Origin of the sequence: Streptomyces sp. TSRI0107, assembly GCF_001905845.1 — a bacterium.
Taxonomy (GTDB): Bacteria; Actinomycetota; Actinomycetes; order Streptomycetales; family Streptomycetaceae; genus Streptomyces.
Genome location: NZ_LIVZ01000010.1, coordinates 57,154 through 114,351, shown reverse-complemented (window position 1 = coordinate 114,351; position 57,198 = coordinate 57,154). Strand labels below are relative to the sequence as shown.

Annotated in this window: 50 protein-coding genes, 1 tRNA gene and 2 pseudogenes (2 of these 53 cut by a window edge); 17 read left to right on the top strand and 36 right to left on the bottom strand. The window is 70.2% G+C overall.

The window, feature by feature from the left end:
- Positions 1-145, bottom strand: the beginning of a protein-coding gene (locus AMK31_RS26385; RefSeq protein WP_073943149.1) for an alpha/beta hydrolase. The gene continues 875 nt to the left of window position 1, outside the view; 145 of the gene's 1,020 nt are visible here — the first part of the coding sequence; it begins with the start codon at positions 143-145; its stop codon lies beyond the left edge, outside the window.
- Positions 146-359: 214 nt separating this feature from the next.
- Positions 360-1,247 carry an alpha/beta hydrolase gene (locus tag AMK31_RS26380; RefSeq protein WP_073943148.1) on the bottom strand — a complete coding sequence of 296 codons (888 nt, stop codon included), beginning with the start codon at positions 1,245-1,247 and terminating at the stop codon, positions 360-362.
- Positions 1,248-1,438: 191 nt separating this feature from the next.
- On the opposite strand from AMK31_RS26380, the gene AMK31_RS26375 reads away from it, so the two are divergent.
- Positions 1,439-2,047 carry a TetR/AcrR family transcriptional regulator gene (locus AMK31_RS26375; RefSeq protein ID WP_073943147.1) on the top strand — a complete coding sequence of 203 codons (609 nt, stop codon included), beginning with the start codon at positions 1,439-1,441 and terminating at the stop codon, positions 2,045-2,047.
- A 22-nt stretch (positions 2,048-2,069) separates the two neighbouring features.
- On the opposite strand, the gene AMK31_RS26370 is transcribed toward AMK31_RS26375, so the two are convergent.
- The 10 genes from AMK31_RS26370 to AMK31_RS26325 all read right to left on the bottom strand — a co-directional run bounded on the left by AMK31_RS26370 (position 2,070) and on the right by AMK31_RS26325 (position 12,064).
- Positions 2,070-3,383 (bottom strand): kynureninase, encoded by a 1,314-nt coding sequence (locus tag AMK31_RS26370; protein WP_073943146.1) that lies wholly within the window; start codon positions 3,381-3,383, stop codon positions 2,070-2,072.
- Positions 3,376-4,215 carry a tryptophan 2,3-dioxygenase family protein gene (locus AMK31_RS26365; RefSeq protein ID WP_073943145.1) on the bottom strand — a complete coding sequence of 280 codons (840 nt, stop codon included), beginning with the start codon at positions 4,213-4,215 and terminating at the stop codon, positions 3,376-3,378. The genes AMK31_RS26370 and AMK31_RS26365 overlap by 8 nt, the downstream gene beginning before the upstream one ends.
- 161 nt (positions 4,216-4,376) lie before the next feature.
- Positions 4,377-4,790 (bottom strand): DUF3151 domain-containing protein, encoded by a 414-nt coding sequence (locus tag AMK31_RS26360; RefSeq protein ID WP_073943144.1) that lies wholly within the window; start codon positions 4,788-4,790, stop codon positions 4,377-4,379.
- Positions 4,791-4,802: 12 nt separating this feature from the next.
- Positions 4,803-6,293: an MFS transporter gene (locus AMK31_RS26355; protein WP_073943143.1), complete on the bottom strand. Its 1,491-nt coding sequence runs from the start codon at positions 6,291-6,293 to the stop codon at positions 4,803-4,805.
- Positions 6,294-6,362: 69 nt separating this feature from the next.
- Entirely contained in the window at positions 6,363-7,394 is a 1,032-nt protein-coding gene (gene fbaA, locus AMK31_RS26350; protein WP_073943142.1) for a class II fructose-bisphosphate aldolase, read from the bottom strand.
- 134 nt (positions 7,395-7,528) lie between these two features.
- Positions 7,529-8,077 (bottom strand): orotate phosphoribosyltransferase, encoded by a 549-nt coding sequence (pyrE, locus tag AMK31_RS26345; protein WP_073943141.1) that lies wholly within the window; start codon positions 8,075-8,077, stop codon positions 7,529-7,531.
- 10 nt (positions 8,078-8,087) lie between these two features.
- A complete protein-coding gene (locus tag AMK31_RS26340) occupies positions 8,088-8,876 on the bottom strand; it encodes an aldose epimerase family protein (protein ID WP_073943140.1) in 789 nt (262 codons plus the stop codon).
- Positions 8,877-8,956: 80 nt separating this feature from the next.
- On the bottom strand, positions 8,957-9,787 hold the full coding sequence (locus AMK31_RS26335; RefSeq protein WP_073943139.1) for an SRPBCC domain-containing protein: 831 nt from the start codon (positions 9,785-9,787) through the stop codon (positions 8,957-8,959).
- Between the two features lie 77 nt (positions 9,788-9,864).
- A complete protein-coding gene (locus AMK31_RS26330) occupies positions 9,865-11,454 on the bottom strand; it encodes a polyamine aminopropyltransferase (protein ID WP_073943138.1) in 1,590 nt (529 codons plus the stop codon).
- A gap of 91 nt (positions 11,455-11,545) precedes the next feature.
- Positions 11,546-12,064: a DUF2617 family protein gene (locus AMK31_RS26325; protein WP_073943137.1), complete on the bottom strand. Its 519-nt coding sequence runs from the start codon at positions 12,062-12,064 to the stop codon at positions 11,546-11,548.
- Positions 12,065-12,970: 906 nt separating this feature from the next.
- On the opposite strand from AMK31_RS26325, the gene AMK31_RS26315 reads away from it, so the two are divergent.
- The gene (locus tag AMK31_RS26315; protein ID WP_073943135.1) at positions 12,971-14,161 is read left to right on the top strand and encodes a pyridoxal phosphate-dependent aminotransferase; all 1,191 of its coding nucleotides are present in this window, start codon (positions 12,971-12,973) and stop codon (positions 14,159-14,161) included.
- A gap of 110 nt (positions 14,162-14,271) precedes the next feature.
- On the opposite strand, the gene AMK31_RS26310 is transcribed toward AMK31_RS26315, so the two are convergent.
- Positions 14,272-14,826 (bottom strand): Uma2 family endonuclease, encoded by a 555-nt coding sequence (locus AMK31_RS26310; protein ID WP_073943134.1) that lies wholly within the window; start codon positions 14,824-14,826, stop codon positions 14,272-14,274.
- Positions 14,827-15,018: 192 nt separating this feature from the next.
- Here AMK31_RS26310 and AMK31_RS41665 point away from each other — a divergent pair.
- A pseudogene (locus AMK31_RS41665) lies at positions 15,019-15,102 on the top strand (aminotransferase class I/II-fold pyridoxal phosphate-dependent enzyme); the annotation flags it as partial.
- Between the two features lie 105 nt (positions 15,103-15,207).
- Here AMK31_RS41665 and AMK31_RS26300 read toward each other — a convergent pair.
- A complete protein-coding gene (locus tag AMK31_RS26300) occupies positions 15,208-15,735 on the bottom strand; it encodes a YbjN domain-containing protein (RefSeq protein ID WP_073943133.1) in 528 nt (175 codons plus the stop codon).
- A gap of 123 nt (positions 15,736-15,858) precedes the next feature.
- Complete coding sequence (clpB, locus tag AMK31_RS26295) at positions 15,859-18,492, bottom strand: ATP-dependent chaperone ClpB (protein WP_073943132.1); 2,634 nt, start codon at positions 18,490-18,492, stop codon at positions 15,859-15,861.
- Between the two features lie 99 nt (positions 18,493-18,591).
- Between clpB and AMK31_RS26290 the strand changes: the two genes are divergently transcribed.
- Entirely contained in the window at positions 18,592-19,011 is a 420-nt protein-coding gene (locus AMK31_RS26290; RefSeq protein WP_073943131.1) for a pyridoxamine 5'-phosphate oxidase family protein, read from the top strand.
- Between the two features lie 142 nt (positions 19,012-19,153).
- On the opposite strand, the gene AMK31_RS26285 is transcribed toward AMK31_RS26290, so the two are convergent.
- Together AMK31_RS26285 and AMK31_RS40480 are read right to left on the bottom strand one after the other, a co-directional pair.
- Entirely contained in the window at positions 19,154-19,489 is a 336-nt protein-coding gene (locus tag AMK31_RS26285; protein ID WP_043502721.1) for a hypothetical protein, read from the bottom strand.
- Positions 19,486-19,698, bottom strand: a complete 213-nt coding sequence (locus AMK31_RS40480; RefSeq protein ID WP_143204258.1) for a hypothetical protein — start codon at positions 19,696-19,698, stop codon at positions 19,486-19,488. The genes AMK31_RS26285 and AMK31_RS40480 overlap by 4 nt, the downstream gene beginning before the upstream one ends.
- A 154-nt stretch (positions 19,699-19,852) precedes the next feature.
- Here AMK31_RS40480 and AMK31_RS26280 point away from each other — a divergent pair, with 154 nt between their 5' ends.
- Positions 19,853-20,836: a helix-turn-helix transcriptional regulator gene (locus AMK31_RS26280; RefSeq protein WP_073943130.1), complete on the top strand. Its 984-nt coding sequence runs from the start codon at positions 19,853-19,855 to the stop codon at positions 20,834-20,836.
- A 37-nt stretch (positions 20,837-20,873) separates the two neighbouring features.
- On the opposite strand, the gene AMK31_RS26275 is transcribed toward AMK31_RS26280, so the two are convergent.
- Entirely contained in the window at positions 20,874-21,908 is a 1,035-nt protein-coding gene (locus AMK31_RS26275; protein ID WP_073943129.1) for a helix-turn-helix transcriptional regulator, read from the bottom strand.
- 299 nt (positions 21,909-22,207) lie between these two features.
- The gene (locus tag AMK31_RS26270; RefSeq protein WP_073943128.1) at positions 22,208-23,317 is read right to left on the bottom strand and encodes a sugar ABC transporter substrate-binding protein; all 1,110 of its coding nucleotides are present in this window, start codon (positions 23,315-23,317) and stop codon (positions 22,208-22,210) included.
- Positions 23,318-23,534: 217 nt separating this feature from the next.
- Between AMK31_RS26270 and AMK31_RS26265 the strand changes: the two genes are divergently transcribed.
- Together AMK31_RS26265 and AMK31_RS26260 are read left to right on the top strand one after the other, a co-directional pair.
- A complete protein-coding gene (locus AMK31_RS26265) occupies positions 23,535-25,250 on the top strand; it encodes a fibronectin type III domain-containing protein (protein WP_073943127.1) in 1,716 nt (571 codons plus the stop codon).
- Between the two features lie 84 nt (positions 25,251-25,334).
- Positions 25,335-27,749, top strand: a complete 2,415-nt coding sequence (locus AMK31_RS26260; protein ID WP_073943126.1) for a PA14 domain-containing protein — start codon at positions 25,335-25,337, stop codon at positions 27,747-27,749.
- A gap of 97 nt (positions 27,750-27,846) precedes the next feature.
- Here the strand turns inward: AMK31_RS26260 and AMK31_RS26255 are convergent, their stop codons facing one another.
- Genes AMK31_RS26255 through dnaK form a run of 4 tightly spaced genes read right to left on the bottom strand, consistent with a single transcriptional unit; the run spans position 27,847 to position 32,017 of the window.
- Positions 27,847-28,299, bottom strand: coding sequence for a heat shock protein transcriptional repressor HspR (locus AMK31_RS26255; protein WP_073943125.1), 453 nt, complete (start codon positions 28,297-28,299; stop codon positions 27,847-27,849).
- A 5-nt stretch (positions 28,300-28,304) separates the two neighbouring features.
- A complete protein-coding gene (dnaJ, locus tag AMK31_RS26250; RefSeq protein WP_073943124.1) occupies positions 28,305-29,480 on the bottom strand; it encodes a molecular chaperone DnaJ in 1,176 nt (391 codons plus the stop codon).
- Positions 29,481-29,516: 36 nt separating this feature from the next.
- Complete coding sequence (gene grpE, locus AMK31_RS26245) at positions 29,517-30,185, bottom strand: nucleotide exchange factor GrpE (RefSeq protein WP_073943123.1); 669 nt, start codon at positions 30,183-30,185, stop codon at positions 29,517-29,519.
- A complete protein-coding gene (gene dnaK, locus AMK31_RS26240; RefSeq protein ID WP_073943122.1) occupies positions 30,182-32,017 on the bottom strand; it encodes a molecular chaperone DnaK in 1,836 nt (611 codons plus the stop codon). The genes grpE and dnaK overlap by 4 nt, the downstream gene beginning before the upstream one ends.
- A 371-nt stretch (positions 32,018-32,388) precedes the next feature.
- Between dnaK and AMK31_RS26235 the strand changes: the two genes are divergently transcribed.
- The 4 genes from AMK31_RS26235 (at position 32,389) to AMK31_RS26215 (ending at position 38,960) form a co-directional block, all read left to right on the top strand.
- Positions 32,389-34,671 carry a (Fe-S)-binding protein gene (locus tag AMK31_RS26235; RefSeq protein ID WP_073943121.1) on the top strand — a complete coding sequence of 761 codons (2,283 nt, stop codon included), beginning with the start codon at positions 32,389-32,391 and terminating at the stop codon, positions 34,669-34,671.
- Between the two features lie 779 nt (positions 34,672-35,450).
- Positions 35,451-35,993, top strand: a complete 543-nt coding sequence (locus AMK31_RS26225) for a GntR family transcriptional regulator (RefSeq protein WP_073943120.1) — start codon at positions 35,451-35,453, stop codon at positions 35,991-35,993.
- Positions 35,990-36,769 carry a GntR family transcriptional regulator gene (locus AMK31_RS26220; protein ID WP_073943119.1) on the top strand — a complete coding sequence of 260 codons (780 nt, stop codon included), beginning with the start codon at positions 35,990-35,992 and terminating at the stop codon, positions 36,767-36,769. The genes AMK31_RS26225 and AMK31_RS26220 overlap by 4 nt, the downstream gene beginning before the upstream one ends.
- A 160-nt stretch (positions 36,770-36,929) precedes the next feature.
- Positions 36,930-38,960, top strand: a complete 2,031-nt coding sequence (locus tag AMK31_RS26215; protein ID WP_073943118.1) for a TerD family protein — start codon at positions 36,930-36,932, stop codon at positions 38,958-38,960.
- Positions 38,961-39,154: 194 nt separating this feature from the next.
- Here the strand turns inward: AMK31_RS26215 and AMK31_RS26210 are convergent, their stop codons facing one another.
- Positions 39,155-39,484 (bottom strand): antibiotic biosynthesis monooxygenase family protein, encoded by a 330-nt coding sequence (locus AMK31_RS26210; protein ID WP_073943117.1) that lies wholly within the window; start codon positions 39,482-39,484, stop codon positions 39,155-39,157.
- Between AMK31_RS26210 and AMK31_RS26205 the strand changes: the two genes are divergently transcribed.
- Positions 39,485-41,233, top strand: coding sequence for a recombinase family protein (locus tag AMK31_RS26205; protein ID WP_073943116.1), 1,749 nt, complete (start codon positions 39,485-39,487; stop codon positions 41,231-41,233).
- Between the two features lie 621 nt (positions 41,234-41,854).
- On the opposite strand, the gene AMK31_RS26200 is transcribed toward AMK31_RS26205, so the two are convergent.
- Both AMK31_RS26200 and AMK31_RS26195 read right to left on the bottom strand, forming a co-directional pair.
- On the bottom strand, positions 41,855-42,838 hold the full coding sequence (locus AMK31_RS26200) for a DMT family transporter (protein ID WP_241842726.1): 984 nt from the start codon (positions 42,836-42,838) through the stop codon (positions 41,855-41,857).
- 309 nt (positions 42,839-43,147) lie between these two features.
- On the bottom strand, positions 43,148-43,696 hold the full coding sequence (locus AMK31_RS26195) for a hypothetical protein (protein WP_073943115.1): 549 nt from the start codon (positions 43,694-43,696) through the stop codon (positions 43,148-43,150).
- Positions 43,697-44,164: 468 nt separating this feature from the next.
- Here AMK31_RS26195 and AMK31_RS26190 point away from each other — a divergent pair, with 468 nt between their 5' ends.
- The 3 genes from AMK31_RS26190 to AMK31_RS26180 all read left to right on the top strand — a co-directional run bounded on the left by AMK31_RS26190 (position 44,165) and on the right by AMK31_RS26180 (position 48,322).
- The gene (locus tag AMK31_RS26190) at positions 44,165-45,643 is read left to right on the top strand and encodes a VCBS repeat-containing protein (protein ID WP_073943357.1); all 1,479 of its coding nucleotides are present in this window, start codon (positions 44,165-44,167) and stop codon (positions 45,641-45,643) included.
- A gap of 113 nt (positions 45,644-45,756) precedes the next feature.
- A complete protein-coding gene (locus AMK31_RS26185; protein WP_073943114.1) occupies positions 45,757-47,190 on the top strand; it encodes an FG-GAP-like repeat-containing protein in 1,434 nt (477 codons plus the stop codon).
- Positions 47,191-47,266: 76 nt separating this feature from the next.
- Positions 47,267-48,322: a Yip1 family protein gene (locus AMK31_RS26180; protein WP_073943113.1), complete on the top strand. Its 1,056-nt coding sequence runs from the start codon at positions 47,267-47,269 to the stop codon at positions 48,320-48,322.
- Positions 48,323-48,441: 119 nt separating this feature from the next.
- Here the strand turns inward: AMK31_RS26180 and AMK31_RS26175 are convergent, their stop codons facing one another.
- Together AMK31_RS26175 and dcd are read right to left on the bottom strand one after the other, a co-directional pair.
- On the bottom strand, positions 48,442-48,942 hold the full coding sequence (locus tag AMK31_RS26175; protein ID WP_073943356.1) for a phosphoribosyltransferase: 501 nt from the start codon (positions 48,940-48,942) through the stop codon (positions 48,442-48,444).
- A gap of 5 nt (positions 48,943-48,947) precedes the next feature.
- Positions 48,948-49,523 (bottom strand): dCTP deaminase, encoded by a 576-nt coding sequence (dcd, locus tag AMK31_RS26170; protein WP_073943112.1) that lies wholly within the window; start codon positions 49,521-49,523, stop codon positions 48,948-48,950.
- 577 nt (positions 49,524-50,100) lie between these two features.
- Here dcd and AMK31_RS26165 point away from each other — a divergent pair.
- Positions 50,101-50,174: transfer RNA gene (locus AMK31_RS26165), tRNA-Gly, on the top strand.
- A gap of 49 nt (positions 50,175-50,223) precedes the next feature.
- On the opposite strand, the pseudogene AMK31_RS41650 reads toward AMK31_RS26165, so the two are convergent.
- From AMK31_RS41650 to AMK31_RS26135, 6 genes and pseudogenes are all read right to left on the bottom strand, one after another.
- Positions 50,224-50,469: pseudogene (locus tag AMK31_RS41650) on the bottom strand (tyrosine-type recombinase/integrase); the annotation flags it as partial.
- 799 nt (positions 50,470-51,268) lie between these two features.
- On the bottom strand, positions 51,269-51,613 hold the full coding sequence (locus AMK31_RS40725; RefSeq protein ID WP_158074551.1) for a hypothetical protein: 345 nt from the start codon (positions 51,611-51,613) through the stop codon (positions 51,269-51,271).
- 600 nt (positions 51,614-52,213) lie between these two features.
- Positions 52,214-52,576 carry a hypothetical protein gene (locus tag AMK31_RS26150; RefSeq protein ID WP_073943110.1) on the bottom strand — a complete coding sequence of 121 codons (363 nt, stop codon included), beginning with the start codon at positions 52,574-52,576 and terminating at the stop codon, positions 52,214-52,216.
- Between the two features lie 568 nt (positions 52,577-53,144).
- Positions 53,145-53,543: a PIN domain-containing protein gene (locus tag AMK31_RS26145; protein WP_073943109.1), complete on the bottom strand. Its 399-nt coding sequence runs from the start codon at positions 53,541-53,543 to the stop codon at positions 53,145-53,147.
- Positions 53,540-53,821 carry a hypothetical protein gene (locus AMK31_RS26140; RefSeq protein ID WP_073943108.1) on the bottom strand — a complete coding sequence of 94 codons (282 nt, stop codon included), beginning with the start codon at positions 53,819-53,821 and terminating at the stop codon, positions 53,540-53,542. Before AMK31_RS26140 ends, AMK31_RS26145 begins: the two co-directional genes overlap by 4 nt.
- Before the next feature lie 72 nt (positions 53,822-53,893).
- On the bottom strand, positions 53,894-54,439 hold the full coding sequence (locus AMK31_RS26135) for a DM13 domain-containing protein (RefSeq protein ID WP_073943107.1): 546 nt from the start codon (positions 54,437-54,439) through the stop codon (positions 53,894-53,896).
- A 172-nt stretch (positions 54,440-54,611) separates the two neighbouring features.
- On the opposite strand from AMK31_RS26135, the gene AMK31_RS26130 reads away from it, so the two are divergent.
- A complete protein-coding gene (locus AMK31_RS26130; protein ID WP_073943106.1) occupies positions 54,612-55,613 on the top strand; it encodes an NAD-dependent epimerase/dehydratase family protein in 1,002 nt (333 codons plus the stop codon).
- A 46-nt stretch (positions 55,614-55,659) separates the two neighbouring features.
- Here AMK31_RS26130 and AMK31_RS26125 read toward each other — a convergent pair whose 3' ends face one another.
- Both AMK31_RS26125 and AMK31_RS26120 read right to left on the bottom strand, forming a co-directional pair.
- The gene (locus AMK31_RS26125; RefSeq protein ID WP_073943105.1) at positions 55,660-56,772 is read right to left on the bottom strand and encodes a sensor histidine kinase; all 1,113 of its coding nucleotides are present in this window, start codon (positions 56,770-56,772) and stop codon (positions 55,660-55,662) included.
- A 2-nt stretch (positions 56,773-56,774) separates the two neighbouring features.
- On the bottom strand, positions 56,775-57,198 hold the 3' portion of the coding sequence (locus tag AMK31_RS26120) for a response regulator transcription factor (RefSeq protein ID WP_241842725.1). 323 nt of this gene lie beyond the right edge of the window; only the last 424 of its 747 coding nucleotides appear in the window; the start codon falls outside the window, past its right edge; the stop codon is at positions 56,775-56,777.

Here is a 57,198-nt window from a genome sequence, read left to right as displayed (position 1 = left end):
GCGGGCGGGCCGCGGCGGAGAGCGGCAGGACGACCGCGGCGGTGACGAGGAGGGCGAGCAGGGAACGCAGCCCACGGGGCGTACGGCGGCGGCCTGCCGTGGTCCCGTCCCCGGTGTCGGCGCACCGCGCAGCGGTCGGCTCCATGACTCGCTTCCCTCCCCGTCCGCCCGGCCATCGGGCTTCACTGATCGGGAAGTTACGGAGCGGGAGCCGTCGCCCGCGTCACGCCGGAGAGCTCTTCGCGGACGTAGCTCTCAGGTATGACGGGTATGACAGGGGCAGGCGGACAGGGGCAGGCGGACAAATCCCCAAGGGCCTCTGAGCGACGGAGTCCGCGAAGCCGCGAGGCCGCGGGCCCTCACCACGCCAGCTGTGCGATCTCCTCCGCCACCACCGCGCACGCGTCCGCCGCCGGGTCGATCAGCGGGAAGTGACCGACGTCCTCCAGCAGGGTCAGCCCGACGACCTCGCCCGCCTTCGCCGCCGCCTCCGCGTACGACTCGGCGACCGCCTGCGGCACGTCCAGGTCCGCACGACCCTGGACCAGCGTCGTCGCGATGCCCGTGGGCAGCAGCAGCGCCGGGTCGGCGTACGGCTGCCGGTCGGCGAACGCGTCCTCGCCGCCCAGGAGTTGCCGCACCGCTCCGCCGCACACGTCCAGCTTCACCGAGACCGCGAAGTCGGCGATCGGGGCGAGCGCGACGACCCCGCGCAGGGGTGCGGGACCGTCGGTGCGCCAGGGCGCGCCGGCCGGCAGGACGTGCCGGGCGGCGGCCCACAGCGCGAGGTGGCCGCCGGCAGAGTGGCCGGTGAGCACCGTACGGCGGGGGTCGGCCTGGGGAAGCGCCTCGCGGACGAGGCCGGGGAGGGCGTCGAGCGCCGCGGCGACGTCGTCGAAGGTGTCCGGCCAGCGGCCGGCGACGGGCTGGTCCCCGGCGCCGGTCTCCGTGCCCCCGCGCCGGTACTCCACGCTGGCCACCGCGAACCCCCTACGGGCCAGGAAGCCCGCGAACGGGCTGATGTGCCGGCGGTCGTACGGAGCGCGCCAGGCGCCGCCGTGCAGCACGACGACCAGCGGGGCGAGGACGGCCGGACCGGTGGTCCCGGCACCGCGCGGGGCGTAGAAGTCGATCACCTGGTCGGGGTGGTCGCCGTAGGAGGCCGTGGCGTCGGGGTCGACGGGCGGGTGCGAGAAGGCGGACTCCTCCTCGGCGGCGGCCCGTGCTGCTGCGACGTCGTCCGTCATGCTCAACCTCTCAGCGATGAAACGTAGGTGGCGGACCAGGTGGGACACGGGCCGTTGGCCGGGACGGTATCAGGACGATGACGTGCGGGGACATGGGGATGTCACGCTCGGTGAAGAGGTAAACGGTTCTGCTGTTTCGTTACCCTGGCGGGGTGACCCGTACGGGCACCAAGTGCACCCAGGAGGCCGATATGTCGACCGCCGAACCCGGCACCGTACGCCCCGGAGGGCGCACCGCGCGGGTACGCGCCGCGGTGCTGCGGGCGGCCGGGGACGTCCTGGCCGAGCAGGGGTTCGACCGGCTGGACCTCGCGGACGTGGCGCGGCGCGCGGAGGTCGGGAAGACCACCGTGTACCGGCGCTGGGGGTCCGTCACCGGACTCGTGGCGGACCTGCTCGTCGACATGGCCGAGCAGTCCTCGCCCCGGCAGGAGACCGGGTCGGTGCTCGGCGATCTGCGGGCCAACGCGCTGCTCGTGCAGCGGACGCTGGCGGACGAGCGGCAGGGGGCGCTGTTCCGCGCGGTGATCGCGGCGGCGACGTGCGACGAGCGGACGGCACAGGCGCTGCGGCGGTTCTACGAGGTGCGGGTGGCCGAGTGGGCGCCGTGCGTGGAGCAGGGCGTGGCCCGGGGCGAGTTGCCGGAGGGCACGGACGCCCGGGCGGTCGTACGGGCGGTGTCCGCTCCGCTGTACTACGGGTTGCTGACGTCCGGGGCGGTCCCCGACGCCCCCGCCGCGGAGCGGGCCGCGCGGGCCGCGCACGCCGCTGCCGTGGCGGGGGTCTTCGTCGGGGAGTGACCGGGTGCGGCCGGGCCACCGGCTACCGCAGGACCTCCGCCAGCACCCTCGCCGCCCTCTCCGCATCCCCGAACCCGACGTACAGCGGCGTGAAGCCGAAGCGCAGGACGTCCGGGGCGCGGAAGTCGCCGACGACTCCCCGCTCGATGAGCCGCTTCATGACGTCTCCGGCGTCGTCGCACCGCAACGCCACCTGGCTGCCCCGCTCCCCGTGGGGCACCGGAGTCACCGACTCCACGCGGCCCGCCGGGACGTAGGCGGCGACGCACTCCAGGAAGAAGTCCGTCAGCGCCAGCGACTTGGCGCGCACCGCCTCGATCGACACCCCGTCCCAGACGTCGAGTGCCGCCTCCAGGGCGAGCATCGACAGGATGTCCGGCGTGCCGACGCGCCCGCGCAGCGCACCCGGACCCGGCTCGTAGCCGGCCCGCATGCCGAAGGGCTCCGCGTGGGAGTTCCAGCCGGGCAGCGGGGAGTCGAAGCGGTCCTGGAGTTCCCGGCGCACGTAGAGGTAGGCCGGTGAACCCGGGCCGCCGTTCAGGTACTTGTACGTGCAGCCGACCGCCAGGTCCACCCCGTGCTCGTCCAGCCCGACGGGCAGCGCGCCCGCGCTGTGGCACAGGTCCCAGACGGCGATCGCGCCCGCGCGGTGCACGGCGGCCGTGAGGGCCGGCAGGTCGTGGAGGCGTCCGGTGCGGTAGTCGACGTGGTTGAGGAGGACGGCGGCCGTGCGGTCGCCCAGCACACCCGGCACCTCCGCCGGGACCACCGGCCGCAGGGTGCAGCCCGTCATCCGCGCCGCCGACTCGGCGATGTACCCGTCGGTCGGGAAGGTCGTCGCGTCGACGACGATCTCGTCACGCCGCCCGGGAAAGCCCTCGCTCCCGGAAGAGCCCTCGCCACCGGAAGCACCGGAAGCGCCGGAAGCGCCCTCGCCCCCGCCGGCACCCGCGTTCGCCATCCGTACCGCCGCCACCAGCGCCTTGAAGACGTTCACGCTGGTCGAGTCGCCGACGACCACCTGCCCGGCCGCCGCCCCGATCAGGGGCGCGATCCGGTCGCCGATCCGCTCGGGCGCGGTCCACCAGCCGCTCTCCTCCCAGGAGCGGATCCGCAGCTCGCCCCACTGGCGGCCGACCACGTCGGCGACCCGCCCGGGGACGGCCGCGGGCAGCGCGCCCAGGGAGTTCCCGTCCAGGTAGACGACGTCGTCGAGGACGAACTCGGCTCGCTTGCCCGCCAGTCCGTCCGCCCCGTCCAGCTTCTCCGCCCGCATCGCCAGTTCGGCCGTGCGCAGGCCGGCCGTACGCAGGTCGGGCGTCCCCGGCTCAGACATAGGACCTCGCCGTCCACAGCTCGGGGAAAACGTTCTTCTGCGCGCGCTTCTCCAGCCAGGCGACCCCGGCGGAGCCGCCCGTACCGGTCTTCGCGCCCATCGCGCGGCGGGTGGCGACCAGGTGGTCGTTGCGCCAGCGCCACACCAGTTCGGCGACGTCGGTCAGCGCCTCGCCGAGCCGGGCGAGTTCGTCGGACTCGTCCGCGGAGTAGAGGGCGGTCCACACCGCCTCCACCTCCGGCGACGGCTCGTAGCGCCGGGAGACGTCACGCGTGAGCACCGACTCGGGGATCGCGTGCCCGCGGCGTGCCAGCAGCGCCAGCACCTCGTCGTACAGGCTCGGCTCGTGCAGCGCCTTCTCCAGCTCCGCGTGGACGCGGGGCGCGCCCCGGTGCGGCACCAGCATCGACGCGGACTTGTCGCCGAGCAGGAACTCCATGCGGCGGTACATCGCGGACTGGAAGCCGGAACCCTCCCCGAGGGCTCCCCGGTACGAGTTGAACTGCGCCGGCGTGAGCTGGGCGAGCGGCTTCCAGGAGGCGTTCAGCGCCTCCAGCTCCCGGACGGAACGTTTCAGCGCGGCCATCGCCGTCGGTACGTCGTCCTCGCGCAGCGCCTTCGCGGCCGTCTCCCACTCGTGGACGATCACCGTGAACCACAGCTCCATGACCTGGGTCGTGACCAGGAAGACCATCTCTCCGGGATCGTCGGAGAGGGTGTGCTGGAGGTGGGTGAGGACGTCCGCCTTGACGTAGTCCTCGTACGGGGTGGTCCCCTGGAAGTCGAGATGCGGGGTCTCGGGCTCGTGGGTCGCCTGAGCCTCGTGGGACATCGCTGTCTCCTGTTGTTGCTCCGGGTAGCGGTCCGCCCCTGCCGTTACCGGCACGGGGGCCCCGGTCCCCACCCCGCATCCTCCGCAAAGCCCGGGAACATCGCAAGGCCCGCCTGATCACAGACGGGCCTCGCGGGGACGCACGCGGACGCGCGCGGGCGTCAGCCCAGCGTCTGCGCCGCCGTCGGCGACGAGTCCTTCAGGAACTGGGTGCAGCGCTCGTACTCCTCCTGCTCCCCGATCGCCTGCGCGGCGCGGGCCAGGGCGTGCAGGGCGCGCAGGAAGCCGCGGTTCGGCTCGTGCTCCCACGGCACCGGCCCGTGGCCCTTCCAGCCGTTGCGGCGCAGGGCGTCCAGGCCACGGTGGTAGCCGGTACGGGCGTAGGCGTACGACTCCACCACGCTGCCCCGCTCGAACGCCTCGTCGGCCAGCCGGGCCCAGGCCAGCGACGAGGTCGGGTACTTCCCGGCGACCTCGGCGGCCGGGGCGCCGCCCGCCAGCAGCTCGCGCGGCTCCGGGTCGTCGGGCAGGTGGGTCGGGGGCGGTCCCCCGAGCAGGTTCTCGTGAATCGTCATGGGTTCAGTCTGTCACCGGTGGGTGCCGTCGGCCGGTGGCCCTCCGGGCGCGGCCGACGGCTCCTCGCCCTCCAGCGGCGGCGCCGTCACCCCGCAGTGCGTACGGCACTGCGGGTGCCGGCAGCCCGGCGCGGGCCGCCGTACGGTCGCGAAGGCCAGCACGGCTCCCACCACCAGGACGCCCGCGCACCACAGCATCGCCCGGCCGAACGCGGCGTCGAAGGCGGACGCCGAGCGGTAGGCCTCCGGCCCCATCCCGGCGAGCAGCGGCAGCGCGGCCACCGCGACCAGGCCCGCCGCCCGCGCGGCCGCGTTGTTGATGCCGCTGGCCAGGCCCGCCCGCGCGGTGTCGACGGAACCGAGGACGGTTGCGGTCAGCGGGGCGACCAGGGTGACCATGCCGAGGCCCAGCACCAGCAGCGCGGGCAGCACGTCGACGACGTACGACGCGTCGGGCCCGACCCTGAGCATCAGCAGCATGCCCGCCGCGCACAGCAGCGGCCCCACGGTCAGCGGGAGGCGCGGCCCGGTCAGCTCGCCCAGCTCCCCGGACCGCGCGGAGAACAGCAGCATCAGCACGGTCGTCGGCAGCAGGGCCGTACCCGCGCCGAGGGCGGAGTACCCGGAGACGACCTGGAGCTGGATCACGACGAGGAAGAAGAAGCCGCCGAAGGCCGCGTACACGCACAGCGTGACCAGGTTGACCGCGGTGAACTGGCGGGAGGCGAAGATGTCCGGCGGCATCATCGGATCGGGCCGCCGCCGCTCCACCACCACGAACGCCACGGCGGCGAGCACGCCCAGGACGCCCGTCACGGCCACCGCCGGCGTGCCCGCGCGGGCCTCGATCAGCGCGTACGTCACCAGGGCGAGCGCGAGGGCGCCGAGCACCGCGCCGAGCACGTCGAACCGGCCGCGGGAGCCGCTCGCGGACTCCGGTACGTGCCGCAGCGCGACCGGCACGCACAGCAGGGCCAGCGGGACGTTGATCAGGAACACCCAGCGCCAGCCGGGCCCGTCCACCAGCCAGCCGCCGAGGAACGGCCCCACGGCGGCGCCGATGCCGCCGAAGCCGGACCACAGGCCGACCGCGCGGCCCCGGTCGTCGGGGTGGATGGACGCCTGGATCAGCGCCAGGGACCCCGGCGTGAGCAGCGCGCCGCCGACGCCCTGCAGGGCCCGGGCGGCGACGAGGACCCCGGCGTTCGGGGCGAGCCCGCACAGCAGCGAGGCGACCGCGAACCACGCGACGCCGAGCACGAAGATCCGCCGGCGCCCGTAGCGGTCGCCGAGGGCGCCGCCGAGCAGGATCAGCCCGGCCAGCGTGACCATGTACGCGTTGACCGTCCACTGCAGCACGGCGAGGTCCGCGTCGAGGTCGGTGCCGATGCGGGGCAGGGCCACGTTCACGACGGTCGAGTCCAGCATGGCCATGCTGGAGCCGAGCACCGTGGTGAACAGGACCCACTTGCCCTGGGGGGAGGCCAGCCGGACGTCGGGCATGCCCCCAGGTATACAGCGAGCCCGGTGCGGTGGCACCGGGCTCGCCGTGCGGACGTACGGGCGTACGGGTTACTTCAGCTTCGTACCGGCCGACCGCAGGTTCTTGCAGGCCTCGACGACGCGCGTGGCCATGCCGGCCTCGGCCAGCTTGCCCCAGGTGCGCGGGTCGTAGGTCTTCTTGGAGCCGACCTCGCCGTCGACCTTCAGGACGCCGTCGTAGTTCTTGAACATGTGGTCGGCGACCGGACGCGTGAAGGCGTACTGGGTGTCCGTGTCGATGTTCATCTTGACCACGCCGTTCTCCAGCGCGGTCAGGATCTCCTGCTCGGTGGAGCCGGAGCCGCCGTGGAAGACGAAGTCGAACGGCTGGGAGCCGGCGGGCTTGCCGTACTTGGCGGCGACGCCCTCGTTCAGCTCCTTCAGCAGCTCGGGACGGAGCACCACGTTGCCCGGCTTGTACACGCCGTGCACGTTGCCGAAGGACGCGGCCAGCAGGTAGCGGCCCTTCTCACCGAGACCGAGCGCCTCGGCCGTGCGGATCGCGTCGTCGACCGTCGTGTACAGCTCGTCGTTGATCTCGTGGGTGACGCCGTCCTCCTCACCGCCGGTGGGGGTGATCTCCACCTCGAGGATGATCTTGGCGGCGGCGGCACGGGCCAGCAGCTCCTGGCCGATGGCCAGGTTGTCGGCCAGGGTCTCCGCGGAGCCGTCCCACATGTGGGACTGGAACAGCGGGTTCTCGCCGCGGGCGACGCGCTCCTCGGAGATGGCCAGCAGCGGACGGACGTAGCCGTCCAGCTTGTCCTTCGGGCAGTGGTCGGTGTGCAGGGCGACCGTCACGTCGTACTTCGCGGCCACGATGTGCGCGAACTCGGCCAGGGCGACGGCGCCGGTGACCATGTCCTTGTTGTACTGGCCGCCCAGGAACTCCGCGCCACCCGTCGAGATCTGGATGATGCCGTCGCTCTCGGCCTCGGCGAAGCCGCGCAGCGCCGCGTGCAGGGTCTGCGACGAGGTGACGTTGATGGCCGGGTAGGCGAACTTGCCTGCCTTCGCCCGGTCGAGCATCTCGTTGTAGACCTCGGGGGTTGCGATGGGCATCTGTCCGCTCCTTGTATGTGCGGGTGGGCGTGTGGTGCGTTTACGGCCCTGACCTAGACCATGGGGGCGACGTCATCGTCGGCCCCATCTTTCCAGACTCGGCCGGAAGGTCCATGGGGCCGTCCGAGCCGTGGTCAGTCGAGACCCAGCTCGTCCTTGGAGTACGCGTAGAGGTACGGCACCCCCGCGCCGTCCTGGATCTTCTCGGCGGCGCCGGTGGCCCGGTCCACGATCGTCGCGACGGCCACCACCTCGGCGCCCGCCTCGCGCACCGCCTCGACGGCGGTCAGCGGCGAACCGCCGGTGGTGGAGGTGTCCTCGACGACCAGGACCCGGCGGCCCGCGATGTCCGGGCCCTCCACGCGCCGCTGCAGCCCGTGCGCCTTGGCGGCCTTGCGTACGACGAAGGCGTCGAGCCGCTTCCCGCGCGCGGCGGCCGCGTGCAGCATGGCGGCGGCGACCGGGTCGGCGCCCATGGTCAGGCCGCCCACGGCGTCGAACTCCAGGTCGGCGGTCAGGTCCAGCAGCACCTGGCCGACCAGCGGGGCGGCCTCGCCGTCGAGGGTGATGCGGCGCAGGTCGACGTAGTAGTCGGCCTCCAGACCCGAGGAGAGGGTCACCTTGCCGTGCACCACGGCCTTGTCCTTGATCTGCTGCAGCAGCGCCGCACGTACGTCCGTCATGCCGACCAGCTTAGAGCCGGGTCCAGCTCCAGGTCGTCGTGGCCTCCAGCGGCTCCAGCGGCGTGACCAGGCGCGGGCGGGTGTTCAGACCGTTGGGCGGGCCGGTCTGCGGCTCCACGCACACGGCGGCCTCCTGCTCGTCGTAGACGACGACCCACTCCTCGGAGCTGGTGACCTTCAGCCGGAGCGCGCCCGGCCAGGTCAGCGTCACGTCGACGCCGCCGGGCATGCCGAAGCAGTCGTCCCAGGGGCCGGGCTCCGGGTCGATCCGGTTGCCGGTGGGCAGGTGGTCGGCGCCGCGCTCCTCCTGCCAGGCGGGCTTGAAGTCGATCTCCGCGTCGGTGCCGCCGAGGTTCCGGTTGAACCACGGGTGCCAGCCGATCTGCGCCGGGAAGGACGACTCGTACGTCTCCACGGACATGGTCAGCGTCAGCGAGTCCGGCGTCAGCGCGAACATCTGGGTGACGCGGCCGGTGTACGGCCAGGGGTCGACCAGGTCGTACGTGAGGACCGCCTCGTCGGCGCCGGCACGGGCGACGCTCCAGGCGCCGTCGCGGGCGGTGCCGTGGATGGCGTGCGGGGCGGCGTTGAGCGGCATCTGGTGCTCGGTCGCGCCGTCCCGGAACCGGCCGTCGCGGATCCGGCCGCACCAGGGCACCATCGGGAAGCAGCCGAAGCGCTCGCCCTGGCGGAGCAGCTCGGTGCCGCCGACGCGCAGTCCTCCGACCCGGCCGCCGTTGCCGGGGTGCAGGGTCACCTCCGCGTCGCCCGCGGTCAGCGTGATGTCTTCGTTACTCACGGGACGACCCTACTGGCCTGATCAAGAGAGCGTTCGCGCCAACTGGCCGGACGTCGGCGAGGCACCCTCCGGGGGCTCTGCTAGCGGCGGCGGCGCAGCGCCCGGCCGACCACGATCGCCGAGGCCACGACCAGCGCCGCCGCGGGGGCGGCCCAGCGCAGGGTGCTGTTCGGGACGACCGTCTGCGGGGCGGGCACGGGGGCGTAGCGGCCGCGCGGCGGGGCGTGGTCGACCTCCTCCGCGCTGCGCCCGATCATCGTGCGGCGGGCGTGGGCGGCCTCGGCGGGGGGTGCGGGGGACTCGGCGAAGTCACGGGTGAGGGATGCGGCGTCGTCGCCGGTCGCCTCGTCCGGATTCCCGCCCGCCTCTTCGTCGGCCTCGTCGTCGGCGTCCCGGTCGAGGGACGAGGGCGGGATCTCGGTGTCGAAGACGGACACCGCCTCGCTCTCGGTCTCGGTCTCAGAGGTGTCCGCCGCCTCAGAGGTCCCCGCCGCCTCCGCCCCGAGATTCTCCCCGAAACGGTTCAGCAGGCGGCTCACCGCCGAGGCGACCGCCTCGGCCGGCAGCTCGGTGATCCGGCCGTCCGCGGCGGCCGTGCCCTCGAAGGCGAGGGCGGTGCCGTCGTCCTGGGTGCGCAGGCGGAGGATGAGGGCGAGCTTGACCGTGCCGGTGCCGCGGGTTTCGGTGCCGTCGCCGGCGACGGCGTACGAACCGTCGTCCCGCGCGGAGACCCGTACGGAACCCCGGTAGGTGATGGTGGTGCCGCCCGCCCGCAGCTTGAGCCGTCCGGCGACGGGCTCGGCGCCCGCCTCCTGCTGGAGCCCGGGAACCGCCCGGGCGACCCGCGCGGGGTCCGCGAGCGCCGCCTTCAGCCGGTCGGCCGGTACCGGTACGAACACCTCGTGCTCCATGTCGTCGCAGCCTACCCAGTGACGGCCGGAACACACCCCGCGCTGCGCCCCCTCGTCACCCTCGCGCGGCGCGGCCGTCAGCCGTGATACCGGGGGTGCACCAGGGTCGACGGCGGCAGGCCGGGCAGCCGGGCGGACGCGGCGGCGGACTCGGCGGCGGCCAGCCGGCCGGGGGTCAGCGTGAGCGGGCGCGGGGCGTCCGGGGAGGTGTCCAGCCGCAGCGGCGGACGGGTGCCGGGGGCGGCCAGGACGAAGCCCCGGTCACGGCCGTCGAGGTACGGGGTGGTGCGCAGTCCGGCGGCGTGCAGCGTGGCGTCGACCGTCCACAGGACGCGGGGGCGGGCGGCCGACGAGCCCGCGTGGGCCACCAGCCGGCCGCCCGGCGCGAGGGCGCGGCGGGCGAGGCCGTAGAACTCCTGGGAGTACAGCTTGGCGCCCGCCGTGCGGCAGGGCCCGGGCAGGTCCGCGATCACCACGTCGTACGCGGCGTGCGGCGCGCCGCGCAGCCAGCGGAAGGCGTCCGCCGTCGTCACCCGCACCCGCGGGTCGTCGTAGGCGTGCTCGTTCAGCGCGGACAGCGCGGGATCGGTACGCGCCAACCGCACCAGCTCGGCGTCGAGTTCCACCACCTCCACCCGCCGCACGCCGGGAAAGCGCAGCGCCTCCCGCGCGGCGAGTCCGTCGCCGCCGCCGAGGATCAGCACGCGCGTGCGCGGGCCGGTCATCGCGGGGTGGACCAACGCCTCGTGGTACCGGCGTTCATGGCTGCCGCTGACCCGCAGCCGGCCGTCGAGGAAGAGGCCGAGGGGCCGGCCGTCGGTGCCGCCGGTGAGGACGACCTCCTGGATGTCGGTGCGCAGCGCGACCCGTACGTCCGCCCCGTACACCGCGTGGCGGGCGGCCCGTTCGAAGTCGTCGACGAGTACGGCGGCCGCGGCGAGCACGGCGAGCACGGTGACGTTGACGGCGAGCAGCAGCAGCCGGGCGCGGCGGGTGAGGTCGCGGCCGAACAGGCCGAGCACCAGCGCGCCGCCCACGACCACGTTGACCGCGCCGGTGAGCAGCGCGCCGGTCAACTGGCCCATGAGGGGCAGCAGCAGGAAGGGGAAGGCGAGGCCGCCGACCAGCGCGCCGACGTAGTCCACGGCGAACAGGTCGGCCACCGCGCCGCCGGCGTCCTGGCGGCGGATGCGCTGGATCAGCTCCATCAGCAGCGGGATCTCGGCGCCGGTCAGCAGTCCGATGGTGAGGGAGAAGGCGACCATCAGCCAGCGCGGGCCGTCCTCCCACAGGCCGCCCCAGTCGCCGGTCCAGGCGAAGACGGCGTACAGCGCCATCGCGCTGCACCCGCCGACCAGCGCGAGCGCCGCCTCGATCGCGCAGAACCCGACGGCGGCGTGCCGGCGCAGGCCCTTCGCGACCAGGGAGCCGATGCCCATCGCGAAGACCATGACGGAGAGGACGATGGAGGTCTGGGTGACCGAGTCGCCGGTCACGTACGCGGCGAGGGCGACCAGTTCGAGTTCGTACACGAGTCCGCAGGCCGCGCAGACGAACACGCCGGCGAGGACGAGCCAACGTCCGGTTCCGGGACGGACGGGCAGCCGCGCGGGACCGCGCCAGGACGGCGGGGCGCCGGGACGGACCGGCGCGTGCGGATCGATCACGACAGTGACGTTACGTCAGGGGTGTGGTGCGCTTCGTCACCCACACGTGTGGATCTGGGTTTGAGAACGGCACCTCTGGTTCGAGGTGCCGTCAGGTGCTCGCCGCGCGGCGCGACCCGACTCTCGTCCGGGTCGCCACCAACTGCCCGTCCTGCGGGTACGCGTGCCAGGTCCGCCAGTGGACCTGCCCTTCGTGCCGCTGGGCCAGCATCGCGGTGAAGGCGTGCGGGCTGCCCGGGAAGACGCCGGCGAGACCGTGCGGATGGTCGGAGACGAGGGCGAGGAGTTCCTGGGCCCGGCCTTCGAAGGAGCCCGGGGACAAGTCCTCGACGCGGGCGGCGAATTCGTACTCCCAGTCGCCCACCCGCTTGGCCACGCCGAGCGGGAGCGGGGTGCTGCTGCCGGGGATGCACGCCACCGTCTCGGAACAGTTGGTCCGCTCGTCCTCCAGGAGCACCTGATGTGACGCGCCGAGCAGCCGTAACTGGAGTTTCGCACCGTCCAGTTGGAGGTCGAGGGTGGCGAGGGCGGGCAGCGGCTCACGGCCCAGGGCCCAGGCGAGGTCGGCCGCGCGCGTATCGGTATAGGAGGTTTTCAGGGTCGTGAGCATGGATCGGCTCCGCTAGCACGCAAAGAGAGAACGACGCCGGGAAGATCGGCCCGGTCAGCCCAGTCAGAAGGGGTGTCCGTCAGGACGTCCGAGGGGCTGCGTTGGTGTGTTAGAGGGAATCATGAACTGTGTCGCTGCCACAGCGCTTTTACCCAACTTCGGGCGGTTCTCATCCCTCAGGGGGCTCCTGGGCTCAACTGTTCAACTACGGCGTACGCCGGAGCGGGCCGGAGAAGGCAAGGCGCCCGCCGGTCGTTCCCGGCGGGCGCCTGTCGATGCGGTTCCCCCTTCGGAGCTCGGCTGCCCCGTGTCAGCTGCCTCCACCGCATCCGCCGCCGCCCCCGCAGGACGACGAGCTGCCCCCGCAGGACGACGAGCTGCTCCCGCAGGAGTGTCCGCCCGAGCTGTGGCCCGAGGAGGAGTCCGAGGACGAGGAGTCCGAGGACGACCCGCTGTCGCCGCCCGACACGTCCCCGCCTGCCCCCGCGACCACCCACCAGCTGGCGTCACTCGAGCCGGAGCTCGAGCCGGAGCCGGAACGGGCGCTTCCCCCGGAACCCCGGCGGCCCCCCGACCGCACAGGCCCCCGCGCGCCGGCCCGCCGTGCACTCCGGCTCGCCAGCACGCCCACCGCGACGACTACCGCGACGACCGCCAGGATGATGCCGATGACCATGGCGTCACCCTCCTTTCAGTTCCCCCGAAGCGGCCCCCCGTGGGCGCCTCGTGTGGTGCGTGAACCGGGGATGCCCGCCGTGCGCGACGGTCAAAGCAGAGTTGAGGAACTTCTGAGGGTCCTACCAGCGGGAAAGCCCCTGACCCGCGCTCAACTGCAGGTCGGGGGGACGTGCGTGACCGGCCGGCCGGGCGAACGCTGGTTGAGGAAGGCCGGGGCTTCGGCGCAGGATGGCCGGCATGACCTCCACCGAGCGCCCCTTCCTCAACCGCAGCCTCGCCGAGTTCGGGACCACGATCTTCGCCGAGATGTCGGCGCTGGCCCTGCGGACCGGGTCGATCAACCTGGGCCAGGGATTCCCCGACACGGACGGCCCCGAGGAGATCCGGGAGGCGGCCGTGCGGGCGCTGCGGGACGGGCGCGGCAACCAGTACCCGCCGGGCCCGGGCGTCCCCGAGCTGCGCACCGCGATCGCCGCCCACCAGCAGCGCCGGTACGGGCTGTCGTTCGACCCGGACAGCGAGGTGCTGGTGACGGCCGGCGCGACGGAGGCGATCGCCGCCGCGCTGCTGGCGCTGCTGGAGCCCGGCGACGAGGTGATCGCGCTGGAGCCGTACTACGACTCCTACGCGGCCTGCATCGCCATGGCGGGCGGGCGCCGGGTGCCGGTGACGCTGCGTCCCGACGGGTCCGCGTTCCGGCTCGACCTGGACGAGCTGCGGGCCGCCGTCACCGACCGCACCCGCCTGCTGCTGATCAACACCCCGCACAACCCGACCGGCACCGTGCTGACCCGCGCGGAGCTGACCGCGATCGCCGAGCTGGCGGTGGAGCGGGACCTGCTGGTGGTGACCGACGAGGTGTACGAGCATCTGGTGTTCGACGACGCCGAGCATCTGCCGCTGGCCGGCTTCCCCGGCATGCGGGACCGTACGGTGACCATCGGCAGCGCGGGCAAGAGCTTCTCGTTCACCGGCTGGAAGGTCGGCTGGATCACCGCGGCGCCCGCGCTGGTCAGCGCCGTGCGGTCGGCGAAGCAGTACCTCACCTACGTGGCGTCGGGGCCCTTCCAGTACGCGGTCGCGGAGGCGCTGGCGCTGCCCGAGTCGTACTTCGCCGGATTCCGCGCGGACATGCACGCCAAGCGGGATCTGCTCGCGGCGGGACTAGCGGAGGCGGGCTTCGGCGTCTTCCACACCTCCGGCACCTACTTCATCACCACCGACGTCCGCCCCCTCGGCGAGAGCGACGGTTTCGCCTTCTGCCGCGCCCTGCCGGAGCGGGCGGGCGTGGTCGCCATCCCCAACGCGGTCTTCTACGACCACCGCGACCAGGGGGCGCCGTTCGTGCGCTTCGCGTTCTGCAAGCAGACGGGGGTGCTGGAGGATGCGGCCTCCCGACTCAAGACGCTGGCCGCCTGACAGCCACGGACGTGCCGGCTACCCGAGCTGGGCTCCACGAAGAAGGTGATGTGCGGGCAGCAGCCCTCCTCGGCCAGCCAGGCGCGGGTCCGGCCTGGCCGAGTCCCTCGTCAGCGGGCGTCCGCCTCGGAGTCCGGGCGCGGGAGTTCGTCGAGGTCGAGGGTGAAGGTGCGGCCGTCTGCCAGGGGGATGGGGAGCTTGCCCGTGCCGTACTTGTGGGTGTGTGCGGCGATGTAACCGGTGGCGGTCGGCTGGGTGTGGAGGACGACTTCCTGGGCGTAGGGGTCCACCACCAGGTAGATCGGGATTCCGTAACGGCCGTACTTCGCGGTGCAGTCGTCGTAGTCCTTGCGTGCGGAAGAGGTCGAGACGACCTCGGAGATCAGCAGGACGTCCTCGAAGCTGTAGCGCTTGCCTTCCTTGCGTGCGTCCTCGCGCAGGATCGCGAGGTCGGGTGCGGAGTTCTCGTCGGCGGGGAAGTCGATGTAGACATCGGAGGTGACCTTCGCGTGACGGCCGAGGGCAAGAGCGGAGTCGATCTGCATCGACCTGATGGTGCTGGAGTGCTCTTCGCTCTGCGGGGTCATGATCACCTTTCCGTCGGCCCCGAACAGGACCGTGTACCCCTTGGGGAACTCGGTGTGCACGATCGCGTCGACGCTCATGGAACGGCTCCTTCCCGTGTGTGGTCAGGATACGACGGACAGTGCCGCGTCACCGAGCCCGTCGGTACGGCCGGCAGACCGGACGGACAGGTGGTGCGGCCCGCTCACTGTCGGTACCGGAGATCCGCAGCGGGGCCTGTCGCACGACATAGGAATGGGTAGGCCAACAAGACGTCGGCTGGATCACGGCGGGCGCCGTTCGTGCGCTTCGCGTTCTGCAAGCAGACGGGGGTGCTGGAGGAAGCCGTACGGCGGCTGAAGTCGCTCGCGGGCTGAACCACCGCACGTCCACGCGGTTGCCCGTCAGGCGGTTTCCCACAGGCTGTGGAAGGGCGGACGGCGCGCCGCCGCCCGCCCCGGTCCTCGCGGAGGAAGCCTTGACTACTCCTCGTCCTCGGGCTTCTCCGCGTCGTTGATGTCCTGCTCCAGGCCCAGCTGCTCGGCCAGCCACCGGTCGAACTCGATGGCCGCGCGCACCCAGCTGACCGTCGACGACACGAAGAACTCCAGGTTGACCCCGGGGCCGATCAGCATCTGCGCCTCACCGATGAGGCGGACGGTGCCGTCGTCGTGGGTGTGCGTGTAGACCTTCGGCCACAGGGTGCGCCGGTTCCAGTCGTCGATCGACTCCAGCAGCTGGGGCTTCTCGTCGATCTGGTGGGGGCGGTCGTAGAAGGTCCGCACCGAGAAGACCTGCTGGTCACCCTCGCCGCGGAACATGAAGTACGTACGGAACTGCTCCCACGGCGCCGCGAGGTCGCCCTCTTCGTCGACGACGTACTTCAGCTCCATCTGGTCCAGGAGCTGCTTCACAAGGTCCTGATTCGGGACGACGGGGCCCGCCGGTCCTTGGGGCTGCGGCTGGGGCTGGCCCCCGAAGTTCGGAATCGAGGACGGGTCGATGCTCACCGTGAATTTCCCTTCGTACGGATTCCGCCATCCTCCCCCATGCGGGGCGGGGGGTGGCAAGCCCTCGCCCCGCCTGTCGGGGGACCGTCGGCATGATCCGGCCGGTCGGGTCACACGAGCGGGTCAGAGCGTCTTGCCCAGGTCCGCCGGTTCCGGTGCCGCCGGGCCCACGAGGAGGCCGTTCTCGAAGGTGTCGACGCGGACCGTGTCGCCGTCCTTGATCTCGCCGGAGAGGATCTCCTTGGCGAGCCGGTCGCCGATGGCGGTCTGCACCAGGCGGCGCAGCGGGCGGGCGCCGTAGGCCGGATCGTTGCCCTCGTCGGCGAGCCAGGCCAGGGCCTCGGGGGTGACCTCCAGGGTGAGGCGGCGTTCGGCGAGGCGCCGGGCCAGGCGGTCGATCTGGAGGCGGGCGATCCGGGCCAGCTCGTCCCTGGTCAGCGCGGAGAAGACGACGATGTCGTCCAGGCGGTTCAGGAACTCCGGCTTGAAGGCCGTCCGCACCACCTCCAGGACCTGCTCCTTCTTCTCCGCCTCGGTGGTCAGCGGGTCGACCAGGAACTGGCTGCCCAGGTTGGACGTCAGCACCAGGATCGTGTTGCGGAAGTCGACCGTGCGGCCCTGCCCGTCCGTGAGACGGCCGTCGTCCAGCACCTGGAGCAGGATGTCGAAGACCTCGGGGTGGGCCTTCTCCACCTCGTCCAGCAGGACCACGCTGTACGGGCGGCGGCGGACCGCCTCGGTGAGCTGGCCGCCCTCCTCGTAGCCGACGTATCCGGGCGGCGCGCCGACCAGCCGGGCCACGCTGTGCTTCTCGCTGTACTCCGACATGTCGATGCGGACCATGGCCCGCTCGTCGTCGAAGAGGAAGTCCGCCAGCGCCTTCGCCAGCTCGGTCTTCCCGACGCCGGTCGGGCCGAGGAAGAGGAACGAGCCGGTGGGCCGGTCGGGGTCGGCGATGCCGGCGCGGGACCGGCGTACGGCGTCGCTCACCGCGCGCACGGCCTCCGTCTGGCCGATCAGGCGCCTGCCCAGCTCGTCCTCCATGCGCAGCAGCTTCTGCGTCTCGCCCTCCAGGAGGCGTCCGGCGGGGATGCCGGTCCAGGAGGCGACGACGTCGGCGATGTCGTCGGCGCCGACCTCCTCCTTGACCATGGTGTCCTTCGCGGCCCCGCCGGAGGACGTCAACGCCTCCTCGGCCTCCGTCGCGGCCTCCAGGTCGCGCTCCAGGGCCGGGATCTCGCCGTACAGCAGCTTGGACGCGGTGTCGAAGTCGCCGTCGCGCTGGGCGCGTTCGGCCTGGCCGCGCAGCTCGTCCAGCTTCTCCTTCAGCTCGCCGACCCGGTTGAGGGACTGCTTCTCCTTCTCCCAGCGGGCGGTGAGGCCGCGCAGCTCCTCCTCCTTGTCGGCGAGGTCGCGGCGCAGCTTCTCCAGGCGTTCGCGGGAGGCGTCGTCGGTCTCCCGGCTGAGCGCCAGCTCCTCCATCCTGAGCCGGTCGACGGCGCGCTGGAGCTCGTCGATCTCGACGGGGGACGAGTCGATCTCCATGCGGAGCCGGGAGGCGGCCTCGTCGACGAGGTCGATGGCCTTGTCGGGGAGGAAGCGGGAGGTGATGTACCGGTCGGAGAGGGTGGCGGCGGCGACCAGCGCGCTGTCGGCGATCTGGACCTTGTGGTGGGCCTCGTAGCGTCCCTTGAGGCCGCGCAGGATCGCGATGGTGTCCTCGACGGACGGCTCGGCGACCAGCACCTGCTGGAAGCGGCGCTCCAGGGCGGGGTCCTTCTCGATGCGCTCGCGGTACTCGTCGAGGGTGGTGGCGCCGACCATGCGCAGCTCGCCGCGGGCCAGCATGGGCTTGAGCATGTTGCCGGCGTCCATCGCCGAGTCGCCGCCGGCGCCGGCGCCGACGACGGTGTGCAGCTCGTCGATGAAGGTGATGATCTGGCCGTCGGAGTCCTTGATCTCGGCCAGGACGGTCTTCAGCCGCTCCTCGAACTCGCCCCGGTACTTGGCGCCGGCGACCATGGCTCCGAGGTCGAGCGCGACCAGCCGCTTGTCCTTCAGGGACTCGGGCACGTCGCCCTTCACGATCCGCTGGGCGAGGCCTTCGACGACGGCGGTCTTGCCGACGCCGGGCTCGCCGATGAGGACGGGGTTGTTCTTCGTACGGCGGGACAGCACCTGGACGACACGCCGGATCTCGGTGTCCCGGCCGATGACCGGGTCGAGCTTGCCGTCGCGGGCGGCGGCGGTGAAGTCGGTGCCGAACTTCTCCAGCGCCTTGTACTGGCCCTCGGGGTCGGCGGTGGTGACCCGGCGTCCGCCGCGCGCCTTCCGGAAGGCCTCCTGCAGCTTCTTGGCACTGGCGCCCTGCCGGCTGAGCAGGTCGGCGGCCTGGCCGCCCTTGGCGGCGATGCCGAGCAGCAGGTGCTCGGTGGACAGGTACTCGTCGCCGAGGTCGCGGGCGCGGCTCTGCGCGTCGGCGATGGCGGCGAGCAGTTCACGGTTGGGCTGGGGCGGCGCGACGGTGGACCCGGTCACGCTGGGCAGCCCGGCGAGGATCTTCTCGGCTCCGGCGCGGACGGCTGCCAGGTCGGCCTCGACCGCCGCGAGCAGGTCGGTGATGTTCTCGTTGTCCTGCCCCTGGAGCAGAGCGAGGAGCAGGTGGGCCGGGGTGAGGTCCGGGTGGCCCTCGGTCACGGCCCGGTTGCTGGCCGCGTTGATCGCGTCCCGGCTCCGGTTGGTCAGCTCGGCGTCCACGTTCGCGTTCTCCTCCTGGCGTCAGCCGTCATCCATACTGACGTGGGTAACGTACACAAAGTTGAGTCTATTCCACTCAAGGCAGTGAGGGGCAGTCCCATGGCCACCCATTCCGTAGACCCGGGTTCCCCCGACCCGGAGTACCTCGCCTTCTGGCGGGAGCGGCACCTGTGCACGCTGACGACACCCCGCCCGGACGGCAGCCCGCACATGGTGCCCGTGGGGGTGACCTACGACCCCGAGGCGCGGCTGGCCCGGGTGATCGCGAGCAAGTCCAGCAGGAAGGTGCAGAACGTGCTGGCGGCGGGGGCCGAGGGGGCACGGGTCGCCGCCTGCCAGGTGGACGGCAGACGCTGGGCGACGCTGGAGGGCCGGGCCTTCGTGCACACCGAGCCGGAGCGGGTGGCGGAGGCGGTGCGGCGGTACGCCGAGCGCTACGAGCGGACGCCGGGACCGAACCCGGAGCGGGTGGTCATCGAGATCGAGCTGACCCGGGCCATGGGCAGCAGGACCCGCTGAAGAGCCGGTTTCAGCCAACCGCCGATCTGTCCGAAACCCGCATATACCTGGCAAAACTGCAGCGGCGTCACCGTGTTCAGGTCACGGTGACGCCGCTGCGGGGGGAAGTACCTGAGCGATCTTTTACGACGGGGGAATCGCGTCAGGCACTGCGGGGGGTGGCCGAGATGGTCATGGGGTCCGGGGTCTCCGGCTCCGCCAACCGGTGGTCACGCTGGTCGAGATTCACAAAGATCATTCCGTACCGGATGGCGCACCGCACGGGTTGCGGCGCACCGCGAGGCCGACGCAGGCACCGGTACGCCCGTACGTCGCCGTCCTCGTCCCGGGTGACCACGACCGGCTCACCGAACACGGTCACCATGAGCGAGTCACCGTTGTGGGGGATTGCGGTGGCCAGGTCGATGAAGTGCCAGCCGGAACGGTACGCGGTGGCCATCTCACGCCGGAAGGATCGGTCGTCGGGTGGAGTGGTCATGCGTCCGCGCCCACCGGCTCCGACCAGCCGACGTCCTCGCCGCCGGCCACGACACTCCAGCCGACGTCGCCGGGCGTCGCCTCGACGGACCAGCCGACGTCCCCGGTCACGTCCGCCGCGCTCTCCACCTGGGCAGGGGTCCGCCAGCCGACGTCGAGAGGACCGGCCGCCAAGGCCAGCGCCGGAGCAACGACGGCAGTAGCAAGCACCGAGCGAAGCATTCTCTTATTCATGGTCGGCTTCGTCCTCACTTGATGGCTTCCTCTCCCCCGCGAAACAAGACGATGGCTCATTCAGGCACGTCAATGCCACCAGGGAGATGCATCATGTTCCTGCACGTTCAGGACCCTGGGGGGTGGAGATTTGTCACCGAAGAGCACAAACCCGACACATCCTCACGGCATTGCTGAGCTGTGCGCCGACGGATCGCGGCTGTACGCCGCCGCCCTCAGCTCCGGGCGGATCGCCCGCGACGAGGTCAAGCCCGCTCCCTGCCTGCTTGAGTTCGCTCTCCTCCACCCCGACCCGGATGACGCGAACTGGCTGCGCCCCGTTCCCCCGTCCATCGTGCTCGCCCAGCAACTCCAGCCCCTGGAACGCGAGATACAGGACCGTCGGCGGCTCTCCGTCGACCTCACGGACACCTTCCAGCCCTTCCTCGCCATCAGTGCCCAGCAGCCGGCGGCCACCCACGCCATCACCGTGCTGGAGGGCATCGACCGGATCCATGCCGCGCTGGACGTGGCGATAGCCGAGGCCCGCACCGAGGTACTGACCGTACAGCCGGGGGGCAGCAGGCCGGAGCACATCCTCAGTCAGGCGCTCAAGCGCAGCAAGCCGCTGATCGAACGCGGCATCTCCGTCCGCACCCTGTACCAGCACACCGTGCGGCACAGTCAGAGCACCTTCGCGTACATGGAGGGCATGGCCGGCGCCAAGGTCGAGATCCGCACCCTGGAGGAGCTGATCGAACGGCTCATCATCTGCGACTCCACGGTCGCCTTCATCCCGGCCCAGGACGACCGCCAGGTCGCCCTGGAACTGCGTCACCCCGGCCTCGTCCAGTACCTCATCCGGGTCTTCGAGCAGTTGTGGCAGCGGGCCGTGCCGCTGATGGAGGAAGTGCCCTACGAGTCCACCCCGGAGGGCATCACCGGCGTCCAGCGCTCGATAGCCAAACTGCTCATCGAGGGCCACGTCGACGAGGCCATCGCCCGCCGCCTCGGCATGAACGTCCGCACCTGCCGGGCCCACATCGCCAAACTCGCCGCCGCCCTCGGCAGCGGCAGCCGCGCCCAACTCGGCTACCTCATCGCCCAGGCGGGGATCCTGGACCGGGACCGCTGAGCCGGAGCGGGCCGCTCCCGGGAGCCGGGCCCCCGGCTCACCGCACACTCGGGGACTCACGCCCGGGAGCGGTCAGGCCCGCGGCCGGCGGCGGCCCGTCCAGGCCCACCTGGGCGATCCGCACCCCGAGTTGCGTCCGGCTCGCCGCGCCCAGCGTCTCGCACAGCCGGGCGATGTGGGCGCGGCAGGTGCGGACGCTGATGCCGAGCCGTTCGGCGATCACCGCGTCCTGGTGGCCCTCGGCGAGCAGCGCGGCGATGGACTGCTCGCGGTGCGAGATGCCCTCGATGCCGGTGTCGGGGAGCGCGGCGGTGAGCGGGATCGCGAGCCGCCACAGCCGCTCGAAGACGGTCACCAGGTAGGCCACCAGGCCGGGATGACGCAGTTCCAGGGCCATCGTCCGGTCGGCGTTGGCCGGGATGAAGGCGACCGTGCGGTCGAACAGGATCAGCCGCTCGATCACCTCGTCCAGGGTGCGGGCCTCCACCGCGTCGCCCATCAGGTCCAGGTAGTTGAGCAGGCCCTGCCCGTGCCGGGCCACGTGGTTGTACAGGTCCCGCATCCGTACGCCCCGCCCGCGCAGCGCCAGGGCCCGGTGCAGGCCCTCGGACAGCTCGTGCTCGCGCCGGATGCCGCCGGGCTGCACGGTCAGCACCTCGGTGGTGCAGGCGGCCGTCGCCTCGTCCAGCGCCGCCTGGATGCGGGCCGGCCCGTCGAGCACCCGGATCGCGGCGGTGCCCTCACCGGCCGCGGAGTCGGCCGTACGGCCGCCCAGGCCCGCGTACCACTCGAAGGCGGCCACCGCCGAGCCCACCCGGCGCTGGCTGGCGCTGATCTCGTCGTGGACGCCGCGCAGCAGCCGGGTCATGACCTCCTGCGGGGAGGTCGGCACCAGCCACTCCATGTCGTCCGGGTCGGGGTGCAGCAGGGCGAGGTCCAGCAGGCAGGGGGCCGCGGCGGCGTCACGGCGGGACACACGGCCGCGCCGCACGGCCCGGGAATACACCCGATCCCCGGCCTCGCACAGTCGGTCAGCACCGTGTGGATGCCCGTCCGTCCCGTGCCCGGCCATCGCCCATCCCACCCCCGGTTTCCACGTCTTCCGCAGCGCAACTATGCGCGGAGCGAACCTGCTCCGCAACACGCCTCTCTCCACGGTGACCGCCGGAAACCACCGGTATGCGGGCTTTCGCACCCGCCTCAGTCCGTCACATTCCGACAACGGATGGCAACCATTCGTTGCCGCCCTGCGCGATCCTCCCCCAAGTCCCCCGTTGAACGTTCACACATCGGAAACCCAGAAGGGGAGTTCGCGCCGATTTGGCGTGAACTCCCCTTACGGAACCCTTGGAAGCCCTGAGGACTTTCCGTCTACTTCAAGCCCAGCTCCGCGCAGGCCGCCTTGTACGGCGCGGTGCAGATCTCGGAGACCTTGTAGATGCCGTCGGAGACGACGGTCTGCTTGATGTTGTCCCGGGTCAGCGCCACCACGGAGACCAGCTGCGCGGGGATGTCCTGGTGGCTCGGGCTGTCGACCCGGTCCCGGGTCAGGGCGTCGAACTGGATGTCCTTGCCCTGCACCTTCGCCACGGCCATCTCGGCGGCGGCCTCGGCCTCGGCCGGGTAGGACTTGTAGACGCTCATGTACTGCTCGCCGCTGACGATCCGCTGCACGCCCGCCAGCTCCGCGTCCTGGCCGGTGACCGGCGGCAGCTTGGTCACGCCGGCGGCCTCCAGGGCCTTGATGACACCGCCCGCCATGCCGTCGTTGGCGGAGTAGACACCGGCGATGTTGCTCGCGCCGATCGCCGCGATCGCCTTGGCCATGTTGGCCTCGGCGTTCTCCGGCTTCCAGTCCTTGGTGTCGTAGGTCTGGGCGATCCGCACCTTGCCGTTCAGCTCGGACAGCGCGCCCGCCTTGAACTGCTTGGCGTTCGGGTCGGTCGGCGACCCGTTGATCATCACGATCTTGTCGGAGGTGTCGACGTCCGGGCCCATCGCGTCGAGCAGGCTGCGGCCCTGCACCTCGCCGACCAGCTCGTTGTCGAAGGAGATGTACGCGTCGATCGGGCCCTCGGCCAGCCGGTCGTAGGCGATGACCGGGATGCCCGCGTCCTTGGCCTTCTTGACCCCGTCGGCGATGGCGTGCGAGTCGACCGCGTCCAGCAGGATGACGTCCACCTGGTCGTCGACCATCTTCTGCAGCTGCTGGGCCTGCTTGCTCGCGCTCGCCTCCGCGTTGGCGTACTCGACCTTGCCCCGGTTCTCGGTGAGCTGCGCGACCTTCGCCCGGATGATGGGGTGGTCGAACTTGTCGTAGCGCGTGTTCGCCGTCTCCGGCAGCAGCAGACCCACCGTGATGTCGTTGCCCTTGGTCGGCGTCGCGTCGCCACCGTCGCTGCTCGCGTCGAGCACACCGCAACCGGCGAGCGACAGGGCCAACGAACACGTGGCCACGGATATGGCGATACGACGACGCATGGAGGGACTCACTTCTGATGTCTTCCGGACGTGGGTGCAGCTCTGCGACCCATGTGACTGAAAAGCCAACGCGGCGGCGGGCCCCAGCGTCAAGCAAAACTACTTAACGAGATGACAACACCACATTCCGCTTCGCCCCGTACAACCAATCACGTTCGGCACGTGTCGTGATCATGAGGACCCCGGCCCGGAGGTCCGATCCCGACCAGAGGACCGAATGAAACCAGCCAGACGCACCACCGCCACCGCCCTGGTACTCGCCACGGCGGGCGGGGTGCTCACCACGGTCGCGAGCCCCGCCGCCGCGACCACCGACTGCGCCTCCCCCGTCTTCAAGCGCCAGTTCTTCGCGAACACCACTTTCTCCGGCACTCCGAAGAAAACGGACTGCGACAGCGCGATCGACCAGAACTGGGGAACGGGCGCACCGGTCTCCGGCGTCCCGTCGAACAACTTCGGCGTCCGCTGGACCCTCACCCGCGACTTCGGCTCCGGCGGACCCTTCACGTTCACCGCCTCCGCCCAGGACGGCATACGCGTCTACCTCGACGGCACCCGCAAGGTCGACCTGTGGAAGAACGTGTCGACGACCGCCAAACAGACCGTCAACGTCACCATCCCCTCCGGCAAACACACCCTGCGCGTCGACTTCGTCAACTGGACCGGCACCGCGAACGTCAAGTTCGCCTACACCCCCCGCACCTCCGCCACCGTCGACAAGGTCAAGCCCCTCACACCCACCGGCGGCACCGTCACCTACGACAACGCCACCGGCAAAGCCAAGCTCACCTGGTCCAAGAACAAGGAAATGGACCTCGCGAACTACCGCGTCTACCGGCGACTCAAGGGCGCGTCCTACCCCGCCACCCCGCTCGCGACGACCACCGCCACCTCCTACACCGACTCCACCCTGCCCAAGACCGGCGCCTCCTACTACTACGAGGTCCGCGCCGCCGACAAGGCCGGCAACGAGTCGGGCGGGTCCGCTGACCAGCTCGTCACGACCGTCGACCAGACGCCGCCGGGCGTGCCCGCCGGGCTCGCCGTGGCCTCCGAGCAGGACGGGCTGCGGGTCACCTGGGACGCCGTCGAGGGCGCGGCATCGTACAAGGTGTACCGGGCGGCGACCGAGACCGGCACGTACACCGCCGTCGGCACCACCGGCCAGCCGTCGTACCTCGACGGCTCGGCTCCCGAGGACGCCACCTCCCACTACCGCGTGACCGCCCTCGACGCGGCGGGCAACGAGTCCGCGCGGTCCGCCGCCGCGAGCGGCAAGCGGAAGGACCTCACCCCGCCGTCCCCCGTCACCGGCGTGAAGGTCACCCCGACGGAGTACGGCTTCCACGTCAGCTGGGACGCCAACCCGACGCCGGACCTCGCGCGTTACGTGGTCCGCCGGGGCGAGCTGTGGGGGGACGAGGAGGAGAAGGTCTGCTCCCTCTACCCGGGCTACTACCTGTCGGCCGACACCACCTCGTACGCCTACACCACCCTGCCGGACGGCGAGGAGAGCTGCTTCATCGTCGACGCCGTGGACGACTCCTGGAACTCCACGTTCGAGGCGACCGGCGAGGCCGAGATCGTGACCGCGACCGAGCTGGACATGACGCCGGGCACGGCGACGCCCGAGGGCTCGCCGCTCACCCTGGAGGCGACCGGCGCGGAGGGCGACGAGGGCAACCTGCTCGAATGGCACGGACTGTCCGAGTCCGCGCCGGAACAGGCCGGCGGTTATCGCGTCTACCGCTGGAACCCGACCACCTCGGCGTACGAGAAGGTCAAGGAACTCGGTGCCGGAGCCTTCACCTACTTCGACACCGGCGCCCGGCGCGGCACCACGTCCTTCTACTGGGTCACGGGCGTGTCCGCCGACGGCACGGAGACCACGCCGGCCGGTGACTGGGCCGTGACCGCGCCGGCAACCGGCTGAGGTCCCGTACAACCGTTCGCGGTTCCGGGTGGTCCTGTTCGGCGATATCTGATCAAGCTGTCGCCGAACAGGACCGAAGGACCCATGAAACCAGCCAGACGTGCCACGGCCACCGCCCTGGTACTCGCCACGGCGGGCGGAGTGCTCACCACGGTCGCGAGCCCCGCCGCCGCGACCACCGACTGCGCCTCCCCCGTCTTCAAGCGCCAGTTCTTCGCGAACACCACTTTCTCCGGCACTCCGAAGAAAACGGACTGCGACAGCGCGATCGACCAGAACTGGGGAACGGGCGCACCGGTCTCCGGCGTCCCGTCGAACAACTTCGGCGTCCGCTGGACCCTCACCCGCGACTTCGGCTCCGGCGGACCCTTCACGTTCACCGCCTCCGCCCAGGACGGCATACGCGTCTACCTCGACGGCACCCGCAAGGTCGACCTGTGGAAGAACGTGTCGACGACCGCCAAACAGACCGTCAACGTCACCATCCCCTCCGGCAAACACACCCTGCGCGTCGACTTCGTCAACTGGACCGGCACCGCGAACGTCAAGTTCGCCTACACCCCCCGCACCTCCGCCACCGTCGACAAGGTCAAGCCCCTCACACCCACCGGCGGCACCGTCACCTACGACAACGCCACCGGCAAAGCCAAGCTCACCTGGTCCAAGAACAAGGAAATGGACCTCGCGAACTACCGCGTCTACCGACGGCTCAAGGGCGCGTCCTACCCCGCCACCCCGCTCGCGACGACCACCGCCACCTCCTACACCGACTCCACCCTGCCCAAGACCGGCGCCTCCTACTACTACGAGGTCCGCGCCGCCGACAAGGCCGGCAACGAGTCGGGCGGGTCCGCCGACCAGCTCGTCACCACCATCGACAAGACGCCGCCCGCCGCGCCGTTCGTCGAGTGGGACGCGTGCCCGCCCGACCAGCCCTACGCGGCCCCGCAGCTGGTCACCACCGCGGCGAACGCCGCCGACATCGCCTGGTACGAGATGCAGCGGCTCGACGCCGCCACGAACACCTGGAGCACCGTCTACTCCGGCGCCAAGGGCGCGATCTGCGACACCGGGTACCCGGCCGACGGCAGCAAGGTCACCTACCGGGGCCGGGCCCGGGACGCCGCCGGGAACTGGTCGGCGTACTCGGCCGCCACGACGTTCACCACCCCCGACCTGACCCCGCCGGCCCCCGTCACGGACGTCCGCGTCGAGTACCGGGAGGGCGTTCCGCACCTGGTCTGGTCGCCCGTCACCGGGGCCGCCTCCTACCGGGTCGTCCAGTACGACCCGGCGACCGGCGGTCATGTCGACGCGCTGCCCGGCGGGGGCACCACCACGGAGACCGACGTGGTGCCGCGCCAGGTGGCCGCCGTCGCCGACGGCTACCGGTACGCGGTGCGCTCGGTGGACGCCAAGGGCAACGCCGCCAAGCCGGTGGAGATCACGCTGAAGATGGCCGACCGGCCGGAGGCGATCCCCGCGTTCAAGACCACCGCCTACAGGTTCGGCGAAGGCGTGATGGTCTCCTGGAGCAGCGTCGACCCGTGGATCATCGACGAGGGGCCCTTCCCCAGGTACAGGATCGTCCGCACCGACCCGGCGACCGGCGAGAGCGCCGTCGTGGACCAGTGCAAGCCGAACTCCTCGTACGACAAGCCGCTGGAGGCCCCGGCCGTCTACGTGACGTGGGCGGACGACGACGCCCCCTACGCCGCCCGCAAGCAGATCAACGGCACCTGCTGGGACGTCCAGGGCAAGTCGGAGACGACGTACGAGTACCGCGTCGTGACCGTCGACCCGTACGGGAAGGAGTCGCAGCCCGGCCCGGCCGCCACGGCGACCACGCCGGACACCGTGCGCCCGGCACCGGTCGAGAACCTGGCCGCGGAGCACATCCCGCTCGGCGTCCGCCTGACCTGGACCCCGCCGGCCGCCGACGACGACGTCACCGGCTACCACGTGTGGCAGGGCGTCAAGGACCCGGACAGCGGTGAGACGGTCTGGGAGGAGAACTGCTGGAGGAGCAGCTCCATGGCCGCCACCGAGATCATCTGCCCGACGGTCCCCGACGGCGCCGCCCACGTGTACAAGGTGGCCGCCAGCGACGGCCGGCTCCAGTACGACGACGAGCCGATCGACGTCCTGCACCCCGCCGAGATCTCGGTGACGCTGCCCGACACCCGGCCGCCGGGCTGGACCGCGACCGACGTCACCGAGGACCAGTACCCGGAGCTCTACGTCCGCTGCGGGCAGACCATCTACGACATGCCCTGCGAGAACTACACGGACTACCGCTGGGAGAAGTGGGACCCGGCCGCCGGGACGTGGACCCTGTTCGCCACGGGCAAGGTCGACGACCCGCAGTTCCACATGGACCGGACGGTGCACGAGGACCGGCTCGGCCTGTACTACTACCGGGCGGTCTACATCGACCCGGAGGGCAACGAGAAGGTCGTCCAGGAGAACGCCTACGGCATCTGGGACGACTGGCTCTGACCGGACGCGAGAACGGACACGAACCGACCCGTCGCGAGACGGAAGAGGGGCCCGGAGGAACGTATCCTCCGGGCCCCTCGACGCGTTCGCCGCCCGTTCAGTCCGACTGCTGCTGGCGCTTCGGCCGCCACACCACCAGCGCGCTGGTCTGCTGGACCTCCTGGTACGGGACCAGGTCGCGCCGGTACGACGCGTGCACCGCGGCCTCCCGCTGGCGCATGGCCGCCGCCGCGCCGTCGAGCGCGGACTGCAGCTCGGCGACCCGGGCCTGCAGGGCCGCGACCTGGTTCTCCAGTTCGATGATGCGCTTGATGCCGGCCAGGTTGATGCCCTCGTCCTGCGACAGCTGCTGCACCTGGCGGAGCAGTTCGATGTCGCGGGCCGAGTAGCGGCGGCCCCGGCCCGCGGTGCGGTCCGGGGAGACCAGGCCCAGGCGGTCGTACTGGCGCAGCGTCTGCGGGTGCAGGCCGGAGAGCTGGGCCGCCACCGAGATGACGTAGACCGGGGTTTCGTCGGTCAGTTCATACGGATTGCGTCGACGGCCGTCCATCAGACTCATGCTCCCTTCGCGGCCTGGAACAGCTCCGCCCGCGGGTCCTCGCCCGCGGTCGCCTCGCGATACGCCTCGAGTGCGTCACGAGCCTTCCCCGACAACTCCGTCGGGACACTCACCTCCACGGTGACCAGCAGATCCCCGTGCGTCCCGTCCTTGCGGACCGCGCCCTTGCCCCGCGCCCGCATGGTGCGCCCGTTGGGCGTGCCCGGGGGCAGCTTCAGGGTGACGGCCGGGCCGCCCAGGGTCGGCACCCGCACCTCGCCGCCGAGCGCCGCCTCCGCGAAGGTCACGGGGACGGTGACGGTGAGGTTGTCGCCCTTGCGGCCGAACACCGGGTGGTCCTTGACGTGCACGACCACGTACAGGTCGCCCGCCGGGCCGCCGCGCTCGCCCGGCGCGCCCTTGCCGCGCAGCCGGATCCGCTGGCCGTCGCTCACCCCGGCCGGGATGCGCACCTGCATGGTGCGGGACGACTGCGCCCGGCCGCTGCCCTTGCAGACCTCGCAGGGGTGCTCCGCGATCAGACCGCGGCCCTTGCAGTCCGGGCACGGGTCGGTGAGTGAGAAGCCGCCGCCGGAGCCGCGCGCCACCTGGCCGGTGCCGACGCAGGTCGGGCACACGCGCGGTGTGCCGTTCGTGTCGCCGGTGCCGGAACAGGCCTTGCACGGTGCCTGCGAGGACATCCGCAGCGGGACGGTGGCGCCCTCGATCGCCTCGATGAAGCTCAGGGTGACCTCGGACTCGATGTCCTGGCCGCGCCGGGGCTGGGTGCGCGTGGTGCCCGGCCCGCCCCGGTTGAACAGGCCGCCGAAGACATCGCCGAGACCGCCGCCGAAGCCGCCGCCCCCGCCGCCGCCCTGGGCGCCGCCGAAGAGGTCGCCCAGGTCGAAGTTGAACGATCCGCCGCCGGCGCCGGGGCCGGGCCGGAAGCCGCCGTTGCCGAAGAGGGCGCGGGCCTCGTCGTACTCCTTGCGCTTCTTGGGGTCGCCGAGGACGTCGTTCGCCTCGGAGATCTCCTTGAAGCGTTCCTCGGCCTTGGCGTTGCCCTTGTTGGCGTCCGGGTGGAACTCGCGGGCGAGCTTCCGGTACGCCTTCTTGATCTCGGCCTCGGTGGCGTCCTTGGGGACGCCGAGGACCTTGTAGTAGTCCTTCTCGATGAAGTCCTTGGTGCTCATCCCCGACGTCCCTCCTCTCCTGCGTGCGTTATAACGTCAGCCCTCCTCCGGGCCACCGTTCTCCTTGTCGTCGGCCTTCTCCGCGCCCGCGCCGGACTCGGAGTTCTCGGCCTTGACCGTCTGCGTGCCCGGCTGGGGCTCGGCGACGGCGACCCGCGCGGGGCGGATGGTGCGCTCGCCGATGCGATACCCCGGCTGGAGGATCGCGACGCAGGTCGTCTCCGTGACGTCCGGCGCGTACGAGTGCATCAGGGCCTCGTGGATCGTCGGGTCGAAGGGCTCGCCCTCCTTGCCGAACTGCTGCAGGCCCATCTTGGCCGCCACGGTCTCCAGCGACTCCGCCACCGACTTGAAGCCGCCGACGAGTTCGCCGTGCTCCCGCGCGCGCCCGATGTCGTCGAGGACGGGCAGGAGCTCGGTCAGGAGGTTCGCGACGGCGATCTCCTTGACCGCGATCCGGTCGCGCTCGACCCGGCGGCGGTAGTTCTGGTACTCGGCCTGGAGCCGCTGGAGGTCGGCGGTGCGCTCGCCGAGCGCGGTGCGCACCTGGTCCAGCTGGGCCACCAGACCCGCGTTCTCGTTCGCGTCCCCGGCCGGGGCCGCCCCCTCCTCCGAGGAGGAGGCGGCCTTCGGCTCGGCGTCGTCAGGGGTGGCGCCGGAGGGGACGTCGGGCTTCTCCTCGAAGCCCGGGGTCTCCTCCGTCACGCGGCACCGTCCTTGCGCTCGTCGTCGACGATCTCGGCGTCGACCACGTCGTCGTCGGCCTTGGGCTGCTCGGCGCCGCCCGGGGCCGCCTGCGAGGCCTGGGCGTCGGCGTACATGGCCTGGCCCAGCTTCTGGGAGACGGCCGCGACCTTCTCCGTGGCGGTGCGGATCTCGGCGGTGTCCTCGCCCTTGAGCTTCTCCTTCAGCTCGGCGACGGCGGCCTCGACCTCGGTCTTGATCTCGCCGGGGACCTTGTCCTCGTTGTCCTTGAGGAACTTCTCGGTCTGGTAGACGAGCTGCTCGCCCTGGTTGCGGGTCTCGGCGGCCTCGCGGCGCTTGTGGTCCTCCTCCGCGTACCGCTCGGCCTCCTCGCGCATGCGGTCGACCTCGTCCTTCGGCAGCGAGGAGCCGCCGGTGACGGTCATCTTCTGCTCCTTGCCCGTGCCCAGGTCCTTCGCGGTCACGTGCATGATGCCGTTGGCGTCGATGTCGAAGGAGACCTCGATCTGCGGGACGCCGCGCGGCGCCGGCGGCAGACCGGTCAGCTCGAACATGCCGAGCTTCTTGTTGTACGCCGCGATCTCGCGCTCGCCCTGGTAGACCTGGATCTGCACGGACGGCTGGTTGTCCTCGGCGGTGGTGAAGATCTCGGACCGCTTGGTCGGGATCGTCGTGTTCCGCTCGATGAGCTTGGTCATGATGCCGCCCTTGGTCTCGATGCCGAGGGACAGCGGGGTCACGTCGAGGAGCAGGACGTCCTTGACCTCACCCTTGAGGACACCGGCCTGGAGCGAGGCGCCGATGGCGACGACCTCGTCCGGGTTCACACCCTTGTTGGCCTCCTTACCGCCGGTCAGCTCCTTGACGAGCTCGGCGACGGCGGGCATACGGGTCGAGCCGCCGACGAGGACGACGTGGTCGATCTCGCTGAGGGAGATGCCGGCGTCCTTGATGACGTTGTGGAACGGCGTCTTGCAGCGCTCCAGCAGGTCCGCGGTCAGCTGCTGGAACTGGGCGCGGGTCAGCTTCTCGTCGAGGTGCAGGGGGCCCTCGGCGGAGGCGGTGATGTAGGGGAGGTTGATCGAGGTCTCGGAGGACGAGGACAGCTCGATCTTCGCCTTCTCGGCGGCCTCGCGCAGGCGCTGGAGCGCCATCTTGTCCTTGGAGAGGTCCACGCCGTGACCGGACTGGAACTGCTTGACCAGGTAGTCGACGACGCGCTGGTCCCAGTCGTCACCACCGAGGTGGTTGTCACCGTTGGTGGCCTTCACCTCGACGACGCCGTCGCCGATCTCCAGCAGCGAGACGTCGAACGTACCGCCACCGAGGTCGAAGACCAGGATGATCTGCTCGTCCTTGTCGAGGCCGTACGCCAGGGCGGCGGCCGTCGGCTCGTTGACGATGCGCAGCACGTTCAGACCGGCGATCTCGCCGGCCTCCTTGGTGGCCTGGCGCTCGGCGTCGTTGAAGTACGCCGGGACGGTGATGACCGCGTCGGTCACCTTCTCGCCCAGGTAGGCCTCGGCGTCCCGCTTCAGCTTCTGCAGCACGAAGGCGCTGATCTGCTGCGGGTTGAAGGGCTTGCCGTCGAGCTCGATCTTCCAGTCGGTGCCCATGTGGCGCTTGACCGACCGGATGGTCCTGTCGACGTTGGTGACGGCCTGGCGCTTGGCCACCTCGCCGACCAGCACCTCGCCGTTCTTGGCGAAGGCGACGACGGACGGCGTGGTCCTGGCGCCCTCGGCGTTGGTGATGACGGTGGGCTCGCCGCCCTCCAGAACGCTGACGACGGAGTTAGTCGTGCCCAGGTCGATGCCGACCGCACGTGCCATGGTTGATTCCTCCAGCTGACTTGAGTGGAACAGGCTCAAGTGTGCACGACGACCCCCGCCGGGTCAACAGACCTGAGCCGAGTCGGCTCAACTCTTATCCGCCGCTTACACGCAAGAGTGAGCGCACGGCACCGGAGGCCGTGACGGCAGCGGACGGGAGCGGAAGGGAGGGGACGTGCGGGGCGGCAAATGCACTGCTTTGATACGAGTAACACCATCGGCGGGCGGAACACTTCCCCACGTTGCTGAGGCAACCCTGAGCGATTCAGATCACCTGGCGCCCGGCTACAGTGCGGCGGAAGATACGGGTAGTCTCAGACGGACTGCATAAGCTACCGCTCAGTAACCCTCGCAGGCCCGAGGAGCCCCCAATGCAACTCGCCGCGATCATCGTGTCGCTGGTCCTGACCGTGGTCGGTGTTGCGCTGCTCGCACGCGCAATCGGCCAGTTCGTCAGGTACTTCAAGCTGGGCCAGCCGGTTCCGGCAGGTACCCGGACGGACAATCCCTACCAGCGCAGCGTGACCCTGGTCCGCGAGTTCCTGGGGCACACCCGGATGAACCGCTGGGGCATCGTCGGTGTCGCCCACTGGTTCGTGGCCATCGGCTTCCTGACGCTGCCGCCGACCATCGTCACCGCGTACGGCCAGCTCTTCCAGGCCGACTGGACGCTTCCGGTCATCGGCGGCTTCCTGCCGTACGAGATGTACATCGAGTTCATCGGCTCGATGACGGTCCTCGGCATCGCCGTGCTGATGGTGATCCGCCTGCTGAACCTGCCGTCCCGGCCGGGCCGCAAGTCCCGCTTCGCCGGTTCGAAGATGGGCCAGGCGTACTTCGTCGAGTGGGTCATCCTCACCATCGGCCTCGCCATCTACGTGCTGCGGGGCCTCGAAGGCGCCCTGCACCACGTGGACCACTACGAGGCCGCGTACTTCGCCTCGTACCCGCTGATCCTCGCCCTGAAGGGCCTGAGCGTCGCGACGCTGCAGAACCTCGTCTACCTGTTCGCGATGATCAAGCTGAGCACGACCATGATCTGGATGATCACGGTCTCGCTCAACACCAACATGGGTGTGGCCTGGCACCGCTTCCTGGCCTTCCCGAACATCTGGTTCAAGCGCAACGCGACGGGCGAGACCGCGCTGGGCGGCCTCCAGCCCATGACGTCCGGCGGCAAGCCGATCAACTTCGAGGACCCGGGCGACGACGACGTCTTCGGCGTCTCCCAGGTCGAGCAGTTCTCCTGGAAGGGCCTGCTCGACTTCTCCACCTGCACCGAGTGCGGCCGCTGCCAGTCGCAGTGCCCCGCCTGGAACACGGGCAAGCCGCTCTCGCCGAAGCTGCTGATCATGTCCCTCCGGGACCACGCCCACGCCAAGGCCCCGTACCTGCTGGCCGGCGGCGGCAAGACCATGGAGGGCGAGGAGAAGGCCTCCGAGGAGCAGCTGGCCGGCGTCCCCGCCGCCGCTCTCGCCGAGGCCGAGCGCCCGCTGATCGGCACCGCCGAGGAGAACGGCGTCATCGACCCGGACGTCCTGTGGTCCTGCACCACCTGCGGCGCCTGCGTCGAGCAGTGCCCGGTCGACATCGAGCACATCGACCACATCGTCGACATGCGCCGCTACCAGGTCATGATCGAGTCCGCGTTCCCGTCCGAGGCGGGCACGATGCTCAAGAACCTGGAGAAGAAGGGCAACCCCTGGGGCCTGGCGAAGAAGCAGCGCCTGGAGTGGACCAAGGAGGTCGACTTCGAGGTCCCGGTCGTCGGCAAGGACATCGAGGACCTCTCCGAGGTCGAGTACCTGTACTGGGTCGGCTGCGCCGGCGCCCTCGAGGACCGCGCCAAGAAGACCACGAAGGCCTTCGCCGAGCTCCTCCACATCGCGGGCGTGAAGTTCGCGATCATGGGCGGGGACGAGAAGTGCACGGGTGACTCCGCCCGCCGCCTGGGCAACGAGCCGTTGTTCCAGGAACTGGGCATGGAGAACGTGATGGCCCTGAACACGGCGTTCGGCGAGGAGCTGGACGACGAGGGCAAGGTCGTCCCGGAGTCCGCGAAGCCGAAGTCGGCGAAGAAGATCGTCGCCACCTGCCCGCACTGCCTCAACACCCTCGGCAACGAGTACCCGCAGCTCGGCGGCGACTACGAGGTCATCCACCACACCCAGCTGCTCCAGCACCTGGTCGACGAGGGCAAGCTGATCCCCGTCACCCCGGTCGAGGGCATCATCACCTACCACGACCCGTGCTACCTGGGCCGCCACAACAAGATCTACACGCCCCCGCGCGAGATCATCGGCAAGGTCCCCGGCCTGCGCAACGAGGAGATGCACCGCCACAAGGAGCGGGGCTTCTGCTGCGGCGCCGGCGGCGCGCGGATGTGGATGGAAGAGCGCATCGGCAAGCGCATCAACAACGAGCGCGTCGACGAGGCCCTGTCGGTCAACCCCGACATCGTCTCCACCGCCTGCCCGTTCTGCCTGGTCATGCTGACCGACTCCGTCAACGGCAAGAAGAACGACGGCAAGGCCAAGGAGTCCATCCAGGTCGTCGACGTCGCCCAGCTCCTGCTGGACTCCGTCAAGACCCCGGTGGACCCGGAGGGCTCGGCGGAGACGGAGAGCACGCCGGAGCCGGAGCCGGTGAAGTAACCGTCCCGTTCGGTACGGCCTACGCCCCCATGTCCGTTGCGGATGTGGGGGCGTCGCCGTTCGCCCCACCGGAGCCGCCGTCTACGCCTCGAAACCGGGTTCGCCACCGTCGCCACGGCTGATCAGCGAACTCACGGGCCGTACTGCCTCGCAGGGCCGCACCGCTGCCCTCGACTCTCAGCGATGCGCAGAGCGTCACTCAGGGCCTCGGTCAGGCACTCGGCGAGGTAGCGCAGTTCGCCTGCCGGAGCTGCCGGAAGCAGGGCGTGCGCGTGGCCGAGGAGCTGGTTTCCCATACCGAGCCGAAGCTGCTTCAGGCCAGGCCTGCGCGGCCTTCGGCTCGGGCCGTTCGCCGTCCGCTTCCATCAGGCCACCTCCACGCGATGGGCCCGGTGCGACCCCAGCGACACCACCAGGTAAGGGCGTACGGCCACGGTGGCAGCGCCGTCGATGGTTAAGTCCAGGCCGTACGGGCTGCGGTGAGGAGGAAGCGGGGCCGGCTCGAAGAGCGGAGCAGGTGCCGTGGGGAGTGGTGTGACCGCCGGGCGGTGAGCCTCGCGAGGCTCGGCCAGTAGGCCCGCCCACACCGCCAGTCGACGAAGAAGGTCAGTCATGTCATCAGTTCCGATCGGGTCGCTGATGGCCTGGGAACACCCAACACCGAGACCGTATCGCTATTCGCGAATAGCAGCAAGGTACTCCTGGAGACCGAGAGCAGCCAGTCGCTTACCGTGTAAAGCGGCAAGGTCCATGCCGTCGCCACGCCAGGGGAGGACACCATGAGCACCAGCGGGTGGGTCAGCACCTCGATGCCGTACCTCATGCCGCGCGAGCAGGGGCAGGGCGACGCATGGGGCGCGGACGCGGCCGCACAAGGGCGCCGTGGCACCCAGCGCATCCTCCACGCCGGAGAGGTGCCCGCACCGGCCGAGGTGGCGCGGCTGTTCGGGATCCAGGAGGGCGAGCCGGTCGTCGTACGTCGCCGCCTGATCCTCCTCGACGACGAACCGAACGAACTGACCGACACCTACTACCCCGTCGACATCGCCCGGGGGACCGCCTTGTCCGGGACGGCCAGGATCAAGGGCGGAGCCATCACCCTGCTCACCCGGCTCGGCCACGTCGGCACACTGGTCCGTGAGGACGTGACGGCCGGAATCCCGAGCGAGGAAGAGAAGGACGCTCTCAGGACTGACCAGGGAGAACCAGTCCTACGGCTCACCAGGCTCACCCTCGATCGCGAAAACCGGCCGATCCAGGTGGACCGTATGGTGATGCCCGCGCAGCGACAGCGCCTGCGCTACGAGATCAGGATCGGATGACCGTGCCCAAGGCCGAACCGGACGCCCACGACCGTCGCTCGCTGCACGAACGCATCGCGGCCGACCTGCGCGACGACATCATGAGCGGCGAACTGCCGCCGGGCGCCAACGTGCCATCCACCACTCAGCTGAGGACCCGCTTCGAAGCGTCGAACGCGACAGTCCAGAAGGCACTGCAACTCCTCAAGGAAGAGGGCTTGGTGGTCGGTCGCGCGGGCGCGGCTGTGACGGTCCGTGAGCATCGCCAACGCACAATCCGCCCCGCCGCGTCCCTGACCCCGCCCACCACCGACGCGACATACCCCTGGCTCACCGAAGCGGCCAAGCACGGTGCCGACGCGCGCATCTCCCTCCTGGAAGTGGCCGAGACCCGCCCGCCGGCAGACGTACGCACCGCTCTCGGCCTCACCGACGAAGGCGTGGCCCTGGTCCGCAGCCAGCTCATCCTCATCGACGACGAACCGGCCGAGCTGGTCAAGTCGTACTACCCCTTGGACATCGCCCGTGGCACACCTCTGATAGACCGGCGGCGGATCAAGGGCGGCACCCCGGCCCTGCTGACGGACCTCGGCCATCCACCTCGCCGAAGCGTCGACCGCGTCTCGGCCCGCGTCCCCACCCAGGAACAGTTCCACGCCCTGCGCCTGCCCGGAAACCTGCCCGTCCTGTGCACCCTCCGCGTCGTCTACACGGACGACGACCGCCCTGTCGAGGCAACGTCCATGGTGAAGGCGGGACACCTCTACGAGTTGCAGTACGAGTTCGCACCCGAGTGAACTGGGCTCCTGGCTATTCCTGCAGACGGCCTGAGGACAGTGTCCGTCGAGTACTAAAGTTTCGACGTGCATTGAGTGTGCGGCGCGTCACACACGGAGCAACGAGCGGCGCCGAGTGGCAGGCGATCCGTGTCTGACGTGTGCCAGTGGGGTGGGGGTTATGTATCAATTGACCAAGGGTGGCAACGTAGGTCTGGCCACCCTCAGCGAAAGCGTCGAGTCCGTGATCGTGAGTCTCGACTGGACCAGCCCGACGGGTGAGGGTGACGCAGACGTCTCCGTGCTGCTGCTGAACGCGGACGGCAAAGTACGCAGTGACGCCGATTTCTACTTCTACAACAACCCGGTCGCCGCTGACGGAAGCGTGCAGCTGCTGGGGAAGGCCCCCACTGGGAGCGGCAATCAGGATCGGATCAGTTTCGACCTGACGGCGATTCCAGAGGACATCGACCGCATCGTGGTGGCCGCGAGCCGGTACGGCGGAGCACACTTCGGAGAACTGGACGACCTGCAGCTGACCTTGGCCGACAGCTCCGGCGAGAGCCTGCTCAGGTTCGCCATCGAGGATGCCGACGCGGTCAGTGCGTTCATCTTCGGGGAGCTGTACCGCCGCAGCGGAGAATGGAAGCTCCGGGCCGTCGGACAGGGCTACGACGCAGGTCTGGCCGGCCTGGCCACCGACTTCGGCGTCGACATCGAGGACGATGCCGCCGACGCGGAACTGGACAGCGCCAATAGCGAACCACAGGCGGAGCCAACAGCTGCGTCCGTGAGAGAACACAAACCGGCGGCACTGGAGGCTGTCCCGGCACCCAGACGGCCCGACACTGAGACGGAACCGAGGAAGGCACCTTCACGGCCGCGCACCGCCAAAAAGAAGGTCACCCTGCCGAAGGTGACCAAGAAGTCCTTGGCGGAGAACGACTCCTGGAAGGAGGCCAGGCTCTTTCCGGTCTCCGCGCTCAAGAGCGACCGAGATCGGGAGATGCGTGCGACCTCCGTGCTGCTGTCGGTGATGGCGCAGATTCCGGAACTCGGCAGGAGACTCACCGCCGCGTTCGGTGCGCCGGCCGGTCGCATGGAGACTTTCGCCGAGGTCTCCCTTCCGCATGGTGACACGCCTCGCCGACCGGACGGCGTGATCAGGGTCGAGAGAGCAGGCAAGCTGTGGACGGCACTGGTCGAGACCAAGACCAACGGGAACGCCCTGAAAGCCGAGCAAGTGCAGGCGTACATGGACATCGCCGCACGCAGGGGCTACGAGGCCGTCATCACATTGTCGAACGACGTCGCGTTGGAAGGCAGTCCGCTGGTCGACGTCAGAATCGACGGCCGCCGCAAACACAAGGTGGCGCTATGGCATCTGTCCTGGGCGGAAGTGGCCCATCAAGCGCAGATGCTGATCCGGCACGAAGGTGTGGGCAACGCGGCTCACGCCTGGCTGCTCCAGGAGCTTCTGCACTACCTCCAGCATGAGAATTCCGGGTGCCACGGATTTCAGAACATGGGTGCGGCGTGGGTGCCGGTCCGCAACGGCATCGACGACGAGACCCTCTGCCAGGGCGACCCACGGGCCCTGGACGTAGTGGAGAACTGGGAACGGCTGATCCGCCAGGTCTGTCTCAGGCTCGGTGGCGAACTGGGCCAGAAGGTTCTGCCGGTCAACCGGTCCAAGCGCGGAGTCGACCCCGCGACCCGGCGAGCCGGCCTGGCCGATCAGCTCTGCCTGGAAGGAAAGCTGCAGGCGGAACTACGCATCGACAGCACACCCGGCGTGCTCGCCATCACCGCCGACCTCCGTACCGGAAAACTTCGCACTTCGATCGATATCCCGGCACCGACGCAGGGCTACCCCCTGACCTGGGCGAAACGACTCGTCCGGCGTCTCGCCGAAGCTCCCGCCGACCTGCACATCGAAACGCTGGTCGAAGGCGAGGCGGGCGGGCCACGGGGCACGTTGGAACGGCTGCGCCCAGAACCGGGAGACATGCTGCCCAAGAACGGTGCACAGATCGCCGGCTTCCGCCTGTCCCTCTTCAAGGGCATGGGCAGCAGCCGCGGCAACGCCGAGTCGGGCTTCATCCGCAGTGTCGACGACGCCGTGCACCGGTTCTACGCCACGGTCGTGGCCCATCTGGAGAGCCCGGCGCCTCGACGAGCATCGTCAGCGGAAGCATCTGGCACGGCTTGAGATCTCATCGGAACGAAAGCGCCTCGCCCGGCTCTGATCACGTTGCGCCGGGCGAACCGCTCCAGCTCACACCGGCCCACGCATCACCGCGGGCAGCGGCGCCCGCGGCGGGCAAGCCCTCGGTGAGCAGTGGGCACTCGGGCACGGCCGAGGGGTGGGGCCAGGGCCAGCCAGCACCCCTCGGCTGACAGGGACTACTCCCCCTTCGGCGCCGCCTGCTGTGCCACCTCGAACGACCACAGCGTGGAGCCGGAGGCGGCCGGCTTCGGGCGTTCCGCGCCTTCGCCGCCGCCCTGGTGGGCCGTCTTCATCGGGCCCTCCATCCATGCCTGGAAGGACTCCTCGTCCCGCCACCGCGTGTACACGAGGTAGTTGTCGGTGCCCTCGACGGGGCGGAGGAGTTCGAACCACTCGAAGCCGTCGGAGGACTCGACCGCGTGGGCGCGGGAAGCGAACCGCTTCTCGAGGACTTCCCGCTGCTCGGCAGGGACAGTCAGCACGTTGATCTTCACCACACTAGGCACATGACACCTCTCAGGAAGTACAGGCAAGGCGCTGAACCGAGCCTTGATCACGTACGTGCAGTCTCTTACATCCGCCAGTCAAAACGGCGTGAGGACGACTCCCAGGCATCGCATGTGGCGCAGCGCGAAAGGTGCGCCTCGCTTATCGCGTCGAGGGGGTGGAGCGACGCGGGCAGCTTCGAGGACGTGGGCAAGTCCGGATGGGACCCAAACATCCAGCGCCCGGGGTTCGAAGAGATGATGACGGCCGTGCGCGGCGGACACGTGGACGCCGTGGTCGTCTTCTCGCTGTCCCGCCTGACTCGCCGTGGCGCATTGGAAGCCATGCGGATCACCGAAGAGCTGGAATCGCACGGCGTGCGTCTGGTCAGCGTCGAAGAGCCGTACCTCGACACGTCCACCCCGGTCGGTGTCGACATCCTCGCCATCATCGCGGGTCTGGCCCAGCAGGAGTCCGACATGAAGTCGGCCTATGTCTCCGTCACCAAGGACACGCTCCGGCGGGCCGGCAGCCACGTATCCGGCATCCCCCCGTACGGCTTCACGGCAGAGCGGGCGACCAGCGGCAAGCTGTCCGTCGTTCGGCTCGTCCCTGACGCCGTAGAGAGTTCGCACGTCCGGGACATGGCTCGGTGGGCGGCAGAGGGCTTGTCCGCCTCGCAGATCGCCAAGCGGCTCAACGAGAACGGCGTACCGACGAAGGCGGAGTCCCTGGGGAAGTCGGGGGCCAAGCGCCTCGCTTCGCGCCGCGCGCGCGGAGTCTCGGAAGCCGTGGAGCGGTCTGCATGGGTGTCGTCCACCGTCCTGCGCATTCTGAGGGACCCGCGCCTTGCGGGGTACGCGATCGAGTGGCAGGGACGGGTGCCGGCGAGCAAGGATGCCGACGGCAACCCAGTCCCGGGCAAGACAGGGAAGCGCGTCATCTTGCGTGACGACGAAGGGCAGCCCGTCCAGTCGCACGAAGCACTGATCCCCACGGAGGAGTGGTGGAAGCTACAGGATGTGCTGGACGGCCGGACGCAGGTCGTCGTGAGGGCGGGCCGACGCGTCCCGACCCTGCTGGCCGGGTGCGGACTTCTGTTCTGCGATGTCTGCGGATCGGTAATGGTGACCGACCGACGGGGCGGGAAGCTCTACTACAAGTGCAACCGGGCAGGGGGAGTCATCCCCGGCCACGGTGGTCTCGTCATCGGCCAGGACGCGGCGGACAACGAGACGGCCAGGCGGGTATGGGCCCGTCTCATGGCCATGGACCCCGACGACCCGGAAGATCTCGAATGGCTGGCCGAGGCGTCACGGCGCTTCGCCCGCCAACAGGACACGTCCCAGCGGGACGCCGAACGTGCGGCAGTGCAAGCTGAGCTGGAGCACGTACGGGAGTCTCGCCGCATCCTCCACGTGGACCGACTGGCCGGCGTCTACGAGGACGAGACAGGTGCGCAGATGTTCAGGGAGTCCATGGCGCGGTTGGCTGCTTACGAGGAGCGGACAGCCGAACGGTTGGCACAACTGAAGGCGACCGACAGCCGAACCATTCAGATCCCCAATGAGTGGACGAGCGTGGGGGGAGATCCCATCGGGGAAGGATCGACATGGGCGGCGTGGGACCTGGAAAGGAAGCGGGAGTTCCTGGCGCTCTTCATCGACTCCGTGAGGATCGCCAAGTCTGTCGGCAGGGGCCGGAACGCGAACACACGGGACCGTGTGCTCGTGCGATGGGCTGAGTCGCCAGAGCACGCGGACACCTGAGCCACCTGGCAGGTCTTGTATCGACCCGTTGCCGGTGACGCCCGCACTGACTGAACTGGCTGGCCCCCACGAGGCAGTGAAGGCAGCTACAAAGCTCCCACCCGAGCGGCACGCTCCGAACTCGGTGCCGTTCTTCGGGTCGCTGGCTCCCTGTCGGGCGAGACCGCCCCACAGTAGAGCGAGGAGGTGCTGAAAGTGGCGACTTTCGACAGCCCTTCAGTAGGCATATCTACCGGGTCCCTCTGACATTGGCGGCTGCCCGCTGTGCCCACCATGCTGGCAGCAGCCTCTCTGCGCAGTACAGGCACAAGGCCCCGATAACGCGGGTCGCGACGTCAAGCGTTGCCATGGCTTCATCGGAGCCATGCTCGATCCTCAAGTAGACACTGCCGGAGCGGTGTTCAAAGGCAGTCTCGGCGGTGCGGCCGCGCGTGCTCTTGGTCATGGACGCAGGACACAGCGTCTAGGGCAATCCGTCAAATCGTTCAAATGCGGACGTTCGAATGATCAGAACCGAAAGGAAGCCTGCCCTTTCGCCTACCCCATGCACCGCTGGACGTGATCCCCATGCCCAGACGACCCCGCCATCCCCGTGCTCTGTCCCGGTCTGACCCGAACTGATTATGAGCCCGCCCCGCCGGACCTCCCCCCGGTCAGGAGCGCCAGACCCAGCCCCAGCACGGCCAAGCCGCACCAGGAGGGGACCGGCAGCCGCTCGCCGAGGGCGGCGACGCCCAGTACCGCCGCCACCGCCGGCTCGGCGAGGGTCAGGGTCGTCGCCACCGACGCGGGTGTGCGGCGCAGGCCGTGGCCGTAGAGGCGGTACGCGAGGGCGACGGTGAACAGGGCGAGGTACAGCGCCACCGCCGCGCCGCGCGGTTCGGTCAGCCACCGCGCGTCCGTGCCCGCCACCAGCGGCAGCACGAGTACGCCCGCCGCCCCGAACAGCACGCCCATCACCGCGTCGGACTCGTGCCCGCCCGCGATGAGCCTGCCGCCGATCAGCGAGTAGACGGCGTACGACAGTCCACCGCAGGCGGCGAGCGCCACGCCGGTCATGTCCAGGGGCTCGCCCTCGCCGCTGAACCGCGGGCCCAGGACGAGCAGCGTGCAGCCGAGTACGGCCGCCGCCGTGGCGGCCGTCCAGCGGGCGGTCGGGCGGGACTGTCCCGTGGCCCAGGACAGCAGGCCGGCGAAGACGGGTGCGCTGCCCAGCGCGATCACGGTGGCGACGGCAACGCCGGTGCGGGCCACCGCCGGGTAGAAGGTGACCGGGTAGCCGGCCACGGCCAGGGCGCCGAGCGCGAGCAGCCATCGTTCGCCGCGCGTGCAGGCGGCGGGCAGGGCGCGGGCGCCGCGCGAGGTGACGTAGAGCAGGAGGCCGCCGAGGGTGAGGCCTGCGCAGCCGATGGCGGCCGCGGGAGCCGTCGCGGGAGCGAGGGCGCTGGCGGTTCCGGTCGTGCCCCACAGGAGGGCCGCGATCAGGATGGGGGTGGGGCCGCCGAGGAGGCCTGCGCGGCGCGGACGCGTGCAGGGGCGGGACCGCTGGTGCGTGGCAGGCGTGTTCGGGGAGGGCGTGCTGGTGGAGGGCGTGCGAATCGGCACTGGCGTGAGTCTTCCGTCGTCGAATGCGCCCGGGAATCCGGGAATCGGTAAGGGATTCGAGACGGGCGCACGACATCACCCCGTGACCGGGACCGCCCTGTGCGGGCCGGCCGGGGCCGGGGGTCGAACGGAAGTCGAACCGTCGGTGTCCGCGCCCGTCAGGCGCAGAGCGGCGGCAGAACGACGTGCCAGTAGGTGTTCACCCGGTGAGCGTAACACCGGGCCGGAGCCCAACCGGCGGCACAGGAACCGGCCACCGGCCAGGAACCGGCACAGGAATCCGGCACAGGATTCACAGCGGAGCGCGCCTCACAGGTACTCGAAGAACCTCGTCCACCACGTCGCCTCACCAGGCTGCACGGCGTGCGCCGCCATCCGCTCGTCGCTCTCGGAGTCCGCGAGCCAGGTCACGCCGTCGTACGGGCGGTGCAGCAGCCGTGCCGGCACCACCCGGTAGCCGAGGTCGGTCAGTGTGGTCTCGACGCGTTTGCGGTCCCCTTCGGACAGGGCGCCGGCCGCGACGGCCGCGTCCAGGTCCGGGTGGCTGTCCGGCCGGGGGGCGAGGATGACGGCGAGGTCGCCGTAGTTGCTGAGCCGTACGCAGATCCACTCGCCGGCCTCCGTCGCGCGCGGCGGGATGCGCAGGGCGAAGTAGTAGGAGGCGTCCTGGATGCGGTCGTCCAGCCGGACGGGGTTCTGGTGCTCCCGGCTGAACACGTCGTTCAGCCGTTTCCTGAGGAGTGCGGCCCGCATGCGGGCCTGGGCCAGGTCGAACCCGTCGGGGAATTCGAGGTGTTCCGGTCCGGGCAGGCGGTCCAGGGCATGGAACAGCTCGATGATGGAGCGGTCTTCGTCCATGGCGGACAGCGTAGGGCGCCGGACCCCCTGTCCGTGACGGCATCGCGCGATCTCGGCCGCCCTCCGCGAGGCCCTTCGGTGCCTTCGGCGGCCCTGCGTGGCAGGTCCGGCCCGTTCGGAGCAGCGCGTTCCAGTCAATCCGCGTCCCCGCGGTGTCCCCCGATCTCGCACGCGCGCGCCGGCGGCGCGCGTGAGCCGGCGGCGACGGGGCCACCGTCCCGCCGGGCGCCACCTTCCCGGCGCTCACTTCACTCTCGTACGACCATTCAGCTCCCGTAAATCTCTTCGAGTCTCTTTGAATCTCGTACAACCCTCCCGTCACTTCGTTGGTCTCCCCTTCGCCAACCGGACCGTGAACCCGAGGACAACTCCCGGCAAAGCAGGGACAACCCGGTGATCACGCCATCCGGCGCACCCATTGACTCCGGGACGCCCGCCGGGCATCCCCGCATGCCGCAGGAGATCCGCATGCAGCACACCCTGCGACTCGCCCTCGCGACGGCCACCGCGGCCGCGCTGACGGGCGGGCTGCTGACGTTCACGGCCGCGACGGCGACGGCCGCGGACTCGACGCACGTCCCCCAGGCCGACTTCAACGGCGACGGCATCGGTGACATCGCCTTCAGCGCCTCCGGCGCCTATGTGAGCGGCAAGCAGACCGCCGGCCAGCTCGTCGCCCTGTACGGCACCGCCACCGGCGTGTCCTCCGCCAAGCGCTCCGTCATCAGCCAGAACACCACGGGCGCCCCGGGCACCGCCGAGACCGGCGACGGCTTCGGCGCCGAGCACGCCTACGCCGACTTCAACGGCGACGGCTACGACGACCTCGCCGTCTCCGCCCCCTGGGAGGACGTCGGCGGCGACCAGGACGGCGGCGGCGTCGCCGTGCTGTGGGGCTCCGCCAAGGGCCTCACCGGCGCCGGTGTCACCGTCGCCGACCCGGCGCCCTCCGCGCACGACCTGTGGGGCAAGAACCTGGCCGCCGGCGACTTCGACGGCGACGGCAAGGCGGACCTCGCGGTCGGCAACAGCTCCAGCACCATCCACGTGTTCAAGGGTGGCATCGGCGCCACCGGCAAGCCGGGCCTCGGCCGTCAGACCGTCAAGCCGCCGATCCAGTCCGGCGGTACCGCCCGCGGCCCGCTCAACCTCACCGCGGGCGACGTCAACGGCGACAAGCGCACCGACCTCGTCGTGGACGGCTTCGAGACCCAGACCGACTACGGCTGGAACACCAACTACCTGCTGCCCGGCACCGCGAGCGGCCTGTCCACCGCCTCCGCGAAGACCCTCAAGGCGGGCGTGATCACCGCCATCGGCGACATCGACGCCGACGGCTACGGCGACATCGTCACCGGCATGTACTGGAACCGGACCGACGGCGACGGCCTGACCTTCCCCGAGGCCTCCGACGGCGGCAAGGTGTGGATCACCTACGGCGCCGCGAGCGGCACCGGCTCCACCACCGGCGTCACCCAGAACACCGGCAACGTGCCCGGCACTTCCGAGAAGAACGACTACTTCGGCTACGAGCTGGACCTCGGCGACGTCAACGGCGACGGCTACCAGGACCTCGTCGTCGGCGTGGCCGGCGAGAACATCGACGGCATCACCGACACGGGCATGGTCACCGTCCTGTACGGCTCGGCCTCCGGCCTGAACACCGCCTCCGGTGCCCAGTCCTTCGCCCAGAGCACGGCCGGCGTCCCCGGCGAGGACGAGAAGAACGACGCCCTCGGCGCCGACGTCAAGCTCGACGACGTCACCGGCGACGGCCGCGCCGACCTGATCGCCGGCTCGTACGAGAACGACGGCAACGGCGCGATCCTCTACCTGCCGTCCGACGGCACGAAGATCACCACGACCGGCAGCCGCACCGTCTCCCCGAGCACGAGCGGCGTCTCGACCACCGGCACCCCGTCCTTCGGCGTCAACATCGCCGACTGAGCCGTCGTCCGACCACCGCCGGGCCCGCACCCCCGGGGCCCGGCGGCCCACCCCACTCCTCCAAGCAGCCCCGCTCCTCCGACCAGCCCCGCCCCTCCGACCCGGAGCCTTCCTTGCGCAAGCGCAGCCTCCTCATCGCGGCCACCCTCGCCACCGGCCTGCTGACCGCCCTGCCCGCCACCCCGGCCGTCGCCGCGCCCTCCGGGCTCGCGAGCGACTTCAACGGCGACGGCTACCGTGACGTCGCCCTCGGCGCGATGGGCGCCGACGTCGGCTCCGTGCAGGGCGCGGGCGCGGTCGTCGTGCTGTACGGCTCGTCCACCGGCATCTCGGCGGCGAAGAAGACCGTGATCACACAGAACTCCACCGGCGTGCCGGGCGCCGCCGAGTCCGGCGACCGCTTCGGCAGCAGCCTCGCCGCCGGCGACCTGAACGGCGACGGATACGCCGACCTGGTCGTCGGCTCCGAGTACGAGGCCATCGGCGACCGCGACGGCGTCGGCTCGCTCACCGTCCTGTGGGGCGGCTCCGGCGGCCTCTCCGGCGGCGCGGGCCTGCCGCAGCCGGCCGACCTGCCCGAGTGGGGCGGCTACGGCGCCGCCGTCGCCACCGGCGACTTCGACGGCGACGGCAAGACCGACGTGACGGCCACCGGCCAGGGCCGCGTCCACCTCTACCGCGGTTCGTTCACCCGCACCGGCACCCCGCTGACCCACAACGACGTCGGCGAGCTGGGCGGCGCGTACGAGGTGATCGCGGGCGACATCAACGGCGACAAGAACGCCGAGCGCGTCTACCCGTTCCTCGTCACCGGCGACGAGCGCGGCCAGATCGGCTACTTCCGCCACGACCCCGGCAACATGGACCACCCCGAGTCGGACTACGCCCTCGTCGACCTGCCGAACGCCGACGGCGAGCACGGCACGATCGGCGACATCAACGGCGACGGCTACGGCGACCTCGTCCTCGGCGACTACGCCGACCCGCAGACCGGCGTCCCCGGCGGCCACAAGGGCGGCCAGATCAGCGTCTGGTACGGCGGCCCGAACGGCCCCGACCCGGCGCAGACGCCGACCGTCATCCACCAGGACACGGCCGGCGTGCCCGGCTCCGGCGAGACCGACGACGTCTTCGGCGCGTCGGTCGCCGTCGGCGACGTCAACGGCGACAAGTACGCCGACGTCGCGGTCGGCGCGCCCGGCGAGGACCTGGGCTCGGTGAAGGACGCCGGCGCGGTGACCGTCCTGTTCGGCTCCGCGGCGGGCCTGACCGGCACCGGCGCCAAGAGCTACAACCAGGACACCGCGGGCGTGCCCGGCTCGTCCGAGTACATGGACTGGTTCGGCGGCACCGTCCGCCTCGTCGACTTCGACAAGACCGGCAAGGCCGACCTCGTCGTCGGCGCCGCCTACGAGAACGGCACCGGCGCGATCACCACCCTGCGCGGCACCGCCTCCGGCCCGACCACCACGGGCTCCGTGTTCATCTCGGGAGCGAACGTCTCGCTCAAGGGGGACGCCAACTTCGCCTGGGCGATCGCGCAGTGACGCCGCGCGGCACGTGACCCCCAACACCCCGGCCCGCCCTGCCCCTTAGGGGATGCGGGCCGGACATCCGTAAGGGATGTCACAGCTCGGCCGCAAAGCCGGGCCCGGAACCCCGGGCCCGGCACGTCACTCTCCGGGACCAGGTACGTTCGATGACGTGGCTGGATTCAGGATCGGACGCGGCGGCCGGGAGAACCGCGCCCCGCACACGCGACCGCAACACCCCCCGTACGGACAGCAGGCGCCCCAGGGCCCGTCCTACGGCCAACCTCCGGCGCCGCAGCCGCACCCGTACCCGGGTCAGCAGAGCTACGGCGGTGGCAGCGGCGGCCCGTGGCCCCCGTCGAACGGCGGGCACGGGGGCTACGGCGGGCACGGCGGCCGTGGCGGACACGGCGGACACGGTGGGCACGGCGGAGGGGAACCGGAGTACTTCGGCGACGACGGCTCCTCGTACCCCCACCCGGGCACCGCGGACCCGTACGCGGCCAACAACCCCGGCCACACCCAGGCGTTCGCCATCGGTGAGGACCCCTACACCCACAGCGACACCTACCGCGCGGGCTCCACGGCCCCGTCCGGCCCGATCGGCCCGCGGCTGCACTGGAAGGAACTGCTGAAGGGCGTCGTCCTCGCCCCGAACCAGACCTTCCTCCAGATGCGGGACTACACGATGTGGGTCCCCGCCCTCATCGTGACCCTCCTCTACGGCCTGCTCGCGGTCTTCGGCTTCGACGGCGCCCGCGAGGACGCGATCAACGCGACGCTCTCCAACGCCGTCCCGATCGTCCTGACGACCGCGGTCGCCATGGCGGTGAGCGCCTTCATCCTGGGCGTCGTCACCCACACCCTGGCCCGCCAGCTCGGCGGCGACGGCGCCTGGCAGCCGACGGTCGGCCTCTCCATGCTGATCATGTCCATCACGGACGCGCCCCGCCTGATCGTCGCGATGTTCCTCGGCGGCGACGCCCCGTTCGTCCAGATCCTCGGCTGGGCCACCTGGGTCGCGGGCGGCGCGCTCCTGACCCTGATGGTCTCCCGGTCCCACGACCTCCCGTGGCCGAAGGCACTGGGCGCGTCGGCGATCCAGCTGATCGCTCTGCTGTCGATCGTGAAGCTGGGCACGTTCTAGCAGCCGTCGCACGGCTCACGGAAACGGCAAAGGGCAAAGAGAAAAGGGAAAAGGGAAAAGGGAAGGGCCCCTGGCACGACGCCAGGGGCCCTTCGCCCTTTCTCATGAACAAACCGGGCTCAGGCGTCCAGCACCTGCCCGCTCCGCTTCACCACGGGCGGCTCGACCGACCACGGGAAGTTGATCCAGTCGTCGGTCCGCTTCCACACGTACTCGCACTTCACCAGCGAGTGCGACTTCTCGTAGATGACCGCGGAGCGCACCTCGGCGACGTGCTCCAGGCAGAAGTCGTGCACCAGCTTCAGGGTCTTGCCGGTGTCGGCGACGTCGTCGGCGATCAGCACCTTCTTGTCGGTGAAGTCGATCGCGTTGGGGACGGGCGCGAGCATGACCGGCATCTCGAGGGTCGTGCCCACGCCGGTGTAGAACTCGACGTTGACCAGATGAAGGTTCTTGCAGTCCAGCGCGTAGGCGAGGCCGCCGGCGACGAAGACGCCGCCGCGGGCGATGCTGAGCACGATGTCCGGCTCGTAGCCGTCGTCGGCGATGGTCTGCGCGAGCTCGCGGATCGCGGTGCCGAACCGCTCGTAGGTCAGGTTCTCCCGTCGTACGTCGCTCACGCTGCTCACACCTGCGTCCTGTGGAAGTTGAGGAAGGAACGGGAGGCGGTGGGACCGCGCTGCCCCTGGTACCTGGACCCGTACCGCTCGCTCCCGTAGGGGGCGTCGGCCGGCGAGCTGAGCCGGAACATGCACAGCTGGCCGATCTTCATGCCGGGCCACAGCTTGATCGGAAGGGTGGCGAGGTTCGACAGCTCCAGGGTCACGTGCCCGGAGAAACCGGGGTCGATGAACCCGGCGGTGGAGTGCGTCACCAGCCCGAGCCGCCCGAGCGAGCTCTTCCCCTCCAGCCGCGAGGCGAGATCGTCGGGAAGCGTGATCACCTCGTACGTGCTGGCCAGCACGAACTCACCGGGGTGCAGGATGAACGGCTCGTCCCCCTCCGGCTCCACGAGCCGCGTCAGATCCGCCTGCTCGACGGAAGGGTCGATGTGCGGGTACCGGTGGTTCTCGAACACCCGGAAGTAGCGGTCCAGCCGCACGTCGATGCTCGACGGCTGCACCATGGATTCGTCGTAGGGATCGATCCGTACCCGCCCGGCGTCGATCTCGGCCCGGATGTCCTTGTCTGAGAGAAGCACGCCCCGAGGATACGCAAGGCGCGCGGAGCCCCCACAATCGCGACGACTCCACGCGCCCATGCCGTACCCGGATGCCTCGGACCGGCTACGACCGACTACAGCCGGTCACCGGCAGCCAGTGCCGGTCGGTGCCGGACGTGCCGGCTAGTGCTTCTCCAACGCCACCGGCACGACGCTCCGCAGCCGCGCACAGCGCGGACAGCGGACGAGCCGCCCCGGGCCGAGGCGCTCGGCCTGCTGCATCGGGAACGAAGCGGTGGTGAACACGTGCCCATCGGCACAGCGGACGACGGTGCGCTCCATCAAGTCCTAGAGTCCCTTCCCCAAGAGCCGCGTCTGGCTACTGCTTGCCTGACGACAAAAGCCACACTACGGGATCAAAGGGAAGCCCCTCCAGGCGGCACTCCGGTCCCGCCCGCCCCCTCTCCGTACCCCAAAGGTACGCCCCAACTCCCGCTCGCCGCAGCCGCCTCACACCCCTGAAACACACTCAGGCCCCTCGGCGAGAACACCGGGAGCCTGCGGTTTGGTACAGTGGGCGAGCGTTCGGACACCGGCTCTTCGGTCGGCGTCTTACGCGGGTGTAGTTTAATGGTAGAACATCAGCTTCCCAAGCTGAGAGCGCGAGTTCGATTCTCGTCACCCGCTCCACGAAGAAGGCCCAGGTCGGAGACCCGGGCCTTTTTGCTGTCCTCAGTGATCACTCGCCGCGTGCCAGATTCGTGCCAGAAGGCTTGTCGGCGGCCTTCTTCGCGGCCTCGGCGCGAGCCTTCCGCACGGTCGCGTCGAGGCCAGCCGCCACCTCTTCCTGCCGCTCCTCGTCGGAGTGCTGGTAGATCAGCGCGGCCCACTTCCGCCCAAAGGTGCTGCGCCGGAAGGGAGCCCCTTTCTCGCCGACGAAGATCAGCCCGTCCGACCCCGGCTCAACGTACGACTCCGAATGCCGGCCTCGGTAGGATTCCTATTGCTTGGGTGGCATCCTCACGGATCGGCTGTCATGGGATGCCCTGTGGTCGACGGCCGATAGCGTGGCTGAGGCCGGTGGGGGTGCAGCGAGGCATACGCGCGCCTGATCAGTTGACGCAACCGCCGTCGTGGCTAACTTCGTCGGCTGAGCTTCGCTCCACTTTCGTGCCAGAGCAGGGGTCAGCCGTGGTCATGAGGGTGCCTGGCAGACGAGTTGCCGGGGGACCAGATAAAGCTACCGAGCGTGCTCGCAGGGTTCCTCACGAGAATCGTCTAGCAATGCCGATCACGGCCGGCTTGCCGCCGGGGCCAGAGAGGGGACCTCTCTCCCCGGCCCTTCACAGCTCAGGTGTGGTGGCACGACAGGGCTGCCAGCGGCCGACTGCATCGAGACTCACTGGGTGACCGCCTCGGCCGTAAACCCCGCCCGTTTCGGGGCATAGCTCGAACCGATAGCTGCACCGCGACGAACTGCACCGGGGCCGTTGGCTAGTGACGGCTCTCCTGCGGTATCACTTGCGGTACTTGCCTAGGATCTGTCGCAGGCCGACGATCTAGGCTTTGTCGTTTGAATCAGCCCGGCTGCGAGGGACGGTGCGTCCTGGCCGAGTCGAGCGGGGTCTGGTGCGTGCAGCTGCAAGGCGGAGGAGGGAGTCGACGCGGCGCGTCGGCGACTGACGACAACGCGGCAGATGTGCGTGCCAGATCCTGCGACGCCGGGATGATCCAAACGACAGGGCCTAGCTCCGCTGACCGGACGACAAATAGACAGCAATCACCTAGAACCAGGTTTCGACCGCGCCGACCTCGATCCCGGAAGCGCGCAAGTCGTCTTGGATGTCCGAGTAGATCTGGTCAAGCAGATCGGATTCTGATCCGTTATAGCCGACCGGAATTTGGTCGTAGTTGTTGACCTTGTAACTGAGTCGATAGCCGGGCGCCTGACTGTCGTCACCGTCATGCCAGTCAAATTGAACGTCGATCGTCGTGTTTCCAATCACGTATTCGTCCGAATTCTCGTCGCCCGTTCGATCGATGATGTACTCGATTGGATAAGTGAAGTAATAGCAGTCGTCACGCTTCATCGAGCGAATCTCGTCATAGTCACTCGTGTCGAATGCCATCAAGCCCTCCGTGCGCTATTCAGAGAACGGCCTCGGGTCATGCTGATCCATGGAAGTCTTCGTGGGAGTCGTAGATATTGTCCCTCGAAATACTGTTCTTGTGTCCACACTCTTCGCACTTCCACGTGTAACGATGGTCATCGAAGCCAGCTTGATCGTTTAGGTGCTCTCCGCACCTGTCGCAGTATCAGTCGACGTCTGGAAAGCGTTCGCTCATTAAGTCCTCAGTTCCCCGATGGTGTCGTCGGTCTCCGGTTCAGGAGACTCGATCTTTCTTGACGATCGCGCCGCAAATGGAGCCAGCGAACAGGTACTTCGCCGAACAGAACCGTAGCCGCGGACGCACAGGAATGACGCCAAGATCGGAATCCGGCTGTACTGACAAAAGCCTTCCTCGACAGCGGGATCTGCGCCGCTTGGGTCGGAAGCCGCGGCCACCTCGGCCAGGTGTCGAAGCTGCTCCACTTACATCCAACGCTGACATCAACGACCCCGGACGGCGGCGGCACACGTCATCCACATGTGGCAGCGGTAGACGAGGCAGGTGCCGACCAGGCCGAGCTTAGATCGAACTCCTAAAGCGAGTGTCGAGGGCTGATGTCATTCCTCGCGGTGCTGAGCGAACACCTGCTGCTGCTCGTCCCGCCAGGTCCAGTTGGCTGGGCGGGAGAAGGGCAGGTTTCGAGCAAGGCTGGAGAACTGGTCGGATGGCTCCCGGCTCGCCTTGTTCACCACGATCGCCGAAAGCATCGGTGCTCGTCCGTCCTCATTACAGTGGAGGCATACATCCTTGAGCAGGTAGGTCATAACTCCGCGGTGAGGTGGAATGGAGTCGAAGCCCCGTGCCTCCAACTCGGCGCTCAACTCCCCGTACGTGATGGTCTGTCCCCGACGGGCCCACTCCCGCAGGATCTCCACGGCCGCTTCGACCGCTGCCGGGTACTCCGGGTCTTTGATCCTCATTGCCCCTCCCCCATCGCGTGGCCACTGCCCAGGCTTCGCAAACCGGTCGGGCACCGGCCCGGTACTGCTACAAGCAGACGAAGAGATCGTGCCAGAACCGTGCCAGATCGTGCAGGGAACCACGGGGAATGGCGGTGACCAGGGGCCAGCCTGTCAGGCTCCGGGGCCGCTCCACCGCAGGTCAGCTCGGCGACCACTCCTAGACAACCTCAGATTCCCAAGCTGGGCGCGCGAGTTGATTCTCGTCACCCGCTCCATGACTACGTCATCGCTCGAATCGTTGACCGGGTCGAATCGGAGCCCGACCTGCTGAGTCGGTCGATCCAGGCCATGCACGGAAGCCGAACTCGATCCGGAGATCCTCAGCGAGCTCGGTCCGCTCGAAGCCGATTCAAGCGTCGTGCGCCAAGTGAACAAGCTGAGCCGGGCCACGGTGACGAAGTCGACCGACATCGAGCCGGAGGCATTTAGACAGGGTGCCCCCCAGCCGGCCTGCCGCCTGGGCAGGAGACCGCTGAGCCAGAGCCGCGTCCGCGCGGCGAGCGCCGCTTCTGCAAGGCGGCGCGGCTCAGACCTTCTCGGCGCTCAGGCGGGGATGCTCGGCGGTGAGCAGCGCGATGTCTTCCACGTCCGAAGTCAGAATCGTCACCCGGCCGGGATGCTGCAAGGCGGTCGCGCACAGCATGGCGTCGATGGCGTACTTGTGGCCGTGCAGCCCCGCTGCCCGCAGCAAGGCGGCAGCGGATTGTGCGACGGCTTGGGTCACAGGCTCGACGCTCAGGCGGGACATGGTCCACTTCAGTGCGGCGTCGTTGATCTTCGGATGGATCACCTCGACCAACACTGCCGCCGAGGTGATCACGGCCAAGTCCGCGTCGCGAGCCGCCGTCAGCCACTCGTGGATCTCCCGATCCCGCTGTACGGCCTTCGCCAGGCCCTCGCTGTCCAGAACCAGGACACCGCTCACGCTGCCGCCCCTGCGTTCGGGGCGTCTCCAGTCAGCCGGGCACGCTTGGCCGCCACGGCCTCGGCGTCGGCCGGGCCGTGCACCTTGTCGAAGTCCGCGATCAGCTCGTCCAGCTTGTCGCGCTCGATCTGCCGCTGGGCCGCCTTCTCCAGGTAGGCCGAGACGCCTCGCTTGCCGACCCGCTCACGGATGGCCTGCAGAGTTCCGGCGGTCAAGGTGACGGAGATACCGCTGGTGGGGCCGTCGCCGGGCGGGAAGTCAACGTCGTCGTCAGTCACACTCCGAGTATGCCATTCGAAATGGCACAGCAGGCGGCGAGTGCACCGGGCGGACCGTGTGCTGCCGTCTCCTCAGCCCAGGGGGCTTTTTGTTGCCCCAGTGAGTTCGGCGGCGCCGAAGGAGACGTCGAATCGGTCGCACCAGATGGTGACGCTGCGGTATCGGGACGGGTCGATGTCTTCGGGGACGGGGTAGTTCTGGCTGCCCTTGTTGCCCTTGAGTTTGCCGAGGCTGACGTGGGTGCCGTTGTCGAAGACGTGCCAGCCGGCGCGGCCCTCCTTCACGGGGGCGTCGGTCAGCCAGACGCGCAGGTCGGGGCCGTTGCTGGTGTCGAGGTTCTCCAGGCGTACGACGTGGGATCCGTCTGCCAGGCGTATGAGCTTCACCGTGCCGGACGTCGTGTGCTCGTGGCTGATCAGGTCGCCGTCCGCCACCGTCGTCGGTGCCGCTTGGGCAGCCGGGGCGGTGGACGTGCCGGGCAGGGCTTCCTGGACCGTCTCGTCCTGCCACAGTTTCCACGGCTGGAACCAGTAGAGGCCGAAGCCGACGCCGATGGCCGTTGCCGCCAGCGCGCCGGTCGCCCACCGTCTCGTCCACGTGATCCGCGTCCGCCTCATGCCGTCCGCCTCCTGGGAGTCGCCCGTCCTCGCCTCCATTCAATGGGCGGGCGTGGCCGTTCGGGGCGGTCGGCGGGTGACGAAAGTCTTACGTCCGTCTCAGGCCTTACGGAGTCATGACGTCCGGGCGTGCTCCCGTGGTGCGGCGGTGGGGCGGGCCTAGCGTGGTCGTATGCGTGTACTGGTCACCGGCGGTGCCGGGTTCATCGGGTCCCATGTGGTCGAGGCGCTGGCCGCGCGCGGGCACGAGCCGGTCGTGTTCGACGTGCGGGAGGATCCCGGCGCCGACGTGCGGGATGCGGAGGCCGTCGGACGCGCGCTCGCCGGGGTCGACGCCGTCTGTCACCAGGCCGCGATGGTCGGGCTCGGCAGCGGGTTCGCCGACGCGGCGGGATATGTCTCGCACAACGACCTGGGCACCGCCGTGCTGCTCGCCGCCATGGCGGAGGCGGGCGTCGGGCGGCTGGTGCTGGCCGGGTCGATGGTCGTCTACGGGGAGGGGCGGTACGAGTGCCCGCGGCACGGGGTCGTACGGCCCGGGCCGCGTGCCGTCGCCGACCTCGACGCGGGCCGGTTCGAGCCGCCGTGTCCGGTGTGCGGGGCGGATCTGGCCCCGGGCTTGGTCGGCGAGGACGCACCGGTCGATCCCCGGAACGTGTACGCCACGACCAAGCTCGCGCAGGAGCACCTGGCCGCCGCCTGGGCCCGCTGCGCCGGCGGCTCGGCGGTGGCGCTCCGCTACCACAACGTGTACGGGCCCGGGATGCCCCGCGACACCCCGTACGCCGGTGTCGCCTCCTTCTTCCGCTCGGCGCTCGCCCGGGGCGAGGCACCGCGCGTGTTCGAGGACGGGCGGCAGCGGCGGGACTTCGTGCACGTGCGGGACGTGGCGGCGGCCAATGTGGTGGCGCTGGAGGCGGAGGCCGCTCCGGGTGTGCTCACGGCGTACAACACCGGCAGCGGTGATCCGCACACCGTCGGCGAGATGGCGCGGGCGCTGGCCGCCGCGTACGGCGGGCCCCGGCCGGTCGTCACGGGTGAGTACCGGCTCGGGGACGTGCGGCACATCACCGCCGACTCGTCGCGGCTGCGGGACGGGCTGGGGTGGAAGCCGGAGGTGGGGTTCGCCGAGGGCATGGCGGAGTTCGCGCGGGCCGGGATGCGGGGCGCGTAGGACCGCGGGGTCCACGGGGGAACGGGACCGGTGGTGCTGCCCGCGTTCAGGAAGCGGCGGCGGGCAGCACCACCTCGAAGCGGCAGCCGCCGGGGATGTTGCGTACGGTGGCCCGCCCCTGGTGTGCCTCGACGATGCCCCGGACGATGGCGAGGCCCAGGCCGGCGCCCGCCGGGGGCGTCCGCGCGTGCGTGCCGCGCCAGCCGGTGTCGAAGACGCGGGGCAGGTCCTCCTCGGGGATGCCGCCGCAGCCGTCCGTCACCGACAGCACCACGCCCTCGGCGGAACGCTCCGCGGCGACCGAGACCGTGCCGTCGGCCGGCGTCCGGCGAATGGCGTTGACCAGCAGGTTGCCCAGCACCCGGCTCATCTCCCTGCCGTCCACCTCCACCGGTACGGGCTCGATGTGGTCGCCCACCAGCCGCACCCCGTGCTCCCGGGCGAGCGGGTCGGCTCCCGCCAGCGCGTCGCCGACCAGGTCGTAGAGGGAGAGCCGGGTGGGGGTGAGGGGGAGCGTGCCGGCGTGGATGCGGGAGAGTTCGAAGAGGTCACCGACCATGTCGTTGAGGCGTTCGACCTCGGTGCGGATCTGCTTCAGGTAGCGGTCGGGGTCGGCGGCGACGCCGTCTTCCAGGGCCTCCGACATGGCGCGCAGGCCGGCGAGCGGGGTGCGCAGGTCGTGCGAGATCCAGGCGACGAGTTCGCGCCGGGAGGTCTCCAGTGCGCGTTCCCGTTCGCGGGATTCGGCGAGCCGGGCGCTGGTGGCCGCCAACTCACGGGTCAGTGAGTGGAGTTCGGCGGTCGTCGGGCCGTCGGGGGCCGCGAAGTTTCCGCCGTCGCCGAACGACCTTGCCGCGGCCGCGAGTTCGCGGCTGCGGGCCACCACCCAGCGGCCCAGGAGGAGTGCGGTGGCCATGGAGACCACGGCCGCCATGGCGACGACGGTCGTGACGACGGTCAGGTCGTGCGGGTTCAGGAACATCGCCCATGCCACGGCCAGCGTGCCCGCGAGCATGGCGACGACCCCGACCGCCGCGACCACCGCGAGCGACGCGGTGAGCGAGCGGCGCCGGATCAGGCGCAGTACGGCCGCCCCGGCCAGCCCGGTGGCGGCGGCACCGGCGAAGGCGTAGACCGCGATGAGAAGGGTGTCCCGCACGCTCACTCACCCCCCGGTTCGAAGCGGTAGCCCACGCCCCACACGGTCTGGATGAGGCGGGGCCGAGCCGGGTCGTCCTCGACCTTGCCGCGCAGGCGGCGCACGTGGACCGTGACGGTCGACAGGTCGCCGAAGTCCCAGCCCCACACCTCGCGCATCAGGTCCTCGCGGCCGAACGCCCGGCCCGGATGGCGAAGAAAGAACGAGAGCAGGTCGAACTCCCGGACGGTGAGGGGAATTTCGTTGCCGTTCTTGGTGGCGCGGCGGGCCGTCGGGTCGACCGTCAGGCCGGCCGCGGTCAGCCGCTGACCGGTCGCGGCGGGCCTGCTGCGGCGCAGCACCGACTCCACGCGCAGCACCAGCTCGCGCGGGCTGAAGGGCTTGGTGACGTAGTCGTCGGCGCCGACTTCCAGGCCCAGGATGCGG

Bases quoted from the DNA above. Each gene is read 5' to 3' on its own strand.
- AMK31_RS26380 (WP_073943148.1), bottom strand. From the start codon at position 1,247: ATGACGGACGACGTCGCAGCAGCACGGGCCGCCGCCGAGGAGGAGTCC.
- AMK31_RS26375 (WP_073943147.1), top strand. From the start codon at position 1,439: ATGTCGACCGCCGAACCCGGCACCGTACGCCCCGGAGGGCGCACCGCG.
- AMK31_RS26370 (WP_073943146.1), bottom strand. From the start codon at position 3,383: ATGTCTGAGCCGGGGACGCCCGACCTGCGTACGGCCGGCCTGCGCACG.
- AMK31_RS26365 (WP_073943145.1), bottom strand. From the start codon at position 4,215: ATGTCCCACGAGGCTCAGGCGACCCACGAGCCCGAGACCCCGCATCTC.
- AMK31_RS26360 (WP_073943144.1), bottom strand. From the start codon at position 4,790: ATGACGATTCACGAGAACCTGCTCGGGGGACCGCCCCCGACCCACCTG.
- AMK31_RS26355 (WP_073943143.1), bottom strand. From the start codon at position 6,293: ATGCCCGACGTCCGGCTGGCCTCCCCCCAGGGCAAGTGGGTCCTGTTC.
- fbaA (WP_073943142.1), bottom strand. From the start codon at position 7,394: ATGCCCATCGCAACCCCCGAGGTCTACAACGAGATGCTCGACCGGGCG.
- pyrE (WP_073943141.1), bottom strand. From the start codon at position 8,077: ATGACGGACGTACGTGCGGCGCTGCTGCAGCAGATCAAGGACAAGGCC.
- AMK31_RS26335 (WP_073943139.1), bottom strand. From the start codon at position 9,787: ATGGAGCACGAGGTGTTCGTACCGGTACCGGCCGACCGGCTGAAGGCG.
- AMK31_RS26325 (WP_073943137.1), bottom strand. From the start codon at position 12,064: ATGCTCACGACCCTGAAAACCTCCTATACCGATACGCGCGCGGCCGAC.
- AMK31_RS26315 (WP_073943135.1), top strand. From the start codon at position 12,971: ATGGCCGGCATGACCTCCACCGAGCGCCCCTTCCTCAACCGCAGCCTC.
- AMK31_RS26310 (WP_073943134.1), bottom strand. From the start codon at position 14,826: ATGAGCGTCGACGCGATCGTGCACACCGAGTTCCCCAAGGGGTACACG.
- AMK31_RS26290 (WP_073943131.1), top strand. From the start codon at position 18,592: ATGGCCACCCATTCCGTAGACCCGGGTTCCCCCGACCCGGAGTACCTC.
- AMK31_RS26285 (WP_043502721.1), bottom strand. From the start codon at position 19,489: ATGACCACTCCACCCGACGACCGATCCTTCCGGCGTGAGATGGCCACC.
- AMK31_RS26275 (WP_073943129.1), bottom strand. From the start codon at position 21,908: ATGGCCGGGCACGGGACGGACGGGCATCCACACGGTGCTGACCGACTG.
- AMK31_RS26270 (WP_073943128.1), bottom strand. From the start codon at position 23,317: ATGCGTCGTCGTATCGCCATATCCGTGGCCACGTGTTCGTTGGCCCTG.
- AMK31_RS26265 (WP_073943127.1), top strand. From the start codon at position 23,535: ATGAAACCAGCCAGACGCACCACCGCCACCGCCCTGGTACTCGCCACG.
- AMK31_RS26260 (WP_073943126.1), top strand. From the start codon at position 25,335: ATGAAACCAGCCAGACGTGCCACGGCCACCGCCCTGGTACTCGCCACG.
- AMK31_RS26255 (WP_073943125.1), bottom strand. From the start codon at position 28,299: ATGGACGGCCGTCGACGCAATCCGTATGAACTGACCGACGAAACCCCG.
- dnaJ (WP_073943124.1), bottom strand. From the start codon at position 29,480: ATGAGCACCAAGGACTTCATCGAGAAGGACTACTACAAGGTCCTCGGC.
- dnaK (WP_073943122.1), bottom strand. From the start codon at position 32,017: ATGGCACGTGCGGTCGGCATCGACCTGGGCACGACTAACTCCGTCGTC.
- AMK31_RS26235 (WP_073943121.1), top strand. From the start codon at position 32,389: ATGCAACTCGCCGCGATCATCGTGTCGCTGGTCCTGACCGTGGTCGGT.
- AMK31_RS26225 (WP_073943120.1), top strand. From the start codon at position 35,451: ATGAGCACCAGCGGGTGGGTCAGCACCTCGATGCCGTACCTCATGCCG.
- AMK31_RS26220 (WP_073943119.1), top strand. From the start codon at position 35,990: ATGACCGTGCCCAAGGCCGAACCGGACGCCCACGACCGTCGCTCGCTG.
- AMK31_RS26215 (WP_073943118.1), top strand. From the start codon at position 36,930: ATGTATCAATTGACCAAGGGTGGCAACGTAGGTCTGGCCACCCTCAGC.
- AMK31_RS26205 (WP_073943116.1), top strand. From the start codon at position 39,485: ATGACACCTCTCAGGAAGTACAGGCAAGGCGCTGAACCGAGCCTTGAT.
- AMK31_RS26195 (WP_073943115.1), bottom strand. From the start codon at position 43,696: ATGGACGAAGACCGCTCCATCATCGAGCTGTTCCATGCCCTGGACCGC.
- AMK31_RS26190 (WP_073943357.1), top strand. From the start codon at position 44,165: ATGCAGCACACCCTGCGACTCGCCCTCGCGACGGCCACCGCGGCCGCG.
- AMK31_RS26180 (WP_073943113.1), top strand. From the start codon at position 47,267: ATGTCACAGCTCGGCCGCAAAGCCGGGCCCGGAACCCCGGGCCCGGCA.
- AMK31_RS40725 (WP_158074551.1), bottom strand. From the start codon at position 51,613: ATGGCATTCGACACGAGTGACTATGACGAGATTCGCTCGATGAAGCGT.
- AMK31_RS26150 (WP_073943110.1), bottom strand. From the start codon at position 52,576: ATGAGGATCAAAGACCCGGAGTACCCGGCAGCGGTCGAAGCGGCCGTG.
- AMK31_RS26135 (WP_073943107.1), bottom strand. From the start codon at position 54,439: ATGAGGCGGACGCGGATCACGTGGACGAGACGGTGGGCGACCGGCGCG.
- AMK31_RS26130 (WP_073943106.1), top strand. From the start codon at position 54,612: ATGCGTGTACTGGTCACCGGCGGTGCCGGGTTCATCGGGTCCCATGTG.